This window comes from Fimbriimonadaceae bacterium (genome assembly GCA_019638795.1).
Taxonomy (GTDB): domain Bacteria; phylum Armatimonadota; class Fimbriimonadia; order Fimbriimonadales; family Fimbriimonadaceae; genus JAHBTB01.
Genome location: JAHBTB010000004.1, coordinates 171,422 through 228,774 on the forward strand (window position 1 = coordinate 171,422; position 57,353 = coordinate 228,774).

The window sequence follows — 57,353 nt, forward strand, 5'->3', positions numbered from 1 at the left end:
GTGACCGAGGACTTTGGCAAGACGTGGAAACGGCTGGCAGAAAACCTTGGCCCCGACAACTGCGCCTACGTCATCAAGGAAGGCACGTCAAACCCCTCGCTCCTTGTCCTCGGCACCGAGGTCGGCATGTATGTCTCACTCGACCGCGGGGAGTCTTGGACGAAGTACGGCAAGGACTCCGGTTTCCCGACCGTCCGGGTGGACGACGTGGTCATCCATCCTCGCGAAAAGGACCTCATTGTCGGCACCCACGGGCGGTCCCTCTGGACCGTGCCGTTCGCGCCGCTCGAAGCGTTGAGCCAAGAGAACCTGAAGAAGGACGTTTTCTTGGTCCCGCCGACGACCGCATACATCCTTGGGTTTGTCTCGCCCCCCGAGACCGAGGGGAACAACGTCTGGTACTCGACGAACACCCAACCTTCGACGACCATCTACTATTGGCTGAAGGCGGACACCAAGGACAAGAAGGCAAAAGTCGTCGTCACCGACGCCGCCGGAGAGGTGGTCACGACCCTGAACGGAACAGGCGTGGCCGGATTGAACGCGGTCACGTGGAGGCCGGGCGGCCGGCGAGGAGGCAAGGCCGGTGATTACACCGCCACTTTGACCGCCGACGACAAGACGGCAAAGGTTGCCGTCCACGTCGAAGACGTCAGCCAAACCCTAGGTAAGTAAACTGGGTGCACTCAGGGGAGACTTAGAAGAATTGGGCACAACCCAGCACTTTCGCTAAGTCTCTCCTGGTGAAGATGGTCATACACTGGCCATGACCGGCTGTAACGTGCCGGCAGGACTTTGCGATGAGATATCTTCCCTTGACCAATCGAGCTGCGCTTGTGGCCTCCGCACTTTTTGTGCCCGTCCTCGCGTGTGCGTCGACTACCTTTGACACCACCTATGCCTGGGACAATTCCAGCTCGATCTCTCCATGGGGAGCCCCAAACACGACGGTCTATGGTCAGTCGTTCGTCGCTCCCACCGACAACAAACTCGTGGACTTCACCTTCTATGTGAAGGCCGACCAGGGCGTCTCGATCCAGTACCAGGCCAAGTTGTACTCGTGGGCAGGCAGCCTGCTTGGCGGAGGCGGAGGCGCGGCCACCGCCGAGGTGGCGACCTCGTCATCGGCCACGTACACCGGCGACGGCACCTTCCAAGCCATCACCTTCTATGGGAACAACCTCTTCCTGACGCCAGGCTCCCAATACGTCCTCGCCCTGAGTTGCGCCGATCCGACTGACTACGCCGCCACAACCGGCACGTCTGTATGGGGCCTTGTGTCGGGGCACGTCTCGGGGAACGGGGGCGGCGGCTTCGTCTTCGATAACGCGGGCAACGACCCTAGCTTGATCATCGGCACGTGGGACAACTTCTTTGATGCCGGCGACTTAGCGTGGACGGCCCACTTTGAAAGCGTGCCGGAAGTGAATCCGACGTTCGTCATCGCCGCGCTCGCCGTGGTGCCGCTGGCGTTGCGCCGCTTCAAGTGACCTTACGCTAGAACGGAAGCTGATTCGGCCCGGTCCTCATGACCGGGCCGAACTGACTTTCGGAGATGAAGCAGGGCAGTGCCTCGTTCACCCCGCATTGTCATAATAATGATTATCAGAACTGTTGTGCACACCCGAGAGAACTACTTATTGGTGGCACGACATGCCTGCCGTCAACCTGGCTGTTGGACGCAGGTCTCCTGACTCAGCAGGCCTTCAAGTTTTGCGGCGGCCTTGTCGCAAGCACCCAAGACGCTGTCGACGTCCCAGACCTGCGGGCCCTTCTTCATGCGCCGCCAAACGAGCATGGTCGCGGCCACGCCGCACAACGCCCCGACGACCAACCAGCCGGCCGGCAAACCCTTTGCTTGTTCGGTCTCTTCCATCATTGGATCCCGTTCCGTCCTTGAGGGTGAGGACATTTCACCCTTTCTTGTGACGACATTCTTTGCTTCGGGGTTTCGCCGCTGGAACCTAAGGCCAAGGAGCGCAAATGTCACAACGGTACACTCCCTCCCTTGCTTGACAACCTCACCAAACGCATGGCAGGCATCTTTGCGGCCCTCCGCAAGAAGGGCCGCCTGACCGAAGAGGACGTGACCGCGATGCTCCGTGAGGTGCGTGTCGCCCTCCTTGAGGCCGACGTCAACTTCCAGGTCGCCAAGGACTTTATCAAGTCCGTCAAGGAGAAGGCGGTCGGCGAAGAGGTCTACGGCAGCCTAACCGCCGACCAGACGATCGTCAAGATCGTCCGCGACGAGATCGTCTCCTTGCTTGGTGGCGGTGAGACCCCCATGAACTGGGGCTCGGCCCCTCCCACCGTCATCCTGATGGCCGGCCTGCAGGGCTCGGGCAAGACGACCACCTGCGCCAAGCTGGCCAAGTGGCTGGTCAAGCAAGGCAAGAAGCCCATGATGGCGGCTTGCGACCTGCAACGTCCCGCCGCGGTCAAGCAACTCCAAGTGCTGGGCGAGCAAGTGGAGGTGCCCGTGTTCGGCCCCGCCGACGCTGGCGGCACGACCGACCCCGTCGAAGTGGCGCGAAAGGCGCTTGAGAGGGCGAAGTACCTCTTCCATGATGTCTTGATCCTCGACACCGCGGGCCGGCTCAGCATTGACGAGCCGCTGATGGCCGAACTCGGTCGCGTGTCCCAGGCGACAAGGCCCCACGAGACATTCCTTGTCCTTGACTCCACGACCGGCCAAGAAGCCGTCAACGTCGCTGAGGCTTTCCACAGCAAACTGGCCCTGACCGGGACAGTGTTCACCAAGCTTGACGGCGACGCAAGGGGTGGGGCCGTGCTCAGCGTGCGGGCCACCACGGGTGTTCCCGTGCGGTTTGTGGGCACGGGCGAGCAGACCGACGCACTGGAGGCGTTCTTCCCCGACCGCATGGCGGGCCGCATCATCGGCATGGGTGACGTACTGGGCATTATCGAGCGCGTCGAGACCGCCATGGAAGGCGAGGACGTCCAGAGTTTCGAGGACAAGATGAAGTCGGGCAAGTTCGACTTCAACGACTTCCTGCAGCAAATGAAAATGGTCCGTAAGATGGGCCCACTCAAGAACGTCCTCAAAATGGTGCCCGGACTCGCGGGAGCCGTGCCTGACGACGCTTTGGAGCAGGTCGACGACCGTCAAATGGACTTTCTCGAGGCCATCGTCCTGAGCATGACCCCCCAGGAACGCACAAACCCGGATATACTGAACGGCTCACGGCGCAGACGGATCGCGCGCGGCTCCGGAAGGAGCCCCGAGGAAGTCAACCGCCTGATCGACCAACTCTACATGATGCGTCGCAGCATGAAGCAGTTCAACCAGATGGGGAAACGCTTCAAAAAGCTCGCTAAGCGCCGGTAGAGAAAGCAAGCAGGAGACCGAATTACTCACCGTGGTTAAAATCCGCCTCAAACGACAGGGCAACAAACACCGGCCGTTCTATCGCGTCGTGGTCGGCAAGGCCGACAGCGGACGCGACAGCGCCGCCATCGAGATTTTGGGCACTTACAACCCTCTCACACGACCCTCGACGGTCACCCTCAAGAACGACCGCGCCCTTCATTGGCTCATGAACGGCGCCCAACCCACCGAGACCGTCGCGATCATTCTCAGCCGCGCCGGCGTGTTGGACGAGTTCTTTGCCCAGCGCCCGTCCGCCAAGGCCAACTATAAGTTTCTGGACAAGCGGACTGCCGCGATGAGCCAGCAGTCGGTCGTCTCAGCGACGACGGCTGTCGCTGAACCGGCCCCGGTCGCTGAGGCTGCTCCTGCGGCTGAAGAAGCTCCCGCCACCACCGACGAGGCCCCTGCCGAGGCTGAAGCGTGAGCACCGAACTTGCCCCGCTTGTCGAGCACGTCATTCGGCTCGTCGTGAGCGACCCTGACGCGGTCAGCGTGCGCGAGGCCCGCGACCGGGCCGCGACCATCTTCACCGTCAACGTCGCCCCGAACGACGTCGGCCGCGTCATCGGCAAGGACGGCCGAGTCATCAGCAGCATCCGCCACCTCGTCAGCGCCGCTGGCGCCAAAGCGCGGGTCAAGACGGTCGTCAAAGTGCCGACCGAAAACTGACCGCCATGCGGAACTGTGGGCCAGCCGCCCCGCCCGTCGGCCACGTCACGGTCGGCCAGGTCGTCGGCCCACAGGGACTGCGAGGCGGCTTTCGCGTCGAATGCCTCACGGATTTCCCCGAGCGGTTTGACCGAGGACGCCTTGTCTACATTGACGGGGTGCCGCACAAGGTCAGGTCAGTGGCCTGGCACAAAGGCCAAGCCCGGATCGAGGTCGAGGGTGTCGAATCTGTCGAAGACGCCGAAGCGCTCCGCTGGCACTATCTGACCGTACCCGCCGCCGACCGGCCAGACCTCGATGACGACGAGTATCTCGCCACTGACTTGGTCGGCTTGACTGCAGTCGACCAGAACGGCCGCAGCCTCGGCACCGTCGACGAAGTGGTCCCTTCCCCCGCCCATTCCCTGCTCCTCATCAACGGCACCTTGGTGCCTTCCGTGGCCGCCTTCGTCAAGGAGGTCGATCTGGAAGAACGCCGGATCACGATCAACGTTATCCCTGGACTCTTTGACGACGATGGAGCGGAGGCATGAGCGGTCCGGGTGGGTTCCTCGACGAGATCAAGGTCTCGTTCCAATCCGGCAAGGGCGGAGACGGCTCGGCCAGTTTCCACCGGGAGAAACACGTTCCCCGTGGTGGACCGAACGGCGCCGACGGCGGTCGGGGCGGCGACATCGTCCTCATCGCCGACCGGGGCAAGCGCACCCTGTACGATTTCAAACTGCTCGACCACTACAAGGCCGAAGACGGGGGCGACGCCTATCTCAACAAACACGGCAAGGACGGCCGGTCCATCGAGCTCCGCGTGCCGGTCGGAACCCTGGTTTACGACGAACTGACAGAAGACTTGGTGGTGGACCTGGCCCAAGACGGCCTCCGCTTCGTCCTGTGCAAGGGCGGCAAAGGTGGATTGGGCAACGTCCACTTCACCAACAGCGTGCGCCAGGCGCCCACGTTTGCGCAGAAGGGCGGGCCCAGTGAGATCCTTGAGGCGCGGCTTGAACTCAAGCTCCTCGCCGACGTCGGGCTCGTCGGCCTCCCCAACGCGGGCAAAAGCACCTTGCTCAGTGTCCTCAGCGCCGCCCGGCCGAAGATCGCCGACTACCCCTTCACAACCCTCGTCCCCAATCTGGGTGTCGTCACCGTCGCCGACCACACCTTCGTCATGGCCGACCTCCCCGGACTGATCGAAGGAGCGAGCGAGGGCGTCGGCTTAGGCCACCTGTTCCTCCGCCACGCAGAGCGGAACCGGGTGCTTCTTCACGTCGTCGACGTCTTCCCTGTCGATGGTTCCGACCCCACGAACAACTTCCGGCTCATCGAGGACGAACTCCTGAAGTACAGCCCGGACCTTGCCGCCCTGCCCCGCATCGTCGCACTCAACAAGACGGACCTGATCCCGGCCGAGGACACGGTCGCCCTACAGGCCGACTTCGAGCGAAGAGGCCACGAAGTCTTCCCTGTCTCCGCTGCGACGGGCAAGGGCCTTGAGCCGCTCAAGCATGCGTTGTGGCGGGTGGTCGAGCAGTCGCTCAACGATCTAAGCGGGACAGTGGTCTCGCCTGTCCTGGTCCCCAAGCAGGACGAGGGCTCATGGGAAGCGACGCTCGTCGACGGCACGTACGTTCTCTCCGGCAAGAGGCTCGAACGCATGGTTGCGATGACCGACCTCGACAACAACGAGGCGGTCATGTACTTGCACCGCAGACTCCAGCGGATGGGGGTCATCGAACGCCTGCGCGAACTGGGTGCGGACGACGGGGACAACGTCCGCGTCGGCGACTTCGAATTCACCTACAAGGACTAAACCATGAGATTCGGTGTTTTTGGCGGTTCGTTTGACCCTCCCCACCTCGGGCACCTGGCGGTGGCCCAAGCCGCAATCGAAGCACTGCACCTCGATGAGGTGATCTTTGTCCCCGCCAGCCGGAACCCGTTCAAGCCTCGTGGCGAGGCAAGCCCTGAGCAGCGGTTGGAAATGACCAGGCTTATGGTCGAAGGGATAGACATGATGAGCGTCAGCGACGTCGAGACCAGCCGTGGCGGGCCAAGCTACATGGTCGACACGATCACCGAACTGACGACCGTCTTGCCCGGACATGCCTGGCTCCTCCTCGGAGCCGACGCCGTGGCCCACTTCCCCGAGTGGAAGCGACCCGAACGCATCGTCAAGATGGTCCGGCTCGGCGTTGTGGGGCGGCCGCCCGACGAGGCGGCCCGGGCGATCTTCCGGTTACCCGGACAGTTCCAAGAATGTTGCGACGCGATCCCGATGAAGCCGAACACGATCAGTTCTTCCCGAGTCAGAGAATCGATCGCGCGCGGTCACAGCGCGGAAATGTGGCTCGACCCCAAAGTGTGGGAATATGTCTGTGAACGTGGAATCTACAAAACCCAAGAAGGTCAGTAAGAAAGGCCTGGACAGCGCGGCCCGTGCGGCGCTGATCGCCGAGTTCGCCGACGACATGAAGGCGCAGAACATCCAGACCCTGGACGTGAAGGCAAAGACGTCGGTGGCTGACTACTTCGTCGTCTGCACAGGCACGAGCGACACCCACGTGAACGCCATTGCGGACAAGGTGGCCGAGAAACTCCGTGACGTGGGGATCAAACCGATGCGCGCCAACATCGGCCGTCAAGCGGACGGTTGGGTGCTCTACGACTTCGGCGACGTCGTGTTCCACGTCATGCTCGAAGAAAAGAGGCAGTTCTACGATCTGGAGGCCTATTGGAACGAGATGAAGCCCAACCCGGACCTGATGTGACGCCGACGTCTCCCCAGGCAACCGAGGAAGCGGAACGACTCCTCCGCCAAGCCAACCTGGCACGGCTCAGGGGTGACAACCCGACCGCCGACAAGTTGCTCCAAGAGGCCATGACGGTCGCGCCAGGTTCGGCAGTGGTACTGGAGGCCGTCGGAGACGATTACGTCCACCGGAAGCAGTGGCGAAAGGCGTATGAGGCCTTTGAGGCGGCACACCGCGCCGACCCGACAAGCGTCTCTGCCGAGCGCAAGTTTGGCGAGATGGTCCTCAAGGTGAAACTGGCTGTCGACCCCTTCGCCGCCTCGCCAACCGATGTCGGGACAATGGCCAGCGGAAAGGCCGCCATGCTCCTGTCCGTGTTCTTGCCCGGCGTCGGCCAAATGGTCTTGGGTAAGTACACCAAGGGCGGGGTCATGTTGGGTGGCTGGGTCCTGGGATGGTTGGGTTTTCTCGCGGACCCGTCCGGTTTCAAGGGCCTGATGACTCTTCTTGGAATGGCCAAGGGGACGACTCCTGGCCCTCTGGCATTGCCGGCCCTAGCCCTGGCCGCCGGATTCCACCTGTGGTCGATGTTCGACGCGGTGGCCACGAGCAAAGGTCTCACGCCACGGGAGAAGATCGAACACCCGACTCCCCCGGTCGACAAGCCGTTCTGAGAGGAGGCGGGTGCCCAGTCACCAGGGCACCCGCCTATGAATGTCAAAGGATCCGCCGGACCTTTTCGAGGACGTCCTTCACGTCGGGGATGCACTCAAGTTCGAGGACCCGGGCGTACGGCATGGGGACGTTCAGGCCGCCGACGCGCAGGACCGGGGCGTCGAGGTCGTCAAAGCAGTCTTCGCTGATCCGCTGGGCGATCTCGGCCCCAAACCCGCCGCTGCGCCAATCCTCATAGACGACCACGGCGCGGTGGGTCTTGACGACGGAGTGGTTGATCGTCTCCATGTCGAGAGGGAGCAGCGACCTGACGTCGACGACTTCGGCAGAGACTCCCTCTTGAGCCAGTGCGTCGGCCACCGCCAAGTTGACCTGCGTCATCCGGGAGTACCCGACCAGTGAAATGTCCGAACCCTCGCGCAGGATGTTGGCCTTACCGAACGGCACGGAGAAGTCTTTGTCGTCCGGGATCGAACCCTTCAGAGTGTACAGGCCCGGGTTCTCGGTGAAGATGACCGGGTTGTCGTCCCAGATCGCCGCTTTCAGCATGCCGTAGGCGTCTTCGACCGTCGCGGGCGCGACGACCTTAAGGCCGGGGCAGTGGGCGTACCAACCCTCCATGGAGTGGCTGTGTTGGGCAGACAACTGCTTGGCCGCGCCTCCTGGCCCGCGGACGACCATCGGCACCTTGGCCTGGCCCCCCGTCATGTAGTGGATCTTGGCCGCGTGGTTGATGATCTGGTCGAGGGCGAGGATCGAAAACGACATCGTCATCATCTCGACGATCGGCCGGAGCCCGGTCATCGCCGCACCGATCGCGATGCCCGTGAAGCCAGGCTCGACGATGGGTGTGTCGATGACGCGCTTCTCACCATACTTCGGCCACAAGCCCTTGGTCACCTTGAACGTGCCTTCATAGCGGCCGATGTCCTCGCCGATGACAAAGACGTCCGGGTTCCGGGTCATCTCTTCGTCGATGCACGAGTGGATCGCGTCGCGGAACGTTGTCTCAAGCAAAGTCGCCGTCGCCATCTTAGTGCCCCTTCTCCGGTTCCATGTCAGTGTAAACGTGGCTGTAGACTTCCTCCGGTTCTGGGAACGGCGAAGCGTCGGCCTCCTCGTAAATCTTCTCTACCTTCTCGCGCAGTTCCTCTTCGATCGCCTCCAACTTCTCGTCGGTGGCGATCTTCTTGTCGATGAGGTACTTGCGGAGCCGCGCGATCGGGTCGCGCTTCATATTCTCCTCTTCCTCGTCCTTCGTCCGGTAGAGCTGGCGGTCGTTGTCGGCGGCGCCGTGCCCCGCAAACCGGTAGTTCATGACTTCGACCAGGTACGGCCTCTGGTTCTTGCGCACCCACTCCACGATCCGCTTGGCGTCGTCGAGCACGGTAAAAATGTCCATGCCGTCGACCCGCTCGCTCTGGATACCGAACGGTTCACCACGCTTGTAGAGGTGGGTGTCGCTGGCGTGGTACTCCAAGCGGGTGCCCATCGCGAACTCGTTGTTCTCGATGACAAAGATGACGGGGAGGTCCCACAGCGAGGCCATGTTCAGGGCCTCGAAGAAGACACCGGCGTTCGAGGCTCCGTCGCCCAGGTAGCAGACGGCGACCCGGTCTTCCCCACGGTACTTGGCGGCAAAGGCGAGTCCGGCGCCCATCGCGACGTGACCGCCGACGATGCCCCACCCACCATAGAAACCGCGCTCGATGTCGTAGATGTGCATCGAGCCGCCCTTGCCATGGCTGTAACCGCCTGAACGGCCCATGACCTCCGCCATGACCTTGACCGGGTCGCTGCCCATGATCAGGGGCTGGGCGTGGTCGCGGTACGCGGTGATCACGTAGTCGTAGCCAGGTCGCAGGGCTGCGTTCCAGCCGACGGCGGTCGCCTCCATGCCGATGTAGACGTGCATGTAGCCCCCGACCTTGCCCTGCCGGTAGGCGAAGTTGCATTTGTCTTCAAACCGGCGGATGAAGACCATCTGCCGATAGAACTCTTCGAGTTGCGCAGGAGTCTGCGACTGCTCAAGTTTCGCGCTTTTTGCCACGATGGAACATTCCTCAATGCCGGCCTCAGCGACCGAAGCATGCCGACTCCTCGACGATGAGGGAGCGGCGGCAATGATTCTACCTGGGCTTCCCGTCCAGGCCTACAACAAACTCAGTCGGTCTTGGCGATCTTTGCCAGGTCGTCCAGGGTCACAAAGGTCCAGCCGTCCGCCTTCAAGTTTGCCAACACCCGGGGCAAGCAGTCGAGGGTCTGTTGCGACCCCGTGTGGAGCCAGATGATCCCGCCCGGCTTCACCTTCATGACCGCGGCCTCCACCTTCTCGGCGTTCTTCTTGGGGTTGGTGTCGTCGCCGTTCGGCCCGCCGAAAACCGACATCATGCCGTTGGCCGCCGCGGTGTTGATGACAAGGCTGTTCACGTGGCCGCCAGCGGGCCGGAAGTACTTGGGCCGGACGCCGGTCGCGTCTTGGACGGCCCGACAGGTGGCTTTCATCTCGGCGGCGACTTCGTCCTCGTCCATCGTGGCCATGTTTTGGGTGACCTGCGGGTGGGTGAACGTGTGGTTTCCGACAATGTGGCCGGCGTCGTGGATCTGTTTGGCCAGTTCCGGATACTTGACGACCATCTTGCCCACTAAGAAGAACGTCGCCTTGGCGTCGGCAGCCTTGAGCACGGCCAACAGCTTTTCGGTCCAGCCCGGCTTGGGGCCGTCGTCGAAAGTCAGTGCGCAAATCTTCTCTGTGGTCTTGCCCCCATAGAGTTTGGGGAACCTCGGTGGGCGGACGCCGGTGTCGTCGTCCTTGGCGGCCAGCTCGTCGCGTAACTTGACCGGGTCCGTCACGGACTGGGTGTCGGGCTTGGCGGCTTCCGTCGACGGCTTTTGCGTCGGCTTGGCTCCGTCGGCCACGTTCGCCGGCGGCGGGTTGCATCCGGCCAGGCTGAGCCCGAGGGCCAGTACTACGGTCAGATTCCACTGCACGGCCCCATTTTGCATCGCGGCCAAGGCGATCTGAGGCTTTTTTTGGACCCGCACCGGCCTTTTCGTCCTTCGCTGGCGTCGGTAAGGATACGGTGATGTCCCGACCCTTCCTTTTCGCATGCTGTTTGGGCCTCCTTGTGACGGGTTTTGTGTTCGGGTGCGGGGGGAACGGTAGCTCCGGCTCGGGGACAGTGACATGCGGCCCCAGCTTTGCCGTGCCGAACTACGCCAGCTTGACTGACCCTTCAAACAGCCGGGCCAACGTCCTCGTCCACTGGTCGGGCTTCCCCGTGAAAGTCTTCGTCAAGTCCGACGTGACCAAAACGTTCGACGGGACCGGTCACCGCGCCAGCGACACGGTCGCGACGGCGTTCCAAAGGTGGTCGGACAGCACGACCGGCGGGATTCGGTACACGGCGTCCCCGACCCAAGCGGGGGCCGACATTGTGGTCACGTTCACCAACCTTGCCACCGCACCGACGAGCGGTCAAGCTCTCGGGGTCACCACCATCACCTACGCCACTGCGACACAGCAGGTCACCCACGCCGAAGTCACGGTGAACTTGTGGAACGGCATGACCAGGGACGAGTTCTTTCTCGGCCTCCCCAAGACCCTGACCCACGAGCTGGGCCACGCCCTGTTCCTCCGGGGCCACAGCCCCTTCTCGTCCGACCTCATGTACTGGCAAGCTGACCCGGCCGTCGACACCCTCCCCACGAACCGTGACCAAAACACGGTGGTCACCGCTTATTGCGGCGTCTACCCAGATGCCAACCCGCTCGCCGCCTCGCGCGAACCCCAGGAAACCCTCACCATCGTCTGCCCGGCCAAGTGACTCAGCCGTTGACGAGCGAATCGTAGGTCTCGAAGGGGTCGGGCATCTCGTAGTACGAGTCCCGGCCCATCGCGACGCCGCTCCAGTCGAAGTGGTACCCGCCCTTCATCTTGTGGTCCAGGACCCGCTTGACCAAGGCCGACCGGCCGTGGGCCCGGGTGTCGGCAGGAGCGTCGGTCATCGCGTCCACGATGTCCAAGGGACCGACAAACGGCTTGCGCTCCGGGCCTTCGGAAAGAGCGTAGAAGAGTGACTTCTCCGGGTCAATGTTGTGGTATTCGAGGTCGACCGAATGCAAGGCGTCGGCCGTCCATGGGAGCCCCTCCTCGTCCCGGTACATGTCGACGACGCGCCGCTTGGCGACCCAGTCCAGACGGTCAAAAAGTGAGAGGGGGTCGCTAGCCAGCGTGTCAAGTGTCTCCTCCCAGGCGTCCAGCGTCCAGTCCGTGTCGGCGGTGTCGCCACGGTACCTCTGGGCCTGGGCAAGGATTTCCCGCTGCAAGTCCACCGAGGCGATGACGGTGCCGTCGGCCAAAGTCACCGGCCACTTGTATGTCTGGTCACGAGAGACCTCGCGAAGCGCCACTAAGGGCTCGGCCAACTGCCATCGGTCCGGGATCAGCCCGTCCTCCAAGAGCCGGAGGACAAGGGCCGTCGTGCCGACCTTCAGGGCGTACGCAAACTCCATCTGGTTCGACTCCCCAAAGAGGATATGGAGCCGGTGCTGACCTTCGTGGGCGTAGAAGTGCTCCCACTTGGGGTTGATCATCGCCCGGTTGAACCGGACGCGGCTGGCCACGGTGCGGATAATGTGGTCGGCCCGCTGGCTCAGTTGGAACGGTACCGAGTCGTCGGCGTAGACGTTGTAAACCTGCGACACCCATATGTAGTCCACCGGGTTCGCCATCATCTCGTCGTAGTCGGGCCTGCCGCCTGCCGCGAGGATATGGCCGCCGACCCGGCCCACTCCGGCGAAAATCTGCCTTGTCGCCAGGAATGCGTACAGTTTGGGGACTTCGTAGGTGAAGAAGTCCTCTCCCATTTGGACGAGGTAGTTCTCGTGGCAACCAAACGTGTGCCCGCCGAAGTGGTCGACCGAGTTGTTATAGACGCTGACCGCGTCCGTCAGATCAAGCTCGCGGACGGCGCGGACGATGATCCGCTGACCGGCACGGTCGTTGGCGACGATGTTCCGGAGAGTCCGGCATTCGGCCGTCGCGTACTCCAGATGGCTTCCGACCGCGTCGATGTAGAGGCGGCCGCCGTTCAGGAGGAAACCGCCGCTCTCGGCCGGCTCAAAGACCTCGTCCCGGGCGTGGCGGTCGATCGCCCCAAGGCCCAGTTCGTAGAACACGTGGTCCTTGACCAACTCGACGACTTGCTCAGGTCGGGCCAAGTCCTCGTCGACCAGACAACCAAACTCGGTCTCGACACCGTAGATGCGTTCCCCTGGTCGGTCCGGCATGTCTGCCTCATTCTACGCCCAGCCACGAGACCATGCCCGCCGCGGGCCACAATAGAGACGTGAGCGAGCTGAGCGACCGAAAGAAGCAGATTCTGCGTGCGGTGGTGGTCGAATACGTCACCGGCACGGAACCGGTTCCTTCCGAACTCATCGCCAGCAAATATGAACTGGGAGTCCGCAGCGCCACCGTGCGCAATGAAATGGCGGAGATCACCGACCTCGGCCTCCTCGAACAGCCCCATACCAGCGCGGGCAGGGTGCCGAGCGACGTCGGCTATCGCTACTATGTCGACCGCCTCGTCGTCCAACGGACGGTCAACCAAGAAGAAGGCGCCCGCATTCGCGGTGCGGCCACCGACGAGGAGCCCCTCCGAGACCTGGTCCAGGAGACGGCCAAGGCGCTGAGCCGGCTCACCCACCTTCTCTCCGCCGCCCTGACCGTCCGGAACGCTGACGTGCAGACCCGGAGCGCCGTCCTGACCGCGATCGGCCCGGAAAAGGGCCTCGTGATCCTCGTCTTGCAAAACGGCCACGTCGAGAACCGGCTGGTCGACGTCCCTCCCGGTGTCACCCTGGAGCATATCGGCGGGGTGAACGACGCCTTGCAAGTCGTCGCGTCGGGAGTGACCCTGAAACAATTGGACCGGTCAAAGACGCCTTCCGTCGGCAACCCGGTCGTCGACCGCCTCCTCCGCGTCTGTCACACCGCGTTGCGCGCCATGGCGAAGGACTTGACCCGTGGCCACTTGGTCACCGAAGGCGAGGAGTACATCTTTGCCCAACCCGAGTTTGTCCGGAGCCCGGAAGCGATGGCCAGCCTGGTCCGCAGTATGGAGGACGAAGGGGCCCTGATCTCCGCCTTAGGCGCACCGATCGGGGGGCCGAGCGAAGTCACCATTGGCCGTGAGCATATGGTCGAGGCCATGCGACCCCTCTCCATGGTCCGGCAGACGTTCTATGTCGGCGAGACCGAGGCCGGCACTCTGGCGATCATCGGCCCCACCCGCATGGACTACGACCGCAACATCGCCCTCCTTGACTTCACCGCCCAAGCGGTCAGCCAGACACTGACACGGCTGATGTCCTGACTCCCGGGCTACAATCGGGCGCATGCATTCCGGGGCCCCCAAGCGGTGGTACCAACACCTCTATGTCCAAGTCTTGGTCGCTGTGGCCCTCGGTATCCTCGTCGGCGCCCTGTGGCCCACGTTCGGCAAGGGCCTGAAGCCTCTGGGAGACGGCTTTGTCCGGCTCATCAAGATGCTCATCGCTCCCGTGGTCTTTTGTACCGTCGTCCACGGGGTGGCCAGCGTCGGCGACCTGCGCAAGATGGGCCGTGTCGGGCTCAAGGCCCTTCTCTACTTTGAGGTGTTCTCCACTCTTGCTTTGGTGATCGGTCTGGTCGTCGTCAATGTCACCAAGCCCGGCGTTGGCTTCGACGCGACCCACCTCGCCCCTCTGGACGCCGCCACGAAGGCCTATGCGGCAAAGGGCCACGACTTCAGTTTCTCCACCCTGCTCCTCAACATGGTCCCCGACACCCTGGTCGGGGCCTTTGTCCACGGCGACCTCCTCCAGGTGCTTGTCGTCTCGGCATTCTCCGCCCTTGGCCTCGTCGCAATGGGTGAACGCGGCAAGCCGGTGTTGCATGCCGTCGACGTCGCGAGCGGCTTCCTCATGGCCGTTCTGGGCGTCGTCGTGAAGTTGGCGCCCGTGGGAGCGTTCGGAGCGATGGCCTTCACCATCGGCGCGTTCGGGTTCGACGCCCTCGCCAAGCTGGGTGCCCTCATGGGAGGGTTCTATCTCACCGCGATCCTCTTCGTCCTCGTCGTCTTGGGGACGGTCACCCGGCTGTGCGGCTTCTCGATCTTGCGATTTATCAACTACATCAAGGAAGAATTGATGCTGGTGCTGGGCACCAGTTCCAGCGAGACGGCTCTACCTGGCCTGATGCACAAGATGGAGGCATTGGGTTGCTCGCGCTCCACCGTCGGTCTCGTCGTGCCCGCCGGATACAGCTTCAATTTGGACGGCACCAACATCTACCTCTCCATGGCCGCGGTCTTCCTCGCCCAAGCGACCAACACCCCACTCGACCTGCCTCACCAAATCACCCTGCTCGTCGTGGCCATGGTCACCAGCAAGGGGGCGAGCGGGGTCACCGGTGCCGGGTTCATCACCTTGGCGGCGACCCTCGCGGTCGTCCCCGGCATCCCCATCGAGTCCTTGGCGTTGATCGTCGGGATCGACCGGTTCATGAGCGAGTGCCGCTCCCTGACCAACCTGGTCGGCAACGGGGTCGCCACCGTCGTCGTCTCCCGATGGGAGGGCGAGGTCACGGGGCGGCAGGTTTCCGCCGCCCTCGAAGCCATGCCTACACCGACGAGTCCCTGAGGCGCAGGTTCACGTCGCCGGAGACGGCGCTCATGTCGATGGTGCCCGTCCCTTCGCCGAGGCGACCGGTGACGACGAGCTTGTCCCGGTTCTCGTCCTTGAGGTCGAGGCCATGGACAGCCACCGCGCCCTTGAGGGTCGAGAGGTGCACTCGGCAGTCGCTTCCGTCACTGATCTCCAAGTTCACGTCCCCCCGCACCGAGCGGAGGTTGGCCGCTCCTTCGACAGGGGCGACCAGGTCGACGTTGATATCTCCGGTGCTCGCCTCGACGCTGACAGTCCGGCCCGAGCACTCCCTGAGGTTGACGTCCCCACTCGCCGAACGGACACTCAGCAACCCCGTCACACCGGTCAGCGCGACACTGCCGCTCTTCGACTCGACCGTGACCACCGAGCACGAGGAGTTGGACAGCTCCACTTCGCCTGATTGAGCGGAGACTTCCACCGAGCCGCCCACGCCGTCCAATTTGACGTCACCGCTCGTCGAGGTCACCCGTGCTCCGGCCTTGGTGCCCTTGACCTCGACGTCTCCGCTCGTCGCCTTGATCTCCACCACGGTCCCTTCGGCCACCTTGGCGATGACGTCGGCGGACATCCGGTCGGACACGTTGTGGCGCAAGGCGATGAAATCGTACCCTTCTTCGAGGACGGGCATGTACTGGTCGGCCAGTTGCTTGGCTTCGGCCTCGCTATAGCCCTTGAACCGGGCCGCGACGCGGACGCTGCCCACCGGCTCGCCCCCTTCGATCTTGACATTGCCGTTCGCACTCTCGATCTTGAGGACCTTTCCTGCCGGGACTTTAAGAGGCAACTCGACCACACGGTCGGCCTGCTCGCCAAAGAGGTTGGCCCAGCCGCCTCGCCCCTTGGTCGCGTCGTCGGCGACTTGCTTGATCGCGTCAACGCCCTTATCGACGCCCTTGCGGACCTTGTCGGCGATGTCCGACCAATTGACGTTCTTGCTGACGTCCTTGGTGAGTTGGTCGATCGCACCGAAGAATGTGCCGAAGACGTCGCTGTGTTCCTTGGCCGACGCCTTAGGCTCCTCGGCCTCGCCTTCCGGCGCGTCGCCCTTGGGCGTCTCACCAGTCCGCGACTCGGTGTCAGGAGAGTCGTTGAACGCCTCGAGAAGCTCGGCGGCGTCTTCAGCAGAGATCTTCCCCTCCTGGACCATCTTCATGATGCGGATCGTTTCTTCCTTCATTTCGTACCCAGTTCTTTCAACTTCGCCTTGGCGTCTGCAGCGGTGAGTTTGCCGTCCTCCAGCATCTTCAGCACCTTGCGGCGGGCCTCCGCGGCCCGGCTGTCGTCTTTGGCCCCCGATGTCTTCAGCGGCTCGTAGCCCAGGGCGTCCAAGAGCCCGTCGAGCCTTGCCCGGACCGTGGGATAGCTCAGGCCCAACTCCTTCTCCATCGTGCTGATCACGCCCCTGGCCCGGATGAACACCTCCAGGAACCGTTGCTGGTCCTGGTCGAGCCGTGTCGTCTGAGGGAGTTTGAACCGGCCACGCAGGACGACGTCGCCACTCAGCGACGTCAACTCACTGACGTACAGCGGCTCGCCCGTCACCGGGCACTTGGCCGGAATCTCATGGAACACGTCTTTCGCCATCCTCGGTCACCTTGAATCCACTACTCATTATTTGCCATTCCTACGGCAACCTCATGGGCAGGTTTCTAAAGCTCAGGCCGTTTGGACTCAGTTTTTCTGAAATTGTTCGCTTCGGCCCAGTCGAATGCCCACGGACTGCCCGCCCGGGTATGGTCACGAGGTCAATGCCGGTGTATGTCGGGCTGGACGCGGGGGGCACCAAGACCCGCCTGCGCGCGGAAGATGAGAAGGGGGCGGTCCTCGCCGAGGCGGTCGCCGGGCCCGCCAACCTCGCCAGCACGCCAGAGGGCGTGTGGAAGGCGTCCTTGGCCGAACTGTCCGTCCAATGCCCCAAGGCGGACTATGTCGCCGGCTGCTTTGCCGGGCTGATGACCCGCGAGGACGAGGGGCGTGCCAGTGTCGCCCTCAGCAAGTTGTTTGGCGAGGCCAAAGTCGCCGCGTTGCCCGACTACGGCGCGGCAGTGGCCTCTGCCCCGGCGGGGACCAGCGTCGTCGTGACCGCAGGCACCGGTTCTGTCGTCGCCAACATGGTCGAGGGTCGTATCCACAAGTCCAGTGGCGGCGGACCGCTGCTGGGCGACGCAGGCAGCGGTTACGACATCGGACGATGGGGCCTTCGTAAGCTCCTTCTGGGGGTCCAGGCCCCCGACGCCGGTGAGGAGACTTGGGCAAAGATCGAAGAAGTCTTCGGGAGCCGCGACCCGGCCCATGTCGTCGCGACCATCTATAAGATGCCGGCGCCCGCCGCTTCGATCGCGCGGATCACCCCCCGGATCGTCGCCGACGCCGAGGCGGGATACCCCTACGCGACCGCGGCGGTGTCTGGTTCGCTCGCCTGGCTCGCCGGAGACGCCGCCGCCCACCTTGAGCAGACATTGCCTACCGCGCGCGAGTGGAACGTCGGCCTGACCGGCGGTGTGTGGAGCGCGGGGAGTTTTCCCAAGCATTCCTTTGACGAGGCGATGCAAATCTATGCCGCCCGGGCCCTCGGAGACCCGGCCTACTACTCAAGCCACGTCCTTGACCTCGATCCCGTCAACGGCGCGGTCGCCCTTGCCCGGAAATTAGCTGGTTCTGCCTAAGCCATGAGCACTGAATCCCGCAACCCCCGCTCGATCGGGCTGGACAAGATGTCCGCCCGCGAAATCGTGCGCCTGATGAACGAAGAAGAGTTTGGCGTCCTACGTGCCCTCGAGGCCGCCGAGGCCCCCATCGCCGCCGCCACCGAGCGCGCCGCCCAAGCCTTTCGCGAGGGCGGACGGATCATCTACGTCGGAGCTGGGACAAGCGGGCGGATCGCCACGATGGACGCCGCTGAGATGGTGCCGACCTTCGGCCTCGACCCCAGCCGGTTCGTCGCCGTTGTCGCCGGCGGGCCCGCCGCCGGCGTCCAAGCCGTCGAAGACGCCGAGGACAGCGACCACGCCGCCATTGGCGCGCTGAACGAATTAAAGCTGGAAAAACGCGACATCGTCATCGGCGTCGCCGCCAGCGGGCGCACCCCTTACGTCTTGGCCGCCGTCAAGCACGCCGCCCAAAAGGGGCTGTGGACTTGCGGCATCGCCAACAACAAATCCGCCCCACTTCTTGAAGCTGTCGACCTGGGAATCCTCCTCGACACCGGGCCGGAGATCTTGACCGGGAGCACGCGCCTCAAAGCGGGCACATCCCAAAAGCTCGTCCTCAACCGGATCTCGACCGGCGCAATGGTCCTGAACGGAAAGGTCATCGAAAACCTGATGGTGGACGTCAAGGCCAAGAACCAAAAGCTGAAGGAGCGGTGCGTGCGCATGGTCCGCGAGTTGTCGCCGGTCACCGAAGACGAGGCTTGGCGGCTTCTGGAGGAGCATGGATGGTCGGTACGGGAAGTCCTTCAGGCGAGCCGGTCGGTCCACTGAGGCACCGCGCCAGGAGTAAGATCGCCGGCATCAGCGACGTCGTCGTCATCGGCAGCGTGATGCTCGACCGCGTGAGCCGGGTAGACCGGCTACCCTGCCCGGGCGAAAACGTCTATTCACGCGAGCGGGCCACCTATTTGGGCGGCAAGGGGTTCAACCAGGCCCTTGCCGCCCACCGGTTTGGCGCCAATGTCACCCTTATCAGTTGTCTCGGCGACGACGACGGTTGGGACATGCTCAATGCGTTCATGAGGCGAGAGGGCATGGACACCGGGGGACTGCTCCAGACGGACGAGGCTCCGACCGGGCAGGCGGACATCTGGGTGCAAGCCGACGGGCTCAACATGATCTGCGCGGCTCCGGGCGCCAACGACCTGCTCCACCCCTGCGGCTTCTTGCCCGACTGGGCCGACGGTCAGGTGGCCATGTTCGGCAGTGGCACGGTCCTGTCCCAACTCGAGGTCCCCGACGTGGCGGCACGGACCGAAGGCGACTTCCGTATCCTGGATCCTGCCCCGATGCGCGACTTCGACCGCACGATGCTCCAGGGCTTGGACTTGGTCACCCCAAATGGCCCGGAGGCCCTTGCCCTGACCGGTGTCGACCCTGTCGATGACGACGCCTGCGACCGAGCCGGTCGGCTGCTCCTTGACGAGGGCGTCCGCCACGTCGTGGTCACCCTAGGGGACCGCGGTTGCTACTTTGTCGACCGTACGACAAGCCGACATTTCCCCGCGCCACGGGTCGCCTCGGTCGACACGACCGCGGCGGGCGACGTCTTCAACGGCGTCCTTGCCGCCCTTCACCAGAGCTACGGCCTGACCGAAGCGCTCCCCTGGGCCATTGCCGCCGCTTCACTCTCGACCACTGTCCATGGAGCCGCCGCCAGTGTGCCGGCCAGGTCGGAGGTCGAGGCATTCATGGCGACGCTCTAGTCCCAGGCAACGGCCACCGACAGGGGTCCACAATCTCCTCACGATGCCGAACGCCGAAGGCCATGCCGCCCACACCCAGACCGACGCCAAATCCGGGCTGCCGGGAAGGATGCCGAGAAAGATCAACGTGACGATGATCGGCGCGGGGTCCTTCTTCTGTGCCAGCGTCATGAAAGACGTCGTCCTGATCCCAGAAAACCAGGGCGGCGAGTTGCGACTGGTCGACATCGACGGCGCACGGATGGAACTCAGCCGCCAGCTGGTCCAAAAGATCGTCGAGAAGGCGGGCCAAGCCGACAAGTGGGTCGTCCGCGCCAGCACAGACCGGACGGAACTCTTGCCGGGCACGGACTACATCGTCAACGCCATCGAAGTCAGCGGTGTCGATTGCGTCCGCTTTGACAACGACATCCCGCTGGAGTTTGGGGTGAGCCAGAACATCGGCGACACCATCGGCCCCGGCGGGCTGATGAAGGCGCTGCGGACGATCCCGGTCTGGCTCGACATCTTGCGCGACGCCGAGCGCCTTTGCCCCCACGCCCTGGTGCTCAACTACACCAACCCGATGAACATGCTCTGCCTTGCTTCGTCGCGGGTGACGGGTATGGAGGTCGTCGGGTTGTGCCATAGCGTCCAGGGCACCTCGCGCATGCTCGCCGAATATGCCGGTGTCCCCTACGAAGACTTGCAGTGGAAGTGCGCCGGAATCAACCACCTGGCATGGTTCACCGAGTTCAACGGCCCGGAAGGTTCCCTCTACCCGACCCTCTTCGAACAGGCCCGCGACCCCCACTCCAAGTTCGCCGAAGCGGAACCGGTGCGGAGCGACATGATGCTCCACTTCGGTGCGTTCATCACCGAGTCAAGCGGGCATCTGTCCGAGTACCTGCCTTACTACCGCAAGCGTAAGGACCTGCTCGAGAAGTACACCGACACCGGGTACCGGGGCCAAGAGAGCTTTTACGCCGACAACTGGCCAAATTGGCGCAAGGGCCAAGACGAGAGCCGTCGCAAACAGATCGCGGGCGAAGAGGAAATCAAACTCGACCGCTCGTTTGAGTACGGCGCATGGATCATTGAGTCGGTGGAGAAGAACGTGCCGATCATCATCCACGGCAACGTCCCTAACTCGGGATGCATTGAGAACCTTCCCCAGGACGGTTGCGTCGAGGTCGCCTGCCTCATCAACCACAACCGCGTCCAACCCGTCCGATTCGGCCGCCTGCCGAAGCAGATGGCGGCGGTCTGCGACTCCAACATGCGCATGTTCGACCTCGCCGTCGACGCCGCCGTCCGGAGGTCACGAGAACTGGCGTGCCAAGCGCTTTACCTCGACCCCTTGACCGCGGCCGTCTGCTGCCCCGCCGAGATCAAGACGATGGTCGACCGACTCTTTGAAGCTGAGGCCCAGTTCCTTCCTGGGTTCGACTAGGCGCGGTCGCTAGTCGTCGTCATCGTCGTCGTCCTCCACACCGGCGCCCGCCTTCAGCTTAAGACCCCGCCGCGCCAGACCCTTGCCGTGCGCACCGGCAAACTCGGCCGGGTACGGCGTCGACCATCCCTTGGCCTCATGCCAGATCTTGCGGTTGAGGGCGTCCATCTGCTCGGGCGTCTGGACTTCCTTTTCGCTCAAATCGATGCGGGCGACCCGGGCCAAGATGTCCTTCTGATAGGCGGACATCGCCGCCGTGGTTGCCTTGGGAAACTCATCCAGGGGCACCTGGTTCGGGGTCACGTCGTAGGGCGTGAAGTCCGGCTTGTTGACAAAGCACGACGTCATGACGGGCGAGGCCCCGTCCGACTGGTTCATCGGCGAAAGGCCGAATATCCGATGGATCGTGTGGAGCACCGACCCCTGGTTGAAGAAGTCGCTCACAACCTTTCCGGCCCGTCTCGAGTATGGCGAGACGACCAGGCACGTCGACCGGTGCCCGTCGACATGGTCGAAACCAGCCTGTGGGTCGTCTTCGTTGATGAACACGACCATGTCCTTCCAGAACTGGCTGTGGCTGAGGGCCTCCACCAGCCGTCCGACCGCCAAGTCGTTGTCGGCGACGTTGGACCGCGCCGAGACCGGCCCTCCCGTATGGTCTTGCGGCAGATAGACGATGCAAAAATCTGGCATCGTGCCCCGTTGCTTGAACTGCTCGAACTCCCGAAGGAAAACGTCCATCCGTAGCTGGTCCGGGATATTGAGGTTCCAGCCCGGGTACAGGGGGTTGGAGTTCCGTCGCACCCGCGCCACCCCGACCTGCTGCTTCCATGCAATTGTCTTGCCCGCCGAGTAGAGGTCCCATATCTGCCGCCCACTCAGTTTTTCGGCCGGCTCCGTGTAGTGGAACTCGCCGTAATTACGGAACCACAGACCCTTGTCGATTACCGAGTCCCACACAAAGCCGCTCGATGAATACGTGATCGGGTCGTCACCAAACGTGTAACTGCGCGTGAAGCCGCCGAAGGCACGGTTCAGATAAGGGGTCAGGTTGCCCTCGGTGGCGTAGCTGTGGCCGTCGGCGCTCAGGACCCCGTTGCAGTAGTAATTGTCGAGCAGGACAAACTCGTCCGCCAGTTTGTGCTGGTTAGGCGTCACTTGGCGGCCAAACGTGCACAGGGACGGGTCGCTGTCCCCCCGGCCGATGTCACCGAACACCTGGTCGTACGTCCGGTTCTCCTTGATGACGTACACCACGTGTTTGATGAGGGACGGCTCCCCGGTCCGTTCCGGTACAGGTACCGCCTTGACCCCGTCCCGAGGTCTGGTGGCGGCAGCCTCGGCGATCTGTTCGGCGAGGGCGTCCTTTCTCGCCCTCGCCGTCCAAGCCGCCTTGTTTCCCGCCAATTCGGACCAAGAGACCTTACGAAGGGTGCCTTGGGCGTCGCCGGAGTTCCAGCCCTTGCTCGCCTCACGGTCGCGGACGCGAGACCCCAAGCCCAAGTTGTTGACGACGAGGATGTCCTGCTTTGTGGCGACCACCGCAGACGGATACCAGTCGGTCGGCACCAAGGCGTCAAAGGCCGTCTTCTTACCCACCCGATAGACCGCCACGGCGTTGTTCCCTGCCAACCCGACGAACAGGTGACGGCCGTCCGGGGACAATCCCAAGGCGTCAGGCATGCTGCCGAACGGCAGGCCTCCCACCGGCTTGACTTCGATCGTTCCGACGGTCTCTCCACCGGGGCCTAGAACGAGGACTCTGTCGTCGTTGGTCTCCGCGACATAGACCCTCCGCCTGGACGGGTCGGCCACGACCGCCGACGGTTGCCGTCCGCACACGACCTGCCGTTCAACGACGAAATCTTTGAGGTTGACGACGCTGACCGAGCCCCGCAGCGCAACGCCTCTCCGGTCGACAACCGTCGGTGTGCCCGCACTGGTCGCAGTCTCCTCACCGGGTTTGGCCCTGGGGCCACCTTGTTCACTGACGAAGAGCCGGTCGCCCAGGACGGCGATGCCATAGGGCGCGACCCCGACCTCTACCGTTCGGCCCGCCTGACGGCTTGCGACCTCTATCTCGGCGATTTGGTTCAGTTTGGAAAGGGCGACATAGAGCTTTGACCCGTCTGCCGAATAGGCCAGCCCGATCGGATAGGAACTCGCCCCACCGACCGCCATGCTGGCCTCCAGCTTAAGGCCGCCGGAAGTCGTGTAGAGATGGACCGTGTTCGCTGCGTTGCTCACCGCCAAGTGCTTGCCGTCGGGAGAGAGGGCGATTCCGGCAAGCGACGCACCTCCTTCGAGAGGGGCTGAACCCGTCAAGATCCATTTGCTGACGTCGACCGCCCGTACCGAGGACCGGTCCTTGACGTACAAGGTCTTGCCGTCTGCCGAGACGACCGCGTCCACCGGACGTCCCCCAAAGCTGAGCATCTTCCCGGCTCCGTGCACCCGGTGGCCCGACGGAAGAAAGCCGCTGTCCCCCGCACTTCCCACCTGTTGAGGCCATGGTCGCAGCAAGGTTGTCGCGGCGAGGGCAAGCACGGTCACGAATCCCATACCACCCAGTCTCGTAGAATCTTGCCCCCGGTGTCAACTCCGGTCCAGATTCTGCCGTCCTTAGATTTGGTCTTTTTTGGTTCGCCCTCTGCAATTGCTGAGCAAGACGATCACGATATCGTTCGACTCAAGAGTCGTCAGCATGGTCAAGGTGTCAGCAAATTGTGCACTGATATTTTGCCTCACTTGCGCAACGAACTTCGTATCATTGTTGTGGCGTGCGGCTGCTGGATGGAGTGACTAGACCATAGTGAACCATAACAGTTGCCGTCACAATCGAACCGCCCAAAGCATGTGCGGTCGTCGGAGCAATCTCATATGAGGAAGCGTGCCTTTACATTGATCGAACTTCTCGTCGTGATCGCGATCATCGCGATCTTGGCGGCCATTCTGTTCCCTGTCTTCGCCCAAGCTAAGGTAGCCGCGAAGAAGGCGACCATGATTTCCAACGCCAAGCAGATCGGCTTGGCCCAGCTGATGTACGCGGGAGACTACGACGACGTCTTCGCGCCGGTCGCTGGCTTCCAGAACGAGTGGAGCCTGCCGACCTTCGCGGTGTTGTCGTTCCCGTACATGAAGAACGCCGGCATCCTGATGGACCCGTTCACCCCGGCCAAGCTCTCGGACAACCCGCTCGTGCTCAACAGCCAGTGGGCGATGCCCCCGCGCCGCGCCGCAAGTGACGTCTGCCCCAGCGACCCGAGCGACGCATCCGGTTGCGCCATGGGTGTCTATAACCCCGAGGGCCGTAACCAGTTCACCGGCGGTGAGCACTGGATCCGCGACGGCATCGGCGGTGTCTATCGCGGCGGTTCCGACGTGATCTGGGCGGAGTTCTACTTCAAGCAGAACTATCCGTCCTTGTCTCAGACCGCCGTCGGCCGCATCGCGGACACCGTGATGGTGACCCAGGCCAACCACTACGACATGATGTGGCACATGGACTGGAACCCGGACGAGGCGTTCCGCTACTGGGGTGACGGGGCGTACAACCTCTTCGGTGACGCCAACATGAGCACCGCGCCGGCCGGCCGTATCGGCACCTCCGGGGTCAAGGCGGGTGTCTACCCGACCAGCATCTCGGAACCGACCGTCTTCCCCGAAGGCTTCAACGTCTCCGTCTTCTGCGACGGCCACGCCAAGGCCCAGACCTGGAAGGCCATGCACAGCAAGGCCGTCGACGGTCCTAACGGCAGCCGGTACCTCGCCTATGCTGCTCCTGAGGTCCAGTGAAGTGAAGAGACTTGTTGCCGCCGTGCTGCTGATGGCCGTGTGGACATTGACCGCCTGTGACAGCGGCCAGACCAACGCGAGCCCGAAGGACGACAAAGAGATCCGCAACAACTTCGGCCGGGCATTGACGGCCGACGAGATCTCCAAGATGGGAGGCGGCAACAAAGAGGCCGGCTCAGCCGGTGCCGCCGCGCCCGACAAGTCGGCCGGCAAGTAGAAGCACCTGCCTGATATCCGGAAATTGCGACGCCCTCCGCTCCTGCGGAGGGCGTCGCCTTGTGTTCGGCGAACAATTCGACGGCCATCCTGTCGTCTGATCCAGAGCGGATGTTCAAAGAATCACGGGAACGACGCGGCTCTCTTCGGCGTTCTGAAACGTGTCTATAATTGGGTCAAGGCCCTGGCACGCCATGGACGGACGACGACGCACGAAGCACCGCGCAAACCCAGTCTCACTGGGGCGGGTCGTGTTCGCCCTCTTGCTCCTCATCACCCAGGTCGCCTGGGCCGGCGGCGCCTGCGTGTGTCCCACCGCCCCGCGACCGGCGGCCAGCAACGACCAGCTTTGCCCGGTCAACCGGTCAAAGTCCTGTTCCTGTTGCACCGAGGAGTCGGGTAAGAAGTCGGGGAAACCCGGCCCGTCCGAGATCACCACGTGCGTCTCGGCGACACCACCCGTCGCGCAGGTCCAGGCCGACATCCTCTTCCCCGTCCAGGCCCTGGTCGCCACCCTGCCTCCGGCCCTGGCGGCCCTCGATATCCCGCTCCCGCCAAGTCGGAGCGTCGACCCTGGCCCCGACCCCGGCCTCACCCGGCCTCCTGACCTCGAAGGCCATAGCCTTCGTGCGCCTCCTGCCCGCTAGCTTTCTGCGTCGGCCGCCCGGCACCGCCCGGCGGCCCCAGACCGACTAGCGAGGTATGCACCATTTTCAGGAACAGATTCACAAGCCTTTTCGGCGTTGGTGACCAACGCCGACCGGCCCGCCGACGGCTCTTTGGGCCCGGTACGGTCGTGTCACTCGTCTTGGCCGTCGGCGTCGTGGCCTACAGCCTGGCCGCGGCCAAGCCGGCCCCACCCCGCGTGTCCCAACTGCCCGGGCCCACAAGCCCGCTCCACAAACCCGAGCCCGCCGACCTCCTTCGGCCCGGTGGCCAGGCCCTACGCCCGGCCCAGAAGCACGCCGTCCAGGACATCGACCGGCGGTGGCAGGCCGACAAGGCCGCCCTGACGGAGGCGATGGCCCGGATCCAACCTCGGCAAGGCCGGGTGGACCAAGTCCAGGCCACCTTGCAAGACTATTCCGAACTGTCGCGGCGCTATGACGCCACGAGGAGCAAAGCCTGGGAATCCGCCCTGGCCGTGCTCGACCCCGCCCAACGGGCCCAGGTGGCGCGATGACGCGGTCCACGTTGGTTTCGTTGGCCGTCGTCCTCGCCACGGTCGGCCCGGCCCAAACGAAGGTGATGACTTTGGACGAAGCGGTGGCGACCGCCAAGGCCCAGAGCCCCATGCTCCGTGCCGCCAAGGCCGAGTTTCGCCGCGCCGTCGCCGCCGAGCGGGGCTCCCGGGCCATGACCGGCCCCCTCGTCTCCGCAAACGGCTTCGCCTCGACGGGCAACAAGGGTTCCCTGCTCTTCTCACCTCCTGGCACCGACCCTGCGGCGACCATGCAGGTGCCCGCCGACCCGTTCGTCGGTGGCAGCCTGATGGTGATGGTCCCCGTCCTTGCCGGAGACGTCCAGGCAATGGCCTCCTCGGCGCACTGGCTCGCCCAGGCCGCGGCCGGCGATTACCGCGAGGCGGAATCCGACCTGGTCCTCGCTGTCCGTCAGGCCTATTTCGCCTCGGCCGCGTCGTCGGAGGACGTCAAGGCGGCCGTGGCCAACCTCGCCTCGCTGAAGGAGTTGCTCCGGACGACGCAGGCCCAATATGAAGCGGGCAAAACGGTCGAGGCGTCGGTCCGCCGCGTCGAGGCCGAAGTCCGCCGCTCGGAGCGAGAGCTGTCCTCAGCGAAGAACAACGAGGCAAAGTCGCTCCTCGATCTGCTCCAACTGATGGGCGGGACGCTCACCGTCCCTGTCTCGCTAGAGGAACCCAGTCTCACGAACCTGCCCAAAGGTGAGGTCACCGACCTTGTCGCCCAAGCCCTTGACCGACGCGGGCTTGTCTTGGCCGAGAAGGCGAAGGCCAAGGCCTCCGAGGACGAGTTGCGTGCAGCCCGGGCCCTGGGCCTGCCCCGTGTCTACGCCTTCGGCATGGCCGACGGCGCGAACATGCGCGAGATGGGCGGCCTGACCGTCGGCCTGTCGCTCAGCTTCCCGCTCTACGACGGCGGCCGGGTGAAGTCCGGTGTCGACCAGTCCAAGGCGATGCATGAGCGCGCCGAAGCGGAACTGGCGTCGGCGCGGCTTCAAGTGGAGAAGGAAGTCCGCCAGGCCATCCTTGACCACGACACCGCCCAGGCCAACGTCATTTCTGCCGAAGCCTCGGTCACGGCCGCGGCCAGCGCCTATGAGGTCGTCGCCGCCCGGGTCGAGGCGGGAAAATCCATCCTCCTCGAACAACTCGACGCCCTCGACTTCCTCACCAAGGCAAGGGCCGACGCGACGAAGGCCCGACTGGACCTCGCGCTGGCGGGGGCTCGCCTCGACCGGGCGGTAGGGGGGCCGCGATGAGACTCGCCGCGATCGTCGCCGCGTTCCTCTTCGCGACGATCGCGTTCGCCGTGGACGGCGTCGCCGGCCCGTTCAAAGTCAGCCTGCGGACCGACCCGTTGGTCGTGCCGGTGGGCAAAGCCAAGGTAAGCGTCGTCGTCACCGACAAGAACGGCAAGCCTGTCCCGGACGCCACCGTGAAGGTCTTTGCCCGCATGCCGGGCATGAACATGGGCGAGCGGGAAGAGACCGCCACCGCCACCGAGCCGAAGGGAACCTACACGGCACCCGCGACCTTTTCGATGGCGGGCCAATACGACGTCACCGTCTCGGTCAGTACCCCGGCGGGGAGCGGCCAGGCCGTGCTCGGTCTGGCGACCGGACAGTCGTCGGCCGGGGACACCGGCAACGCCTTTCCTTGGGCGATCGGCGCGGTCGTCGTCGGACTCGGCGCTCTGGTGCTGTGGCGAATGAAGGTGACTGGTCAGCGGGCCAGCCTCAAAGGCCTGCTTAACCGCACGGTGTTGTTGTCCCTGGCCGGCCTTGCCGCCGCCCTCGCCGTCGGCGTTTGGGCGGTGCGTAACCTCCGCCGCGAAGGCGCGATGACGCCGATCGAAGCGCAGGTGATGGAAATGAACACACCCGCGCCGGAGGGAGAACTGCCTGTCGTCCTTGCCGAGGCCAAGAAGGAGCCGTTCGCCGAATCGGTGAGTTACGCGGGCCAAGTCGTCGGATTCGTCGAGCAAGACGTGGTGCCCCGCGTCAGCGGCACGATCGTCGCGATGCCGGTCTACGTCGGCGACAAGGTCAAGCGTGGCCAACTGCTCGCCCGCCTCGACACCAGCCAGACCGACCCCATGGTCGCCGAGAAGGCATCGAACCTGCGGAGCGCGGGCGAGGGCGTGAACATCGCCCTTGACGAGCACCACCACGCCATCGAGACCGCCGCGCAAAGTGCGGCCCAGCTCGCGACTGCCGACGCTGACGTCGCCGAGGCCAAGTCGCAAGTCCGTGTCGCCGAACTCGACCGCACCCGTGCCGACGCTGAAGTCGATTCCGCCAAATCTATGTTGAAGGCGGCCCGGTCGGAAGTCGAAGGGGCGAAGTCCCAGCAGACTCTGGCCCGACAGGAGTTGGAACGTGCCCAGGCCCTCTTCGCCAAGAACGCCCTCTCGCGCGAAGAGATGCAGGCGGCGACCGCCGCCGCCCGGAGAGCCGACGCTGACGTCGACTCAGCCCATGCGAAGGCCGAAGTCGCCGAAGGTGGGCTTCGGGCGGCGACCGCCGCCGCCCAGGCGGCCCGGGCCCAGGTCGACGCGGCCCGGGCAAGGCTGACGCGGGCCGAAGCCGGGCGCAAGGAAGCGAGCGCCCGTAAGAAGGTGAACGACGTCGAGATCCACGCCGCCGAAGCCCGCCTGCGCCAATCGAAGGAGTCGGTGGCGGCGGCCTCGGCCGGGCTCCAAGGAGCGACCGTGCAGCGGGGCTACGCCGAACTTCGGGCCGAAGTGGACGGCGTCGTGACCCAGCGCCTCATCAGCCCTGGCGTCGTCGTCGCTCCGGGACAGTCCGTCCTGAGGGTCGCTCAGGTCTCCCCTGTCCGGCTCCAGGCCAACGTGGCCCAAATCGACCTCGACAAGGTCAAGGTCGGCGACCAAGTCCGGGTCAAGGACACCCGGCCTGGACAAGAACCGATCACCGTGACGGTGACATCGGTCTCGCCCAGCGTCGACCCGACATCGCGGACAGGGATTGTGGAGGCGGTCTATGCCAACGCCGACAACCGGTTCAGCCCAGGCCAGTTCGTTTCGATGGACATCCAGGTCGGCCAGCTCGGCAACGCCCTCGTCGTCCCCACTGAGTCTGTCGTCATTGAGACCCGGAACGGCAAAACGGTGGCCAAGGTGTGGGTCGCGACCGCTTCTGCGGGAGGGCGTCTCAGTGTCATCCAGCGCGAGGTCAGGGTCGGGGGCAGGGCCGGCGACAAGACGGCCGTCCTCGACGGGCTCCAGTCGGGAGAGCGGGTCGTCGTCTCCCCGTTTGGCCTGGCCGACGGGATGGCGGTGAGGTCGCTTGAGGCGCCGACCAAGGCGACAGAAGGCACGGTCACGATCGAACTGGACGCTTCCGGCTACTCACCCGCGTCTGTCGAGATCGCCGCGGGCCGACCGGCCAAGCTGGTGTTCGTCCGGCGGGCGGCCGAGTCGTGCGGCACCTCGGTCAAGTTTCCTGACCTCGGGATCGAGGCCGAGACGCCCCTCAACCAGCCCGTCACGATCGACATCCCGCCCCAAGCGGCTGGGAAGCGGCTCACGTTCGCCTGCCCCATGGACATGTACACCGGGACTGTGGTGGTCAAGTGAGCGACCAGCGGCAACCAGGGGGCGGGCATAAGCTCAACGCCCTCCACTTGATCCACAAGTGGTCGATCGAGCACGGCTACGCCGTCGTCGCGTTCTACGTCGCCATGGTCGCCCTGGCGGTCATGGCCGTCTCCCACATGCCGCGGAGGTTCGCCCCGTACGTCGAGAGCCCGATGGTCGGGGTCGTCACGATGATGCCCGGCCTCTCGGCCCAAGAGATGGAGCTTTATGTCTCGAAACCGATCGAAGAACAGCTCATCAACGTGAAAGGTGTCCGCTACGTCCGGTCGACCTCACAGGACGGGTTCAGCATCGTCACGTTGGAGTTCCCCTACGGGACGAACATGCAGCGGGCGCAGACCGACATCCAGTCTCTGATGAACGTCGTCCAGTCTAGCCTGCCTTCGACAGGGGCGAACCTGAAGCCGTCGTGGATCATCCCCATCGACCCCCTCAACCTTCCTGTCCTGACCCTGTCCCTCAAGGGCGACCCCTCTCTGGGTTGGGACATGGCCAAAGTGCGCGAGTTCGCCGACAACGACGTCGTGCGCCGCCTCAAGACCGTCCAAGACGTGTACGCGGTTGTGCCCTTCGGTGGTCACCGGCGTCAATTGCAGGTCATCGTCGACCGTGACAAGCTGGCCTCCTATGGCCTCTCGATCCTCGACGTGAGGAACGCGATCGACCGCTCCAACGTCAGCGCGACCGGCGGGACGGTCACCGACGGCGAGCGGGAGGCGATCGTCCGCGTCGACACGAGGGCGACGACCGCCCAGGACATCTTGGACTACCCTGTGACGGCCGCGGGCACCACCGCACCGCCTGCCGCGGCCCCGTCTGGGGGAATGGGCATGGGTGGGTCGGCCAGCGCCAGCCCACCGGCCCAAGTCACCCCGCCGCCGACCACTCCGCGGGTGGTCTATGTCCGCGACGTCGCGCGGGTCGAAGACTCGGTGTGGGAGAAGAGGTCCGGCTACCGCTACCTCGACAACACGACCGGCGAATCGAAGGAAGCGATCGAGGTCAGCGTCATCCAGAACCCCGGGGCCAGTTCGGCGTTGGTCGTGCCGGCCGTCATGTCGGTCGTCAAGCAGATCGAGAACGAAAACCCCGGCCTGAAGTTCGAGACCGCCTACGACAACGCCCACTTTGTCGACATCCTCTTCGAGAACGTCTGGCACGAACTGGCCGTCGCGATCATCCTGACCGCCGTCGCCCTGATGCTCTTCCTGGGCGAATGGCGCGGCACCCTCATCGCGATGGTGACCCTGCCCACGTCCCTGGCCATGGCCGTCCTCTTCATGGTGCCCTTCGGCATGACGTTCAACAGCGGCACGCTGATCGGACTCTTACTCAGCATCGGGAGGCTCGTCGACGACTCGATCATCGACATCCATGCCGTCGAGCGCCATCTGCGGATGGGCAAGTCGCCTAAGCAGGCGACGATCGACGGCATCGCCGAGGTGCGAGTGGCCGTCATCGCGTCCACCCTGATGATCGTGTTGGCCCTGTTACCCCTGATCTTCTCAGGAGGCATCGTCGGCCTGATGTTCGTCGAGCTCGTCTGGCCGCTGATCTTCGGGCTCCTTGCCTCGATGCTCGTCTCGTTCACGCTTACCGCGCTGCTGTGCGCCAAGCTCCTGCGCCCCGAACACGTGCGGGAGTCGGAGCGGAGGCATCCGGTTCTGGGCCTGCTCTACCGGGTCGTCGACCCGTTCCAGCGAGGGCTTGACCGGCTCGAAGGGGCCTACGGCAGGACCATCACTTGGCTCCTCAAGCACCGGTTCGCCAACTTGACCCGGGTTCTGGCCACCCTCATCCTTGGCTTCACCTTCTATTACTTCATCGGGTCGGAGATGATGCCGCTGGCCGACACCGGACAGGCGTCAGCGTTCCTTGAGATGAACCCGGGCACCTCCTTTGCCGGCACCGAGAGGGCGGTGAAGCAGATCGAGGAGATCATCCGCAAGCACCCCGAAGTCGAGAAGGCCAGCATCGAGCTTGGGGCCGAGTCCATGTTCGAGACCTGGTCTCCCTTCTTCACCGGTTACCAGATGCCCGCGGTGAACGGCGCGGCCATGATGCTGACCTTCAGCGACAAGGAGAAGCGCAAGAACGACATCTTCAAGGTCATCGACGCCATCCAGAAGGAGGCGCTTGACACCGTCCCTCACATCCGTCGGTTCCAGATCAAAGAGATGGGTTCCGACGTCATGGCGACCTCGGCGGCGCCGGTCCACGTGAACATCTATGGGCCTGACCTCGCCGTGCTCGACCGGCTTGGCGACCAAGTCCTGCAGGTCGGCGAGAAGATGCCCGAGCTCTTCCAGCCCGGCCGGACATGGAGTCTCGGGGTCCCTGACTACCGGATCGACGTCAACTTGCAACGTGCCCAAGAGGTCGGGCTCAGCCCCGACCAGATCGCCCAGCAGGCGTACTACGCCATGCGAGGTGGACTGACCAACGAGTACTTTCGACTGCCCAATATCCGCCAGGACACGATCCTTGTCCGCTACGACGGCCCCGAAAGGTCCAGCGCGGACGACCTGGCGGCGACCTACATCACCACCCCAGACGGCAAGCAGATACCCCTCAAGTCCGTGGCCGACATCGTGCCTTCGTCGGCGCCTACCGCCATCGAGCACGACGGGCTGAAGCGGGTCATCGGGGTGACGGGCTACTACCGGATGGGCAGCCTTCCCAGCATGGACGTGGTCATGAACCTCGTCGCCAACGCCTACGGGGGAAACAAGAAGCTTGGTGTCGAGCCGGTCAACTTCCCTCCCGGATACGGCATGGAGATGAGGGGCGACATGACCCAGATGATGGACAGCTTCCGACGCCTGCTCCAGGGGTTGGGGCTTTCGATCGTCATGATGTACCTCGTCCTCGTCGTCCAGTTCCGAGGCTTCTTGCAACCCTTACAGATGATCGCCTCCCTGCCCCTGGAACTGGCCGGGGTGTTCGTCGCCCTGTTCATCGCCCACCAGTCGTTCTCGACGGTGTCGATCCTTGGGATCATCGTGCTGACCGGTATGGACATCACCACGGCGGTCCTGATCATCGACCTGGTGATGAAGTACCGCGACCAGGGAGTCCCTCGCGACGAAGCGGTCAGGCGGGCCTGCCCCGACCGTTTGCGCCCCATCCTCATGACGACCGGGATCACCTTGGTCGTCATGCTCCCGGTCGCCCTTGCGCCCAAGACCGGACTGGACGCCTACCAACCGCTCGCCACCGCCGTCGTCGGCGGCTTGCTGGTCGGGACCATCCTGTCCCTCTTCGACATCCCCATCATGCACACCTACATCGACGACTTCGTCATCTGGCTGAACAGGACGTTCCTGAACCGCCAATGGTCGTGGCCGGTCACCGAGCCCGACCCTTCCTTACCTGCCGAAGAGATCGGCACCGACCAAGCAACACCATGAACATCAAAGCAACCGCCCTCGTCACCGTCGCCCTGGCCGCCTCGTCGGTCATGGCTCTCCAACACGGCCGCTCCGCCCCCACCGACAAACCCGTCCAGGCGAAAGTCGTCAAAGGCGTCCAAGTCGCCACCGTGACTGTCGCCAACGGAAAGTATTCGCCTTCGGTCATCAAGGTGAAGAAGGGCCTTCCCGTGGTGTTGACCTTCGTCGGTGGTGACCACTTGGGGTGTGGAGGGACTGTCGAGTTCAAGTCCCTCAAGCAGAAGCTGGTCGTCAAACAGGGCACCAAAGCGTCCCTCAAGTTCAAGCCGGAGAAGGCCGGAGAAGTCGCTTTTGCCTGCCCTATGGACATGTACAAGGGCAAGGTCGTCGTAAATTAGTCGCACGGGCCTCGACTGCAGGGGGCCAGCCCACATAAGCGGGCTGGCCCCCTGCGGTCAGTTTTGTGATCCAGATGCGGCTTGCATCGAATCTAGCGGACGACGGCGTGAAGCGCACACCACCCGCTGGGCCCATCAATCAGGCCGGACCACCACCGTCCTCGCACTCAGGAGCCTCACCGGGCCCAACAGGCCGCTCGGCAAGAGTGGCGAGTCCTTCGTGTAGTAGCGCCACGTCGCAAAGGTGGTCCGGCCTGTCTTTGGCCGAGGCTCGCCCTTCACGAGCCAGTCAGGCCATCGCTTCAGATGGTTGCCGTCAAATTCGGCGTCAGGCGGAAGTTGCTCGTCCCCGATCAAGCGGTTCGGCCAAAGGTTCGTGACGTCGATCTCGATTCTATTGGCTCCGGCCCGAAGGAGCCCCGTCACATCGAACTGCCATGGCCCCTTCCACAGCGTGCCCACGGCCTTGCCGTTCACCCGTAGCGTGGCAAAGTTCTTCACCTCACCAAGGTCAAGCCGAAGCACCCGGCCGTCAGCGACCATGGCCGCAGGTACTTGGAGCACCTTGTGGTACGTCGCCCGGCCGCTGAAGTACTTGATGCCGCTTTCAGGCCGCTTTGTCCAAGACTCCAAGTGGTCAAAGGACGCCTTTGCCGGCGCCCCCAGGCCCGGTGGGAAGGACAAGTCCCAACGGCCACCGACATCCATAACCTTTGGCCCTTCGACCTTGACATTGACCGCAGACCCCGTTCGGGTCTCGCCACGCAAGGAACCGGCGGCCCAACTTGTCACCTCGACCCGACCGTTCTTCCACCGCACGTCGTCCAAGGCGGGTTTTGACGTGTCGGGCACCTTAACCAGTTCAAGCAGACCGTTCTCCGGCACGGTCACGTCACTCTCCTTGCCGTCGACGCGGTACCGGACGTGCAACCGCTTGACGACGTTGACGACCGGGTCGCCGAACACGGCGTTGGAGGCCGGGATGACGTATTCCTGCTGGTCGGCCATCTCTTGCACCTTCTCGGTCACGTCCGTCCCGCGACCGTCGGCACTTTCATACCGCGCGGAAAGGATCTCGACATGGGGTGGCTGAGGTTGGGATACGGCGCCCGTGTCCCGCTTTAGCGAGGTCAGCCACCAATGCTTGATCGGCCGGCGGAAGACGACGAAGACCGACTCCGACGGGCCAAGCACGAGAGGGACGGTCGTCATGCTTCCCCTGACGCTGAAGGCGACCGCGTCTTCGACCACGCCCGTCTCCGGACGCCACAGTTCCGGCTGCATGCCCCCGACCCGGAACGTCGCTTCGGGGTGGACCCACCGGTCGCCTTGGTTGCTGACGAAATAGACCTCGGCGTCACCGACCCGACGGTGGCAATACGCCAATCGGTTGAAGTAGTTCTTAGGAGCGTAGGTGAAGTCCGGCGAGACCTTAGCGTCCAGAAACACATGGGCCAGTTTTGTGCCGCTGTAGACGCGGCCCTTGCCAAAGCTGCGGTGCTGGCCCGGGGGCAGGTCTTCCCCGCCCCAGAGTGCCGTCCCGACTTCCCTCACCTCGCGCCCCGCGTCGGGGAACCCGACCAAGCTGGGCGTGTCCTCGGGGCGGGTCCCGCAAACCGTCGCCCCGTCGGCGACCAGCGACTTGACCTTGTTCGCCACTGCGGGGGTCATGAACTTCGTGGGAGGCAGGAGAAGGACGCGGTATCGGGCCCCACTCGGCAAGACCACCATGCCGTCTACGACCTTGGCGGTCATAAGGGCACCCACGTCGCAGCCGTCGTAGTCAAAGCCGTCGGGCACCAAGCGCCGCATCTCTTGCGGCGACGGCATGTCCACCGGGGCACTTTCCCCGTAGTAGTAGAGGACGTCGGCGACGAACCGCCCCTGCTGAAGGACACTCTGGCACCGGGCGACGTACTTCAACCAGGACGCCGCTTCCCGCCACCAGGTCTGGGTGCGGTCGATGTGACTGCCCCACGGCCCCATCGTCATCCCGGGCACCTTGTCCGTCCACGGCTGCATCGCGTAGCGGTGGAAGATGTACCGGTTGAGGCCATAAGTGAACATCAGGTCGCCGAGGGCCTTGAACTTGGCAGGTTCCTCCTTCCACGCTCCCTCCGCCTCCCCCGCCGTAAAGCTCTCGGCCCCGACGACCGGCTTGCCGTAGACGTGGGCCACGCTGGCCGCCAACTTCACCGACTCGCTGGCCATGCCGTTGGGGATCCAAAACTCGCCCATGGGGATGTCGGCCTTGCTGCCCGCCTGGATGTTGTCGAAGCCCCCGTTCCCATAGGGTTCGCTGCTCGCGACCATGCCGACGGAGTGGCAAAGCTCCGCGAACCGGCCGTAGTAGTTGGTCGCGAAGAGGTCGGCGATGGTCCGACGGTAGTCCCACAGGAACCGCTCGGTCTTCTCCGGGCTGTCGACAACGAACCCGGCCAGGGCGGGAAGGTACGGCGACGGGTCATAGCCGCGAAGGCGCTTAAAATCTTCGCGCATCGCCGGGGTCCAGTTCTGCCCGCCGACCTCGTAACTGTCGATCAGGGCGTCCTTCAGCGACTTCCCTGCCAGGGGCCCGGCGTCGTGGATGACGTTGGCCATCAACCCCATCCAGTGCTTTTCGAGGGCAGACTTGCTGAGTTTGTCGACTTCGAGTCCTTCTCCCTCAGGCGGGGCCGGGTGGTTGTCCTTGCCCGTCGGCACATGGCCAAGACGTAGAATGGTCCACTCACCAGCCGGGGCGTCCCACTCCAGTTTGCCGCCGTTGAACCGGCTGGTCACGTCGACAATCTCGTTGACGGGCAGTATGGACGGGCTTAGGTCGGGCTGAAGCCCGTCCCCCCGCACAACGCCCGTCCGCGCTAAGAAGTCGTCCGGTCTCCTCTGGAACGGGGACGACCCCTTGACCGCAAACACAGCGATGTCCTTGCTATACGCGACGTCCGCATAAACCTGGGGGGCCTTGACGGGCGGCAACGTCATGGAAACATGGCGTCCGCCCTCGGTCACGACAGTAGACCAGGCGACGACCTGCATCGCGTCCTCCGGCTTGATCCACGGCCCTCCGCTACTGCTCCATCCCGCGCAGTTGTGAATGCAGAGTTCAATGCCGAGCCGGTCGGCCTCTTTCACCGCCCAAGCGGTGAGTTCACGCCATAGCTTGCCGTTGTAGCCCGCCGGCCCGGCGGGAATGCTTTGGTCGACGGTGAACATTTGCGCGCCACCGATGCCCGCCTCCTTCATCGCCTCCAAGTCCTTCGTGATCCCCACCTTGGTGACGTTGCCGTTCATCCAGTGCCACCAGGTGTGGGGCCGTGCGCTGGGAGGTGGGTTCTGGAACGAGGCCTGAAGGCTGTCGACGGGGGTGGCACTCGACAAGACAAGGGCGGCAAGAGCGGCAAGCATGACGGATCCTGCCCGGCATCTTACTGGCTGCCACCGCCCTCTTTGCTAGCTGAAGGTGGCCGACGCGGCCCGGCCACCCTCAGATTCAGTCTGGCTCAACCCATGTGCCAGGCACGGTCGCCGTGGATGGTCTGGATGTAATCCAACTGGGCGGCATGCCCGCGCAGGTGGTCGGCCGGGAAGGTGATGACGTCGGCCATCCTGCGCTCACCCATTGGTGTTTGGATGGTGGCGTTGACCTGCTCGTCGGTCACGGTGTCCAGCCAGCCCTGATAGAAGGCGCAACCCTTTTCCAGGAGGGCGACCGCCTCTTCCCTCGTCTTGACATGCGACTCCTGCTCCCTCATCGAGTTCTCGATCGCCACGGGGTCGAAGCCCTCGAAGCTCATCCCGCTGGCAATCCAACCACCAAGGCCCTCGGTACCGATCCCACAATGGGCGACCAGTTCGACGGGCGTCCGGGAAGTCGGAGTCGGCGACCAGTTGATCTTGTCGTCGGGAATGTGGGAGAAGGCAGAGAGCACGCGGTTCTTAGCGCGGTCGAATTCAGCTTTTGCGGCGGCGACAATGTCGTTCACACCGCTATTCTACGTGCCGTTTTCAATTTAGTTTCCCAATTTGGAAACTTTTTTACACCTCGACCGGCTCGAAGCTGATTGTGCCGTCGGTGTTGCGGGCAAAGTAGGCGTCGATGGTCGGGATTCTAGACACGCGGTAGATGTACGCCGCCGCGCGGACGAGGTCCGCCCGCTGGACTAGTTCCATCCTAGGCTCGGCAAGACCGAGTCGAGAACTGTAGAAAGCACAACCCTGATGGGCGATCAAGACGACCCGCTTCAGCTCGTGGACATCCACCAAGAACTGCAGTTCCTCGACAATCCCCTTCTCGGCCACGGTCAGCTCGGGGTATCCGGCCAGGCATGACGGCCCTCCCGGAAGGGTCAGTCGGTCATACCGGGGCAAGAGCAGGCCGTTGTCGAGGAAGTCGTCAAACTGCGCCCCGACCCGCCCGTCGGAGCAATACATCGCGGCCGCATGGATCCGCTCCGGCTGGTAAGGGATTTTGCTTTCGTACACGAGCCGTCATCGTACCGCTGGAGCCAGGTTGCGTCCGGCCAAGGCCCGAAAGTCGCCGTCCGCAGTCTTATGGGGAACACGTGTCCGGACCGAGTAGTCTTTATCCCGGTCCGTCACCGACGGCACCTTTTTCGGAGAGAACATGGCAAAGATTGATGAAGTCGAAGGCATCGGAGCCGCATACGCGGCAAAACTGACGTCGGCTGGCGTGACCACTTTGGAAGGACTGCTCACCACGGCCGGAGCGAAGGCGGGGCGCGTGGCCTTGGCTGAGAAGACCGGCATCTCGGAGAAACTCATTCTCGAATGGGTCAACCGTGCCGACCTCGCCCGCGTCAAAGGCGTCGGGTCGGAGTACGCCGACCTGCTCGAAGCGGCCGGGGTCGACTCGGTGCCCGAGCTTGCCCAGCGCAACGCCGCCAGTCTGACCGCCAAGATGGCCGAGGTCAACGATGCCAAGAAGCTGGTCCGGTCGCTCCCGAGCGAGTCACAAGTCGCCAAGTGGATCGAGGACGCCAAGACGCTCGACCGGGTCGTCACCCACTGAAGCCCGAAGCGGCACCCTGCGACCAAGCCGCAGGGTGCCGCTCACCTGCCCTTGAAGAGGCTCCCCAAGAGCCCCCGTACCAACGATCGGCCCATCTGGGTGCCCGCCGACCGCACCACCGACTTGGCGATGTCACCGACAAAGTCCATAGCGGGGTTAGGTTCTGCCCTTTGCCGCCCCTGCCTCATAACGGGCGGGGCCGTGGCGGCGGCCTCGGCCGCTTGGGTCGCACGCGACTTCAACGCCTCAAAAGCCGATTCACGGTCGACGACCGCGTCGTAGAGGCCCTTGACCGGGCTGTTCGCCATCACCGCCTGCCGTTCCTGCGGAGTGACCACCCCCAGGCGCGACGAGGGCGGGGCGACCAGGGTGCGTTGCACGACCATAGGCGTCCCCTTGACCTCCAAGAAGGACACAAGCGCCTCACCCACGCCGAGTTGGGTGATCGCCTCAGCAGTTGAGAAGGCGGGGTTGGGACGGAACGTCTCGGCGCTCGCGCTCACCGCCTTCTGGTCGCGCGGCGTGAACGCCCGGAGGGCGTGTTGCACCTTGTTACCCAGCTGGCTCAACACCGTGTCGGGGATGTCGATGGGGTTTTGGGTGACGAAGTAGACGCCGACACCCTTCGACCGGACCAGCCTCACCACCTGCTCGATCTTCTGCAGGAGCGCGGGCGGCGCGTCGTTGAAGAGCAGGTGGGCCTCATCAAAGAAGAAGACCAGCTTGGGCTTTTCTGGGTCGCCGACCTCCGGGAGGTCTTCGAAGAGTTCGCTGACCAGCCACAACAGGAACGTGGCGTACAACCGGGGGCTCTGCATGAGCTTGTCAGCAGCGAGGATGTTGATGAACCCGCGACCATCGTAGCCGACCCGCATCAGATCGTTGAGGTTGAGCGCAGGCTCACCAAAGAAGTTCTCTGCCCCCTGTTGCTCCAAAACAAGGAGAGACCGCTGGATGGCACCGACCGTGGCGCTCGAAACGTTGCCGTACTCGGTGGTCAGTGACTTGGCATTGTCGGCGACGAATTGCAGGACAGCCCGCAGGTCCTTGAGGTCAAGGAGCAGGAGACCTTGGTCGTCGGCCAGTTTGAACGCCAGATTGAGGACACCCTCTTGCGTGTCGTTCAAGTCGAGCAGCCGGCTGAGCAGCAACGGCCCCATCTCGCTGACCGTCGTCCGGATCGGGTGTCCTTGCTCGCCAAAGAGGTCCCAGTAGACGACGGGAAAGCTCGAATACGCGATCTGATATCCGATCTCTTTGGCCCGGGCTTCCAGCTTGGGGTTGCCGCCGCCCGGCTGGCTGATGCCGCCAAGGTCTCCCTTCACGTCGGCCATGAAGACGGGGACGCCGATTCGGCTGAAGCCTTCGGCAAGGGTCTGCAGACTCACTGTCTTGCCCGTCCCCGTAGCCCCGGCGATCAGGCCGTGCCGGTTGCCGAACTTGGGGTCGAGGGCGACTTGGGCCTCTGCCTTGCCGAAAAACACGGGGTTGATGGACATATGACTCCCAATAATCTACCTGTCTGCCGGTAGTCGGCCCTGGTGTATCGTTCGGGGCGCGATGGAGACAGAGAAGCGCCCGCCATTGAGCCTGGACCAGGCGTTCCGCATGTTCTTTCTCGCATATGCCCTCGTCGCATCCGGCCTGGCTCTGGCCATGCACCTCAAGCAAGACCTGTGGGCCTGCGCGAGTTGTAGCTTTGTCGACTCCCAACCATTCGGGGCAGGGCTCGCTTGGATCGGCCCGCCCCTTCTCGCGGCCTTGCTTGTCACGACCAGAAAGGGTTGGAAGTTTGCGGCCCTGTCGCTGTCCGGCGCAGCTGTCGTCTCGTTGGGCCTCATTGCCGTCATGCTGCGGTCCGGCAACCTGTGCCCGGTGTGCCTCGCCGTCCACATCGGGGTCTTGGCGGCGGCCTTGTCGCTCCTTCCCCGCGGGGTCTGGTGGTCTTCCACGTTCTTTGGCGCCGCCCTCCTCTTCGCCAGCACCGGAGGTTGGGACAAACTATCCGACCCCGTCGGGGTCGGCGTCTTTCGACCTCGACACTGGGAGACCGTCCCGGCCGGAGACGTCGTCGTGCTCTTCAGCGACCCCGAATGCGAACGGTGCCGGCTTGCCGAGACGCGTTTGGCCGAGGACGGACAGATCACAGTCCTTCACCGCTGGACGCTCCTGCCCCACGGGCTCTACCGGACGATGAGAGCGGCCGTCGCCATCGAGGCCGCTTCGGCGGAGTTTGGCCAGTCCAAGGGTCAAGCGTTCAGGGAGGCCTTGTTCGCCAAGCCGCCTCCCTACACCGACGAGGTGATCCTCGACGCGGCGCGTGGAGTCGGGATGGAGAGGCAGTGCCGCCAATGGCTGACCACCCCGCCCGCCGCCGCCCTCCAGGCCCTTGACGACGACCAAACGACCAGCGACGAACTGGGCGTCCGGAACCTTCCTGCCGTGGCCCAACTCGACCCTCCTGACGCGTCGGGGTCACGAAGGCTCCACCTGCTCCCCCTGCCGCAATGAGAGACCGCAGAAAGTTTCGTATATCACTGTCGCGCTAAAGCAACATGGGTATACAATGCCGCCATCAACGTGGAGTTGAACTGCTATATGAAACGTTTGCCTAAGCTTCTTGGCCTCAGCGCCGCCACTGTCGTCGGCAGCCTTGCTCTGCAGAGTTGCGGAGGAAGCGGGTCGTCCATGCAATCTGACAGCCTGCAGTCCCGTGTCAGCACCGCCGTCGGCCCCGGGCCGGTTCCAACCCGGTGCTCGACCAAAGATCTCAGCGAAGCCGAAATGGAGGCCGTCGAAGCCTCACTGGTGCAGGTCGGCCCACGCACCGAGACGACGACCGTCAACGTCTACGTCCATGTCATCACGAACAGCGCCGGCGCCGGGGCGCCGACGACAACCCAAATCACCAACCAGATCTCGGTGCTGAACGCGGCGTACGCGGCGCGCGGATTCCAGTTCAACCTGGTCAGCACCGACGTGACGGCAAACAACTCGTGGTACACGGCCGGCCCTGACACCTCTGCCGAGACCCAGATGAAGAACGCCCTGCACAAGGGTGGCAAGTCTGATTTGAACCTCTACACGAACAACATGGGTGGGGGCTTGCTGGGCTGGGCGACGTTCCCGTCCAGCTACGCCGGCGCACCGAAGAAGGACGGCGTCGTCGTCTTGGCGGCCAGTCTTCCCGGCGGCACGGCCCAACCCTACAACTTGGGCGACACCGCCACCCACGAGGTCGGGCACTGGATGGGGCTCTATCACACGTTCCAGGGTGGATGTAATGGCCAAGGCGACCGAGTCAGCGACACTCCCGCGGAGAAGTCCCCTGCTTACGGTTGTCCGGTCGGGCGGAACAGTTGCAAGAACAAGGCGGGCAACGACCCGATCACGAACTTCATGGACTACACCGACGACTCGTGCATGAACAACTTCACGGCGGGTCAGGGCACTCGGATGGCCTCGATGTGGGCCACGTACCGCTCATAAGCGACCAGTCAGTGCTTCGGCCAGGGTGTCCCCCACCCTGGCCGGGCACCCACGCAAGCCCCGTGGCACAATGTCGCCGTGCCACGGTTCCTCGTCTGCAAGTCGTTCACGGTTGAAAGCGGCCACATGCTGAGCAAGCATCCGGAAAGGTGCCGCTTTCCTCACGGGCACACCCGGCGCATTGAGGTCGTCGTCTCCGCCGACTCCCTCGACGACCACGACATGGTCGTCGACTTCAAGGCGTTGTCTCTGGCTTGCGGCGCGCACATCGACCGTTTGGACCATGCCATGGCCGTCAACGCGGCCGATCCCTTACGCGAGGAGATTGAACGGGTCTATCCCGGAAGCACCGTCGTCTTTGACGACTCCGACCCGACGACCGAGGTCTTGGCAAGAGACATCTTCGACTTCCTCGACCGGGTCTTGGCCGACGGGTTCAAGGGGCTGAGTGATTCCGGTGTTCCCTACACGATTCCGGCCGGTAAGGTCTCCCTTGAACGAGTCCGAGTCTGGGAGACTCCGACCAGTTGGGCCGAGTACCGCCGATAGCGAAGGTTCCCGGCCCACCGGTTCATTTGCGCCCTGGCCCCCCTGGTGGCGGCGGGGGCGTGGGTGCCTTGATGTTTGAGTTGTCCTTGGGCGGCGCAGGGTCACATGCCACGAGGAACATGGCCACGCCCAATACCAACACAGCTAGCTTTGCGAGACGGATTCCCATCAGTTTGTCGCGCTGTATGGCTCGCCCCAATAGGTGTAGTCGAAATCCCACCATTCCGCGCCTGGCCGCTTCTTGACCTTGTCCCACGGGATGGTCTTGGCGCTGGAATCCAGGCGGACGGTCGGGATCATCTTGCGATGCGACTTCGTCGCTTCGTAGACGATGTTGTTCCAGAACGATTCGCCGGTGTAGTTCGGGTCGCAGGCCTGCCAACTGTCAAAGTAGAAGACCCCCCATCCACCGCCACGGTCGTCTCGGGTCGCGGTGAAGAGAGCGCGGGTCGAGATGTTTTCCTGGGTCGACAAATTGCGGCCAGGGGTGAAGTGATAGGTGTCCGTGTACGACTCGACTCCCGCCGCCCCGATCCGGTTGATACCGATGGTCGTGTAGCGGCCCCAGTTGAATGAGCCCGGCGACGGGGCGAGTGTGGCGACGGGGGCGCGTTGAGCCGAGTCCATCGTGATCTCACCGTTCTTCATGTAGGGCCAAAGCTCAGTCGTCCACGTGATGAACAGGCTCGAGTCGTCGCTCCACCAGTCCGCCCCGCAGTAGTTCTCGTGCGGCTCCCCGTTCGCGCACATGAACGCCCCGGGCGTCATGTCGTCGTAGTCGTTGGCATAGATGTGGACCGCGGTGCCCAACTGCTTCACATTCGAGATGGTGCTCGAAGTCTTGGCGGCAGGCTTGGCCTGGGCAAACACAGGAAAGAGGATCGCCGCCAAGATGGCGATGATCGCGATCACGACGAGAAGCTCGATCAACGTGAATCCCCGCGAGCGGGGCCCACGCCTGTCATTTGTTCTTGAGTGGACCATACAGTGCCTTCTCCGGTGCTCTGACGTGTTCGTCGTTCGAGCCCTGACCTTTCAATATTATATGGTTGAACCACAAATTTCAATCCTGATTCGCGAAACTTGGTGACCTGACCTGATCGGCCCCGACTTTGCCCAGATTGACGGTCAGCCATGGCCCGCCCGTGACCCAAGGGTGCGATAAGATCGCAACCATGAAGAAAGCCGTCGTGCTGTTCTCGGGTGGACTGGACTCGACGACTGTCCTCGCCATGGCGAGCCGGGACGGGTTCGACCCGTTTCCCCTCACCGTCGCCTATGGCCAGCGCCACCAGGTCGAGGTCGAAGCGGCCCGACGCGCCGCGGCGGCGATGGGATTTCGCGCCCCCAAAGTCGTCAACATCGACCTTACCGCTCTGGGTGGCTCGGCACTCACTGCCGACATTCCCGTCCCAAAGGACCGGGACGAAGGGTCGATGACCGACATACCGGTCACCTACGTTCCGGCCCGGAACACGGTCCTGCTCAGCCTGGCCTTGGCTTATGCCGAGGTCTTGGGGGCTGACGACATTTTTTGCGGGGTAAACGCGGTCGATTACAGTGGCTATCCCGACTGTCGGCCCGCCTTCGTCGAGGCCTTTGGGCAACTGGCCAATGTAGCGACAAAGCGGGCGGTCGAAGGTAACCGGCTGACAATGCACGCTCCCCTTCTCCACCTCACCAAGCGGCAAGTGATTGAAGAAGGCTTGCGACTGGACGTGGACTACGGCCTGACCCATTCATGCTACGACCCCGACCCGACCGGTGCGGCATGCGGGCATTGCGACTCGTGCCTCATCCGCAAGCGCGCCTTCGGAGAGCTGGGTCTGGAGGACCCTGTCCTTGTCCGGAGCTAAGCTCCGGATCGCCGAGATCTTCACCAGCATCCAGGGCGAAGGGATCTGGGCCGGCGTGCCTTCGACGTTTGTCCGCGTCTCTGGCTGCAACCTCCGGTGTGTCTGGTGTGACACGCCGTACGCCAGTTGGGCCCCCGAAGGCCCGACCCTCACCGTCGCCGAGATCATCGACACCGTCGAGGAGTTGGGCGTCCGGCATGTCGTCCTGACCGGAGGCGAACCAATGCTCTTCGAACCGATCGTCTCATTGGCCCAAGGTCTCAAGGATTTAGATCACGTCATCACCGTCGAGACGGCCGGGACGGTGTTCCGACGGCTCCCTTGCGACCTCATGTCCATCAGCCCGAAGTTGTCCAACTCCACGCCACCGAGCTCAAGCGGTTGGGCCGAGCGTCATGACCAGACCCGGTCCGACCTCACCCCCACGAGGACGCTGATCGAAACCTACGACACCCAACTCAAGTTTGTCTTGACCGAAGCCGACGGCGCCGCGGAAGTCCGGGAAATCCTTGGCCAACTGCCCCATGTCCCCCCTGACCGGGTCCTCGTGATGGCCGAAGGCGTCAATGCCGACATCCAGCACATCAGGATGCGTGAACTTGCTCCTGTCTGCCTCAAGCACGGTTGGCGCCTGTCGCCAAGGCTCCACATCGACCTCTACGGTGACACCCGGGGCACATAAGCAGGTCAAGGTGGTGGGCGATGAGGGACTCGAACCCCCGACATCCTCCGTGTAAAGGAGGCGCTCTAACCAACTGAGCTAATCGCCCGAGACATCCAGTAGGATACTCAGGGCCGGCTTTTCCACAGGGCCTGGTACAATGGCGAGGCATGCTCCGGACGTGGCTCTCAGGCCTCCTGCTTTGCGGGACGGTGGCAACGGCTTGGAGCCAGGCTCCCCAGCCAGTCAAAGTGGATTTTGGTGCCCGAGGCGCTGACGCGTCGCGGGCTTATCGTGTGGGCGACCAGTGCCTCGTCACCTTTGACCAGATCAAGTCGTGGGGTTGGAACGCCGTGTCCCACGGGCGCGACACCGATGTCAGTGCCGAGGGACGCATCTTGCGCCTGTCGACCCAGTTCGTCGCCGGCCAACCCGCGATCGACTTGGCTGAGTCGGCCGCGCAACTCGGCGCGATCGCCTACTGGAACAAGACGAGGGACACCTACAACTTCAAGGCCAGCGTCCGCAACCTAGACCTCACCAACGAAGGCTTCCAGATCGACTCCACGATCAAGGTGAGGCCCACGTTCAAGTTGGAGACCGACCCCGTCCGCCTTGTCGTCGACCTCAAGGGCGGCGAAATGTCCAGCCGGCTGACGGAAAACCTGCCGGACGGCTGGCGGATCGGCCAAGTCAACGAAGACACCGTCAGGGTCGTCGTGACGAGCCCCTACCTGGCTGGGTTTGTCCCGCCCAAGTCGCTGGAAACGCGCAATGTCCGGGTGAAGTTACCGGCCAAACTGATGGCCAACACGTCCTTGCCGAATGGTGAGCCGTTGACGATCTTGGAGCGTGTCGCGCCTCCCGGCTCCACCGGCATGCCCGTCGTCCTCGGCACCCCCAAGGTCAGCGACGGGGACGAAGGCGGCGTGGTGGTCGAAGTCCCGACCTCGCGCCGGGTGGACAACACCCCCGTCGTCCGTTATGTCACCCCCACCCAGATCGCTCTCACGATCGGGGGCGCGACCTTCGACCGTCCTGGCGAGGTCACTCAGGACAGTCGTCTGCTCAAGAGCGTCGGAACGGCGAACAGCGAGCCCAACTCCACATTGGTCTTGAGCATGAACTCAGCCAGCGCCTTCATGCTGACGACCAAGAACGACGCCCTCGTCATCCGGTTGTTCCGCCCCAAGAAGGGCAAGCTCAGCGGCAAAATCATCGTCGTGGACCCGGGCCACGGAGGAAAGGACCCCGGTTGCGACTGGGGCAACAGCCTCTTTGAGAAGGATCTCACCCTAAAAATCGGCCTTGCCACGGCCCGAGCGCTGCAGGCAGCCGGTGCGAGCGTCATCATGACCCGCGACGCGGACACGTATCCGACCCTGGGCCAACGTTCCTTGCTCGCCAACCAGAGTGAAGCAGCCGCTTTCGTCAGCATCCACATCAACTCAAACACGGTGGCGGAGACCCGGAGCGGAGGGATGACCTTTTATCACGCCCAAAACCCGGTCGGAAGGCTCCTTGCCGAGTGCATCCAAACCCAAATCGCCCGCATCGGCGTCATACCGAATATGGGGACATGGAGCGACACGCGTATTTACCGCGGCGGGTTCTCGGTCCTCCGGGAGACGAACGTGCCGGCTGTCCTCCTCGAACTCGGGTTCATCACCCACTCCCACGACCGTAGGGCCATCCAAGAGGACGGTTACGCCGAGCAAGTCGGGGCTGCTGTCGTCCGAGGATTGAAAACATACTTCGGAGAAGAGTGACCATGTCGAGCCGCACCACCACCAAAGCCGCCAACCGGGCCGCCTGGGTTTTTGTCATCCTTGGCGCGGTGACCTTGGGCGCGGTCGCGACCGTCGCCCAAATGGGCCGCGTCGTCCCTGCCGCCCTGCACAAGAAACCGCCCGTCGAAGCGACCGCGCAACCGCAACAGGCAGACAAGGCCGAAGCACCCAAGACGGAGAAGGTCAAGACCTTTAGGGTCGGGTTCACCCCGGACTTCACGACAGAGTCCCATGTTTCGGACGTGCCCCCGGGGGTCGACCCCAAGCTGTTCACCCTGAACGATTACCTGTCCCAAATCAAGGCGGTCCCCCAAGAGGCTCGTGTCCAATCGGTGACTGTCTCCGACGGAGTGGCGACCATTGACTTTCCTCCCGCCCTACGCCATGGCTACGGCACGGAGGACGAGCAGATGGTCGTCGAAGGTATCTGCCGGGTCATGGGCCAGTTCCCCGAAGTCAAGTGGGTGAAGTTCACGATTGACGGGCAGTCCGTGGACACGTTGGGCAACATCGACCTCAGTCGGCCCCTTGCGGTGACTCGCTGACGTCCGGTTCGACGGCCGGTCGCTTGCCCGGCCAGATCCTTAGGCTCAGCTTGGTGAGGGACCATGCCACCAAGGCACCGACGGCCCAGCCCAACAAGACCTGCGACGGAAAGTGGACGCCCACATAGATCCGGGCCAGCCCGGTCATCAGTGAGACGACGAGCCACGCCGTGCCCCACCGGCGGTCGACCATCATGAAGGCCACGGCCACCGCCATGGTGCTTGCCGCATGGGCCGAAGCCGTGCCGTACCCGTGGCCCCCCTCGACCCTCGCGACAACCTCCGTCGCGAGCTCCACCGTCGGACGCAGACCCTTGAGCCCCGACTTCAGCAAGTTGCACAAGGCGTCGGACAGAAGCCAGGCCGACACGCCCACCAACGCGGCCCGGCGCAACTTTGCTTGAACCAGGCACGTCACGAACAGTGCCAGGAAAAGCAGGCGCACAGCCCAGTTTTTGTTCCCTTCGCTCAACCCGACGAAGAGCGGGGCCCACGACTGCGGCCAGCCGTATATCTGCCGGAACAGCCAGACGTCCAAGCTGTGCACCGCCTATTCTGGTCAGCGGGCCCCGGTCGCCACCGGGACACAATGGAGCACACCATGTCGGAACTGGTACGCCAAGCGGTGAAGGGCGCCGTCGTCGGCTGGACCCTGGGGGCCGCGCAACGAGGCAAGAAGGCGTACACCCGCCTGACGTTCTACGACCCCGTCCCCCTTCGGATGGCCCAGTCCGACGCTTTGGACGCCTGGCACCTCTGGGCGGCGCACCTGCGCGGCGGCAAGTCGCCGGAGACCCTGGCCGACACCTGGTCGGCGTGTTGGCGCGGGAGGTCCGAGGAAGGCGGTTTTGGGCTGATGAACCTGCGCCGCGGCTTGCGGCCCGGCCTGTCAGGGGCGTTTGCAAACCCTTTGGGCGAAGGAAGCGAAGCCATGGGTCGAGCCGTGTTCTGGGGCTTGGCGTTCCATGGCGACCCGGCCACCGCGGCCCGGTGGGCAGTGGCTGACGCGAGCATCGACCACTTTGGCGACGGTGTGTCCGTGCCCGCGGTCGTGGCCTGGTGGGTCGCGGCGGCCCGGCCGGGGACGTCAGTGACCGAACTGGTCGCGGCGGCCAACGCGATCTTGCCGGTCGAGAGCTTGGCGACACGTTCCGTCCAGGCGGCCCTTGCCAAGTCAGGTGACCCCGACGCGGCCAAGAACCTCCTGCTGACTCTTCCCGTCCAGCTGGGCTTGGTCGACCCCTCCCACGCAGCCCTGACCCTCTGCTGGGTCCTGTGCGGCCTGTCGGCGGGTTCCGGGACGTGGGGCACCGCGCCGTTGGTCGCCGCCGGTTGTGGCGCCGCGTCCGACCATGGCGGACTTGTCGCCGGTACATTGGCCACCCTCCTTTCCGGAACCGTGCCCGACGAATGGACGGGGGTCTTGGGCGACGACTATGTCTCCGGCCACGCTCTTTCCGGGATAGACGCCAGCCGCACCCTGACCGCCTTGGCTGACTTGGTCCCGGAAACGGCGGTGCCGACCCAAGCCGAGGTTGTCACGGACTCCGTCGTCCCTGTCGATCAAGGCGGAGCCCCGCAGACCCCGCTGCCGCCCACCCCAGGGCCAGAGATTGCGGCCCTCGTCGCCGCGACGGCCAAGACCTTGACGGCCCGGGTCGGGGACGCCCAAGTCGACGTCATCTACCACTCGCCTCCTGCGGTGAAGGCGGGTGGGTCGCTCCAGCTCCAGGTCGTTGTCACCAACAAGAGCGAGGCGGACTTGGCCATTGAGCCTCGCCTGTCCGTTCCGGACGGGTGGCAAGTGGCCCACCGGTTGGCGCCGTTCCGGGCGCAGCCGGGCAAATCGACCTCGTTCGTCCTTGTCGCCCAGGCCCCCGCGGACTGGTCGCCCCGGCCAGAACAGATCACCCTGCACCTCGGCGAAGCTGATTTCCCCATGCCTGTCCTTGCCGCCGAGCAGTGGTACGTCATCGGTCCCTTCGCCAACACCGAAGACTTGGGCTATGAGAAGGTCTATGCCCCCGAGACGGAGCAGCGGGCCGACCAGGCCCTGAGTTCGCGGAGCGGACTTCCCCTCCGGTGGCGGGCCGAACACCTGCCCGGCACCGCCTTCGAGGTGGAGCCCTATTTCGAAGGCGGGCCAGGAGTCGTCTACCTCTTTGCCACCGCCCACCTGCCCCGCCCGGGTCACCACCGTGTCTTCGCCGCATGCGACGCGGGGGTGATGGTCTGGGTCGACGGCAAGAAATGTGTGGGCTATTTCGATAGGACCAAACCCGTCCCGCGCTTTGGTCCGCCTTATATTGGAGAGTGTCAGGTTTCCGACGCGACGACCGTGCTCGTCAAAGTCGTCCGCGGCCGAGAACCGGTCGGCACTTTGTATCTGTCCTTCTATAACGAGGACGGCGAAGTGGTCAGTCTGTCTGGTTTTGGCGTGTTGACATGAACCTTGCAAGTCATGTGGCCCGGCGCATTTGGGCCGGGATGCTGTGGGTGATGCGACGCCGAGGCGTCCGTCGCCTTCAGCGCCGTATGATAAGCACTGTCCCTGCCCGGATCCGGCCCCGGTTCTATTCCATGTTCTTGGCCCAAGAGCGGTTTGCCCGGCGTCACGGGCTGAGGATCTTGACCCTGGTCGTCGGGCTGTTCTTCATCAGCGTGGCGTTCAGCATGGTCTACGCCGGCTTGACTGAGGTCTTCAACCGGGGCTGGATCAGACTTCCCGAAGCCCAGGAAGAGCCGGTGCGTTCTGCGCCAATTCCCAAGCCCTTGCATACAGAGCCGGCAACGCCAGCGAGCGAACCTCAGCCGTATCGCACCAACGGTAGCCTGCTGTCCGACCGCTGACCTTGGTCAAGGTCACCGCCATGGTGAGTCGGTGGCGGGTCACGGTGTGCCGGACAGTGCCAAGGACTTGGTCGTCCGGTGACGGCGGGGTTTCGTCCGTCGGAAACCGCCACATGCCTTCCCACCACCCCCCAGGGGCGACCCGCTCGACCGCCCAATGACCGTCATGGGTGGTCATCCGGCACGTCCAAGCAAGTTGGACGACTGGAGCCTTGGGGGGCTTGGTCGGGAGGCTCGAGGGGTCACCGGCGTTGGCGGCCCCGCACCACCGGCGCACCGGGCACCTGCCACAGTCAGGGTTGCGAGGGGTGCAAACCAAGGCACCCAGTTCCATGACCGCCTGGTTCCAGTCACCCGGGCGTTCGGCCAGAAGTTGGTCTCCCGCCCAAGTCATGGCGGCCTGCTTCAGCTTGGGCCCCGACGCCGGGTCATTGTTCAAGCGGGCATAGACCCGTTCGACGTTGCCGTCCACGACCGGCACTGGCTCACCAAAGGCGATGCTCGCCACAGCGGCGGCGGTGTACCCCCCGACTCCCGGCACCTGCCTCCAGCCCGACGCGTCGGTCGGGACACCGTCGGCGACCATCTTTCGGGCTCCGGCCAGCAACGACCTGGCCCTCCGGTAGTAGCCGAGCCCTTGCCAGAGGGCCAGCACCTCGTCTTCGTCTGCTTCGGCGAGCGACTGGATGTCGGGAAACCGTTCCAACCATCGGCGCCAGTACGGGACGACGACGCCGACGGTGGTCTGCTGGGCCATCGCCTCACTGACCCAGACCGAATACGGGTCGCGGGTCTGTCGCCACGGCAGGTCGCGGCGTTCGGCGTCGTACCAGGCCGAGAGGGCGGCCTGAAACTCAGACCGGGGCGACATCCAACCCGAGTTCGGCCAACGCCCGCACGGGGTCGGAGTGCGAGGTCAGGGCACGACCGATGACCATGTAGTCGGCCCCGGCCTCGATGGCCGCCCGGCCGTCTCCCACCCGGCGCTGGTCGTTGGTCTCGCCGTGGGCCGGGCGGATGCCCGGAGTGACGATCACGCCATGGCCGATGTGGGCTCGGATCTCCCTGGCCTCGTGGACGGAACAGACGACCCCGTCCAGGCCACAATTGACCCCCATCCCGCTCAAGACCGACATGTGCTCGATGACCGACCGGGGCGTGCCTAAATAATCGTGAAGGTCGTGCTCGTTCAGCGAGGTCAGCACCGAGACGCCGACCAAGATCGGAGCCTCGTCGATCGCATGGGCGCGCGCCTCCTCGACCGCGGCGGTCACCATCGCCGGCCCGCCGCTCAAGTGGATGGTCAGCATCCAAACCCCGCGCTTGGCGGCTTCCCGTACTCCGATCGCGACCGAGTTCGGGATGTCATGGAACTTGAGGTCGAGGAACACGCGCTCGGCCCCCGCGTCGCGGAGGCGGTCGATGACGTCGAGCCCGTGGGGCAATGTCAGCCCGTGACCGATCTTGAACGCCCCACAGAATTGTTTCAACCGCTTGACCGTGGAGAGAGCTTCATCCAGGTCCCCCGTGTCAAGCGCGCAAATGATCTTATGCCTCATGATTGCGAACCCACTGTCACGCTCCGAGGGGAGGTGTAATTCCAGTATGTTACACCGAGACCTCCTCGTCGCAGGCCGGCTCGTCAAAGGGACTGGGGTCGAGACGGTGTTTTCACCGTGGGACGGCCGCGAGGTCGGCACCGTGGCGGTCGCCGGCCCCGACGAAGTCGAGTCGGCCCTGGCCAGTGCGGCCCAGACGGCCCCAGCCTGGGGCACCGCCCCCGTCCGCGAACGACAGGCCTTGCTTCGCCGTGTCGCACAGATTCTGAGGGACAGAGCGGACGAATGGGTCCAGTCGATGGTCGAAGAGATTGGCAAGCCGGTGAGGGCCGCCCGAGGCGAAATCCTGCGCGCCTCCATCACCTTCGACCTTGCCGCCGACGAGCTGACCCGGCCGACCGGCGTGGTGATCCCGGCCGACTTTGACCCTCGGGGAGACGGCGTCTCGATCAAGACCGGGCGGTTCCCTGTCGGGGTGGTCCTCTGCATCACACCGTACAACTGGCCGTTCAACCTGGCCGCCCACAAGGTAGCCGCCGCGCTGGCGGCGGGCAACACGGTCGTCGTGAAGTCACCGTCCCTGGCTCCGTTCTGCGGCCAGGCCTTGGCCCATATCCTGGACGAAGCGGGCTGCCCGCCCGGGGTCGCCCAGATCCTGAACTGTGACAACACCCTGGCCGAGCGAATTGTCCGCGACGACCGGGTCGCGGTGGTCAGCTTCACCGGGTCGTTACGCGTGGGCAGGCACATCCAAGCCACGGTGCCCCACAAAAAGGTCTTGTTGGAGTTGGGCGGCGACGCCTATGTCCTTGTCGGGCCCGACGCCGACCTAGATGACGCGGCGGCCAGGACGGTGGCCAGCGCTTACGGCTACGCCGGTCAGGTCTGTGTCTCGACCCAGCATGTCCGGTGCCACGAGGCCGTCTACGGGCAGTTCGTCGAAGTGCTGACGCGCCGTACGGATAGTGTCCCGACCGGCGACCCCGCCCTCGATGGCACCGTGTGCGGTCCCCTTGTCAACGTGACGGCGGCAGACCGCGTCATGGAGTGGGTCGAAGAGGCCGAGTCGGTGGGGGCCAGGGTCCTGGCCGGAGGCCACCGCGTCGGCAACACGGTATGGCCGGCATTGCTCGCCGACGTTCCCGGCTCCGTGCGCCTCGCCACCGAGGAAGTCTTCGGCCCGGTGGCGACCGTCGCGCCGTTTGGGACTTGGAGCGAAGCGTTTGCGATGGTCAACGCGTCTCGGTTCGGGCTGCAAGCTGGCGTGTTCACCAGAGACCTCCACGTGGCCGAGGCTGCCTTCCATCAACTCCGCGTCGGAGGGGTCGTGGTGAACGACGCCCCCTCACTCCGGTTTGACAATATGCCCTATGGGGGAGACCACGATAGCGGCAACACGCGCGAGGGCGTCCGATACGCCATGGCCCAACTGGCCACTACCCGCGTCCAACTGGTCCGGTCTTCTGACTTACATCGCTAGCATCTTGACTAGGTTTTCGCAGGAATGCGCTGTTTGCTTCGATAGTTGCATCAGCATTGATCTCGTTCAGCTTATGCTGAAGGTCATGAACATGAAAAGCATCTTTGCCCTATCTCTCGTTGCTGTCGTCGCGGCGGCAAATGCCGCGGTCATCTACGACAGCACTCCTGGTGACTCTTTGACAACCCGCGATAGCGAATACATGCCGGCGCTCCACCTCACCAACACAAATGCGGGCATCGTCCACATCAGCAAGGCGACATTCTACGGTGAGTTGACGTCGTCCAACGACAACGTCAAGTTCTTCCTCGCCGACGGAGACGGTTCAATCCTCGATTCCGTGGTCGTCAACATGGACAGCATCGGCGTTGGACTTTACGGCACAAACGTCAACTGGGATCTGGCGGCGGGCCAGAGCTACTATATCGGGGCGACGACTCAGAGTGGTTCGGCCAACTTTGGTTACGACGCGAACTTTGACACCCAAAACGGACTGCAAAGCCTGGCCAACGGCAACTTCAATGGATATGCCGACCCAGTGTTTGCTGGTGACTTTGGCGGCCGAATGGCCTGGCAGCTTGAGTCCGTGCCGGAACCGGCCTCGATGTCCGTCCTTGCTCTCGCTGGCCTTGGCCTCCTGAAGCGCAACCGCAAGGGCAACTGACCCATGCTACATGGGCCCGGCCGCTCGCCGGGCCCCCAAGAACTGTCACAGAATCATCGGACCGCCGAGATTGTGCCAATTGGTCCGGTGTTCTGATTTACGTCACTAGCATCTTGGCTTGGTTCTTTCCTGATTGTGCTCATTGATTCGACAGTTGTAGTAATAATGATGTCTGATCAGCTTTTGCTGAAGGTGATGAAATGAAAAGCATTCTTGCCGTATCACTCCTTGCTGTCGTCGCGGCAGCTCATGCCGCTGTCATCTATGACAGCACTCCTGGCGACTCTATGACAACCCGCCACGACTCAGAAATGCCGGCGCTCCACCTCACCAACACCAATGCGGACACTGTCCACATCACCAAAGTGACCTTCTATGGTGAATTGACGTCGACCAAGGACAAAGTCAAGTTCTTCCTCGCCGACGGAGCCGGTGCAATCCTCGACACCGTGGTCCGAAATATGAGCAGCATCGGTGTTGGGCTCTACGGCACCGATGTCAATTGGGACCTGGCGGCAGGCCAAAGCTACTACATCGGCGCGACGACCCAGAGTGGTGCGGCCAACTTCGGTTTCGACACCACCTTTGACACCCAAAACGGACTGCAGACCTTGGCCAACGGCAACTTCAATGGATTTGGCATCCCAGATTACGCTGGTGACGCTGGCGCCCGGATGGCCTGGCAGCTTGAGTCCGTGCCGGAACCGGCCTCGATGTCCGCCCTTGCTCTCGCTGGCCTTGGCCTCCTGAAGCGCAACCGCAAGGGCAACTGACCCATGCTACAAGGGCCCGGCCACTCGCCGGGCCCCCAAGAACTGCCACAGAATTATCGGACCGCCAACTCGGTCTCGCCGGCCGGTGCACCGACTTACTGCACTAGCATCTTGACTTGGATTTCGCAAACATGGGCTGATTGCTTCGATAATTGCATCAACAATGGTCTCTGTTCAGCTTATGGCTGAAGGTGATGAAAATGAAAAGCATCCTCGCCCTATCACTCCTTACTGTCGTCGCGGCAGCAAATGCCGCTGTCATCTATGACAGCACTCCTGGCAGCTACTTGACAAACCGCAGCGGCGGATACATGCCGGCCCTCCACCTCGCCAACACAAATGCGGGCAACGTCCACATCAGCAAGGCGACATTCTACGGCGAGTTGACGTCGTCCAACGACGACGTCAAGTTCTTCCTCGCCGACGGAGCCGGTTCAATCCTCGACTCCGTGGTCGTCAACATGAACAGCATCGGCGTTGGGCTCTACGGTACCAACGTCAATTGGAATCTCGCGGCGGGCCAGAACTACTACATCGGGGCGACGACCCAGAGTGGTTCGGCCAACTTCGGTTACGACACCACCTTTGACATCCAAGGCGGACTGCAGACCTTGGTCAACGGCAACTTCAATGGATTTGCCAACCCAGTGCTCGCTGACAACGCTGGTGCCCGGATGGCCTGGCAGCTTGAATCCGTGCCGGAACCGGCCTCGATGTCCATCCTTGCTCTCGCTGGCCTTGGCCTGCTGAAGCGCAACCGCAAGGTTAACTGACCCATGCTACAAGGGCCCGGCCACTCAGGGCCGGGCCCCCATGAACTGTCACAGAATCATCGGACCGCCATCTCGGTCTCGCCGTCGAAGATGTGGATCTTGTCCAGATCGACGGCAAACTGGGCCGAGGTGCCCGCTTCAATACGAGAAGACGGGTCGAGGGTCGCCGTGATGTGGAGGTCGCCAGCGACGAGATACGCGGTGTCCTCGGCGCCCAGTTTCTCCAAAACGTCCACGACGGCGGTGAAGGTGTTCTCATTGGTGACGGGCACCTTCGACAACGTGGCGTCGTAAATGTCCTCCGGACGGACGCCCAAAGTGACCTTCTTGCCCTCGTGGCCCAAAGCGGCATGGCCAGCCTTTAGGCCGAAGTTCATGCCCCCGCCGACAAAGTGGCCTCCTTCAACCCGGCCTTCGACGAAGTTCATCGGCGGTGCGCCGACAAACCCCGCCACGAACTTGTTCGCCGGCAGGTTATAGACGTTCTCAGGCTCGTCGACCTGCTGGAGGACGCCGTTGCTCATGACGGCGATCCGTTGGCCCATTGTCATGGCCTCCACTTGGTCGTGGGTGACGTAGATGGTCGTGATGCCGAGGTCGCGGTGCAGCCGGATCAGTTCCGCCCGGGTCTGGATGCGGAGTTTGGCGTCGAGGTTGGAAAGCGGCTCGTCCATCAAGAAGACCTTCGGCTTGCGCACAATGGCGCGGCCCAATGCGACACGCTGCCGTTGACCGCCGGAAAGCTCCTTCGGCTTCCGGGCGAGCAGGTGCCCGATGTCCAGCATCTTGGCGGCCTCCTTGACGCGGTTGTCAATGTCGGTCTTGATCTTCTTTGCTTCCCCGGCGTTGGTGATTTGCCAGAAGAATCCCTTGAGCTCCCGCAGTTTGAGGCCGAACGCGATGTTCTCGTACACCGTCATGTGGGGGTAGAGCGCGTAGTTCTGGAACACCATGGCGATGTCGCGGTCCTTGGGGGGGACGTCGTTGACCTTGAGGTCGCCGATGTGGAGGTCGCCGTCGGTGGCCTCCTCAAGTCCGGCGATCATGCGGAGCGCGGTGGTCTTGCCGCAACCCGACGGGCCGACGAGCACCATGAACTCCTTGTCGTTGATCGCGAGGTTGAGGTTATCGACCGCCTTGACATCCTTGCCAAAGACCTTGGAAATGTTCTTGAACGTGACTCCAGCCAACTCTGGTGCTCCTGACGACCGCTGAGCCGCGGTGGTCGGATTATAGCCCGGTCGAGGCGGCGCTTGCCAAACTCCAGTTGACGCTTCCTCTTGACGGCACAGAGTCCCACTGCCGCCGATCCTGCCATAATCGACGGCACCATGTCGGAAGACATCAAGCGTATCGTCGCCACTGACTGCGGCTCGACAACTACCAAAGCCATCTTGATCGAGCGCAACAAGGACGGCGATTACCGCCTGGTCGCCCGTGGTGAAGCGCCCACCACCGTCGAGCGACCGTTCGAAGATGTCACCGTCGGCGTCCTCAACTCGATGGCCGAACTCGAAGAGATCACCGAGGCCGAGGTGCCCGAGGGCTTTGAGAAGGGTCGTCGGTCACTCGTCAAGGACGGTCATGTCTGGCGGCTGACCAAGGAAGGCTGTCGGACAGAGGAGCGCAAAAACCCGCTTGAGGCCAGCGACCTTTACGTCAGCACCAGC

56 protein-coding genes and 1 tRNA gene (2 of these 57 running past the window's edge) are annotated in these 57,353 nt (G+C 63.7%); 39 read left to right on the forward strand and 18 right to left on the reverse strand.

Going from position 1 to position 57,353, the window contains the following annotated elements; genetic code table 11:
- Positions 1–675 carry the final stretch of a hypothetical protein gene (locus tag KF857_06955; GenBank protein MBX3111732.1) on the forward strand. 1,890 nt of this gene lie to the left of the window's left edge, so the window shows 675 of its 2,565 coding nt (coding positions 1,891–2,565); the start codon falls outside the window, past its left edge; it ends in the stop codon at positions 673–675.
- A gap of 161 nt (positions 676–836) precedes the next feature.
- On the forward strand, positions 837–1,490 hold the full coding sequence (locus KF857_06960) for a hypothetical protein (GenBank protein ID MBX3111733.1): 654 nt from the start codon (positions 837–839) through the stop codon (positions 1,488–1,490).
- A gap of 173 nt (positions 1,491–1,663) precedes the next feature.
- On the opposite strand, the gene KF857_06965 is transcribed toward KF857_06960, so the two are convergent.
- Positions 1,664–1,879 carry a hypothetical protein gene (locus KF857_06965; GenBank protein ID MBX3111734.1) on the reverse strand — a complete coding sequence of 72 codons (216 nt, stop codon included), beginning with the start codon at positions 1,877–1,879 and terminating at the stop codon, positions 1,664–1,666.
- A 129-nt stretch (positions 1,880–2,008) separates the two neighbouring features.
- On the opposite strand from KF857_06965, the gene ffh reads away from it, so the two are divergent.
- From ffh to KF857_07005, 8 genes are read left to right on the forward strand one after another with little or no spacing between them, the layout of a single operon-like run.
- Positions 2,009–3,349, forward strand: coding sequence for a signal recognition particle protein (gene ffh, locus KF857_06970; GenBank protein MBX3111735.1), 1,341 nt, complete (start codon positions 2,009–2,011; stop codon positions 3,347–3,349).
- A 31-nt stretch (positions 3,350–3,380) separates the two neighbouring features.
- Positions 3,381–3,815: a 30S ribosomal protein S16 gene (rpsP, locus tag KF857_06975; protein ID MBX3111736.1), complete on the forward strand. Its 435-nt coding sequence runs from the start codon at positions 3,381–3,383 to the stop codon at positions 3,813–3,815.
- Entirely contained in the window at positions 3,812–4,060 is a 249-nt protein-coding gene (locus tag KF857_06980) for a KH domain-containing protein (GenBank protein MBX3111737.1), read from the forward strand. Before rpsP ends, KF857_06980 begins: the two co-directional genes overlap by 4 nt.
- A 5-nt stretch (positions 4,061–4,065) precedes the next feature.
- Positions 4,066–4,593, forward strand: coding sequence for a 16S rRNA processing protein RimM (gene rimM / locus KF857_06985; GenBank protein MBX3111738.1), 528 nt, complete (start codon positions 4,066–4,068; stop codon positions 4,591–4,593).
- The gene (gene obgE / locus KF857_06990) at positions 4,590–5,867 is read left to right on the forward strand and encodes a GTPase ObgE (protein MBX3111739.1); all 1,278 of its coding nucleotides are present in this window, start codon (positions 4,590–4,592) and stop codon (positions 5,865–5,867) included. The genes rimM and obgE overlap by 4 nt, the downstream gene beginning before the upstream one ends.
- A gap of 3 nt (positions 5,868–5,870) precedes the next feature.
- A complete protein-coding gene (gene nadD / locus KF857_06995) occupies positions 5,871–6,470 on the forward strand; it encodes a nicotinate (nicotinamide) nucleotide adenylyltransferase (GenBank protein MBX3111740.1) in 600 nt (199 codons plus the stop codon).
- A complete protein-coding gene (rsfS, locus tag KF857_07000) occupies positions 6,433–6,825 on the forward strand; it encodes a ribosome silencing factor (protein MBX3111741.1) in 393 nt (130 codons plus the stop codon). Before nadD ends, rsfS begins: the two co-directional genes overlap by 38 nt.
- On the forward strand, positions 6,822–7,481 hold the full coding sequence (locus tag KF857_07005; GenBank protein ID MBX3111742.1) for a hypothetical protein: 660 nt from the start codon (positions 6,822–6,824) through the stop codon (positions 7,479–7,481). Before rsfS ends, KF857_07005 begins: the two co-directional genes overlap by 4 nt.
- 43 nt (positions 7,482–7,524) lie before the next feature.
- On the opposite strand, the gene KF857_07010 is transcribed toward KF857_07005, so the two are convergent.
- The 3 genes from KF857_07010 to KF857_07020 form a co-directional block, all read right to left on the reverse strand.
- Positions 7,525–8,514 carry an alpha-ketoacid dehydrogenase subunit beta gene (locus KF857_07010; GenBank protein MBX3111743.1) on the reverse strand — a complete coding sequence of 330 codons (990 nt, stop codon included), beginning with the start codon at positions 8,512–8,514 and terminating at the stop codon, positions 7,525–7,527.
- Between the two features lies 1 nt (position 8,515).
- Positions 8,516–9,532 carry a pyruvate dehydrogenase (acetyl-transferring) E1 component subunit alpha gene (gene pdhA / locus KF857_07015; protein ID MBX3111744.1) on the reverse strand — a complete coding sequence of 339 codons (1,017 nt, stop codon included), beginning with the start codon at positions 9,530–9,532 and terminating at the stop codon, positions 8,516–8,518.
- A gap of 113 nt (positions 9,533–9,645) precedes the next feature.
- Positions 9,646–10,473 carry a polysaccharide deacetylase family protein gene (locus tag KF857_07020; protein MBX3111745.1) on the reverse strand — a complete coding sequence of 276 codons (828 nt, stop codon included), beginning with the start codon at positions 10,471–10,473 and terminating at the stop codon, positions 9,646–9,648.
- Between the two features lie 95 nt (positions 10,474–10,568).
- Between KF857_07020 and KF857_07025 the strand changes: the two genes are divergently transcribed.
- Positions 10,569–11,309 carry a matrixin family metalloprotease gene (locus KF857_07025; protein ID MBX3111746.1) on the forward strand — a complete coding sequence of 247 codons (741 nt, stop codon included), beginning with the start codon at positions 10,569–10,571 and terminating at the stop codon, positions 11,307–11,309.
- A gap of 1 nt (position 11,310) precedes the next feature.
- Here the strand turns inward: KF857_07025 and KF857_07030 are convergent, their stop codons facing one another.
- Positions 11,311–12,774 carry a proteasome accessory factor PafA2 family protein gene (locus KF857_07030; GenBank protein ID MBX3111747.1) on the reverse strand — a complete coding sequence of 488 codons (1,464 nt, stop codon included), beginning with the start codon at positions 12,772–12,774 and terminating at the stop codon, positions 11,311–11,313.
- A gap of 59 nt (positions 12,775–12,833) precedes the next feature.
- Here KF857_07030 and hrcA point away from each other — a divergent pair, with 59 nt between their 5' ends.
- On the forward strand, positions 12,834–13,862 hold the full coding sequence (gene hrcA, locus KF857_07035) for a heat-inducible transcription repressor HrcA (GenBank protein MBX3111748.1): 1,029 nt from the start codon (positions 12,834–12,836) through the stop codon (positions 13,860–13,862).
- A 22-nt stretch (positions 13,863–13,884) separates the two neighbouring features.
- Positions 13,885–15,168, forward strand: a complete 1,284-nt coding sequence (gene dctA, locus KF857_07040; GenBank protein ID MBX3111749.1) for a C4-dicarboxylate transporter DctA — start codon at positions 13,885–13,887, stop codon at positions 15,166–15,168.
- Here dctA and KF857_07045 read toward each other — a convergent pair.
- Positions 15,149–16,372 carry a DUF4097 family beta strand repeat protein gene (locus tag KF857_07045; protein ID MBX3111750.1) on the reverse strand — a complete coding sequence of 408 codons (1,224 nt, stop codon included), beginning with the start codon at positions 16,370–16,372 and terminating at the stop codon, positions 15,149–15,151. The two genes, dctA and KF857_07045, sit on opposite strands and share 20 nt — an antisense overlap.
- Positions 16,369–16,779: a DUF2089 domain-containing protein gene (locus tag KF857_07050; protein ID MBX3111751.1), complete on the reverse strand. Its 411-nt coding sequence runs from the start codon at positions 16,777–16,779 to the stop codon at positions 16,369–16,371. The genes KF857_07045 and KF857_07050 overlap by 4 nt, the downstream gene beginning before the upstream one ends.
- Positions 16,780–16,928: 149 nt before the next feature.
- Here KF857_07050 and KF857_07055 point away from each other — a divergent pair, with 149 nt between their 5' ends.
- From KF857_07055 to KF857_07070, 4 genes are read left to right on the forward strand one after another with little or no spacing between them, the layout of a single operon-like run.
- Positions 16,929–17,861, forward strand: a complete 933-nt coding sequence (locus KF857_07055) for a hypothetical protein (GenBank protein ID MBX3111752.1) — start codon at positions 16,929–16,931, stop codon at positions 17,859–17,861.
- 3 nt (positions 17,862–17,864) lie between these two features.
- Positions 17,865–18,677, forward strand: a complete 813-nt coding sequence (locus KF857_07060; protein ID MBX3111753.1) for an N-acetylmuramic acid 6-phosphate etherase — start codon at positions 17,865–17,867, stop codon at positions 18,675–18,677.
- Positions 18,632–19,612: a ribokinase gene (locus tag KF857_07065; protein MBX3111754.1), complete on the forward strand. Its 981-nt coding sequence runs from the start codon at positions 18,632–18,634 to the stop codon at positions 19,610–19,612. The genes KF857_07060 and KF857_07065 overlap by 46 nt, the downstream gene beginning before the upstream one ends.
- A 43-nt stretch (positions 19,613–19,655) precedes the next feature.
- Entirely contained in the window at positions 19,656–21,044 is a 1,389-nt protein-coding gene (locus KF857_07070; GenBank protein ID MBX3111755.1) for a hypothetical protein, read from the forward strand.
- 9 nt (positions 21,045–21,053) lie between these two features.
- On the opposite strand, the gene KF857_07075 is transcribed toward KF857_07070, so the two are convergent.
- Positions 21,054–23,606: a bifunctional YncE family protein/alkaline phosphatase family protein gene (locus KF857_07075; protein MBX3111756.1), complete on the reverse strand. Its 2,553-nt coding sequence runs from the start codon at positions 23,604–23,606 to the stop codon at positions 21,054–21,056.
- Positions 23,607–23,924: 318 nt separating this feature from the next.
- Between KF857_07075 and KF857_07080 the strand changes: the two genes are divergently transcribed.
- The 8 genes from KF857_07080 (at position 23,925) to KF857_07115 (ending at position 33,665) form a co-directional block, all read left to right on the forward strand.
- Positions 23,925–24,839 (forward strand): prepilin-type N-terminal cleavage/methylation domain-containing protein, encoded by a 915-nt coding sequence (locus KF857_07080; GenBank protein ID MBX3111757.1) that lies wholly within the window; start codon positions 23,925–23,927, stop codon positions 24,837–24,839.
- A gap of 1 nt (position 24,840) precedes the next feature.
- Complete coding sequence (locus tag KF857_07085; GenBank protein MBX3111758.1) at positions 24,841–25,056, forward strand: hypothetical protein; 216 nt, start codon at positions 24,841–24,843, stop codon at positions 25,054–25,056.
- A 193-nt stretch (positions 25,057–25,249) separates the two neighbouring features.
- The gene (locus KF857_07090) at positions 25,250–25,702 is read left to right on the forward strand and encodes a hypothetical protein (GenBank protein ID MBX3111759.1); all 453 of its coding nucleotides are present in this window, start codon (positions 25,250–25,252) and stop codon (positions 25,700–25,702) included.
- Positions 25,703–25,851: 149 nt separating this feature from the next.
- Positions 25,852–26,238: a hypothetical protein gene (locus KF857_07095; GenBank protein MBX3111760.1), complete on the forward strand. Its 387-nt coding sequence runs from the start codon at positions 25,852–25,854 to the stop codon at positions 26,236–26,238.
- Entirely contained in the window at positions 26,235–27,515 is a 1,281-nt protein-coding gene (locus tag KF857_07100; GenBank protein ID MBX3111761.1) for a TolC family protein, read from the forward strand. The genes KF857_07095 and KF857_07100 overlap by 4 nt, the downstream gene beginning before the upstream one ends.
- Positions 27,512–29,854, forward strand: coding sequence for an efflux RND transporter periplasmic adaptor subunit (locus KF857_07105; protein MBX3111762.1), 2,343 nt, complete (start codon positions 27,512–27,514; stop codon positions 29,852–29,854). The genes KF857_07100 and KF857_07105 overlap by 4 nt, the downstream gene beginning before the upstream one ends.
- The gene (locus KF857_07110; protein ID MBX3111763.1) at positions 29,851–33,285 is read left to right on the forward strand and encodes an efflux RND transporter permease subunit; all 3,435 of its coding nucleotides are present in this window, start codon (positions 29,851–29,853) and stop codon (positions 33,283–33,285) included. Before KF857_07105 ends, KF857_07110 begins: the two co-directional genes overlap by 4 nt.
- Positions 33,282–33,665, forward strand: coding sequence for a cupredoxin domain-containing protein (locus KF857_07115; protein MBX3111764.1), 384 nt, complete (start codon positions 33,282–33,284; stop codon positions 33,663–33,665). The genes KF857_07110 and KF857_07115 overlap by 4 nt, the downstream gene beginning before the upstream one ends.
- A gap of 135 nt (positions 33,666–33,800) precedes the next feature.
- Here the strand turns inward: KF857_07115 and KF857_07120 are convergent, their stop codons facing one another.
- The 3 genes from KF857_07120 to KF857_07130 all read right to left on the reverse strand — a co-directional run bounded on the left by KF857_07120 (position 33,801) and on the right by KF857_07130 (position 38,147).
- Positions 33,801–37,070 (reverse strand): hypothetical protein, encoded by a 3,270-nt coding sequence (locus tag KF857_07120; GenBank protein ID MBX3111765.1) that lies wholly within the window; start codon positions 37,068–37,070, stop codon positions 33,801–33,803.
- Between the two features lie 95 nt (positions 37,071–37,165).
- Positions 37,166–37,648, reverse strand: coding sequence for a DinB family protein (locus tag KF857_07125; GenBank protein MBX3111766.1), 483 nt, complete (start codon positions 37,646–37,648; stop codon positions 37,166–37,168).
- A 52-nt stretch (positions 37,649–37,700) separates the two neighbouring features.
- Positions 37,701–38,147 carry a hypothetical protein gene (locus tag KF857_07130; GenBank protein MBX3111767.1) on the reverse strand — a complete coding sequence of 149 codons (447 nt, stop codon included), beginning with the start codon at positions 38,145–38,147 and terminating at the stop codon, positions 37,701–37,703.
- A 142-nt stretch (positions 38,148–38,289) separates the two neighbouring features.
- Between KF857_07130 and KF857_07135 the strand changes: the two genes are divergently transcribed.
- Positions 38,290–38,694: a DUF4332 domain-containing protein gene (locus tag KF857_07135; GenBank protein MBX3111768.1), complete on the forward strand. Its 405-nt coding sequence runs from the start codon at positions 38,290–38,292 to the stop codon at positions 38,692–38,694.
- Between the two features lie 41 nt (positions 38,695–38,735).
- On the opposite strand, the gene KF857_07140 is transcribed toward KF857_07135, so the two are convergent.
- Complete coding sequence (locus tag KF857_07140) at positions 38,736–40,193, reverse strand: DUF853 family protein (GenBank protein ID MBX3111769.1); 1,458 nt, start codon at positions 40,191–40,193, stop codon at positions 38,736–38,738.
- A 61-nt stretch (positions 40,194–40,254) separates the two neighbouring features.
- Here KF857_07140 and KF857_07145 point away from each other — a divergent pair, with 61 nt between their 5' ends.
- The 3 genes from KF857_07145 (at position 40,255) to KF857_07155 (ending at position 42,732) form a co-directional block, all read left to right on the forward strand.
- Complete coding sequence (locus KF857_07145; protein MBX3111770.1) at positions 40,255–41,205, forward strand: hypothetical protein; 951 nt, start codon at positions 40,255–40,257, stop codon at positions 41,203–41,205.
- Positions 41,206–41,292: 87 nt separating this feature from the next.
- Positions 41,293–42,183: a zinc metalloprotease gene (locus KF857_07150; protein MBX3111771.1), complete on the forward strand. Its 891-nt coding sequence runs from the start codon at positions 41,293–41,295 to the stop codon at positions 42,181–42,183.
- Positions 42,184–42,261: 78 nt separating this feature from the next.
- Positions 42,262–42,732: a 6-carboxytetrahydropterin synthase gene (locus KF857_07155; GenBank protein MBX3111772.1), complete on the forward strand. Its 471-nt coding sequence runs from the start codon at positions 42,262–42,264 to the stop codon at positions 42,730–42,732.
- A 168-nt stretch (positions 42,733–42,900) separates the two neighbouring features.
- Here the strand turns inward: KF857_07155 and KF857_07160 are convergent, their stop codons facing one another.
- Positions 42,901–43,662 (reverse strand): DUF1559 domain-containing protein, encoded by a 762-nt coding sequence (locus tag KF857_07160; protein ID MBX3111773.1) that lies wholly within the window; start codon positions 43,660–43,662, stop codon positions 42,901–42,903.
- 245 nt (positions 43,663–43,907) lie between these two features.
- On the opposite strand from KF857_07160, the gene queC reads away from it, so the two are divergent.
- Together queC and KF857_07170 are read left to right on the forward strand one after the other, a co-directional pair.
- Positions 43,908–44,588, forward strand: a complete 681-nt coding sequence (queC, locus tag KF857_07165) for a 7-cyano-7-deazaguanine synthase QueC (protein ID MBX3111774.1) — start codon at positions 43,908–43,910, stop codon at positions 44,586–44,588.
- Positions 44,575–45,270, forward strand: coding sequence for a 7-carboxy-7-deazaguanine synthase QueE (locus KF857_07170; protein ID MBX3111775.1), 696 nt, complete (start codon positions 44,575–44,577; stop codon positions 45,268–45,270). Before queC ends, KF857_07170 begins: the two co-directional genes overlap by 14 nt.
- 11 nt (positions 45,271–45,281) lie before the next feature.
- Here the strand turns inward: KF857_07170 and KF857_07175 are convergent.
- A tRNA-Val gene (locus KF857_07175) sits at positions 45,282–45,358 on the reverse strand.
- A gap of 61 nt (positions 45,359–45,419) precedes the next feature.
- Here KF857_07175 and KF857_07180 point away from each other — a divergent pair.
- Both KF857_07180 and KF857_07185 read left to right on the forward strand, forming a co-directional pair.
- Positions 45,420–47,018: an N-acetylmuramoyl-L-alanine amidase gene (locus KF857_07180; GenBank protein ID MBX3111776.1), complete on the forward strand. Its 1,599-nt coding sequence runs from the start codon at positions 45,420–45,422 to the stop codon at positions 47,016–47,018.
- Positions 47,019–47,020: 2 nt separating this feature from the next.
- Positions 47,021–47,584 carry a GerMN domain-containing protein gene (locus tag KF857_07185; protein MBX3111777.1) on the forward strand — a complete coding sequence of 188 codons (564 nt, stop codon included), beginning with the start codon at positions 47,021–47,023 and terminating at the stop codon, positions 47,582–47,584.
- Here the strand turns inward: KF857_07185 and KF857_07190 are convergent.
- Positions 47,556–48,122 carry a phosphatase PAP2 family protein gene (locus KF857_07190; protein ID MBX3111778.1) on the reverse strand — a complete coding sequence of 189 codons (567 nt, stop codon included), beginning with the start codon at positions 48,120–48,122 and terminating at the stop codon, positions 47,556–47,558. The genes KF857_07185 and KF857_07190 overlap by 29 nt on opposite strands.
- 63 nt (positions 48,123–48,185) lie before the next feature.
- On the opposite strand from KF857_07190, the gene KF857_07195 reads away from it, so the two are divergent.
- A complete protein-coding gene (locus tag KF857_07195) occupies positions 48,186–50,033 on the forward strand; it encodes an ADP-ribosylglycohydrolase family protein (protein MBX3111779.1) in 1,848 nt (615 codons plus the stop codon).
- 267 nt (positions 50,034–50,300) lie between these two features.
- On the opposite strand, the gene KF857_07200 is transcribed toward KF857_07195, so the two are convergent.
- A complete protein-coding gene (locus KF857_07200) occupies positions 50,301–51,305 on the reverse strand; it encodes an A/G-specific adenine glycosylase (GenBank protein ID MBX3111780.1) in 1,005 nt (334 codons plus the stop codon).
- Positions 51,289–51,993: an orotidine-5'-phosphate decarboxylase gene (gene pyrF / locus KF857_07205; GenBank protein MBX3111781.1), complete on the reverse strand. Its 705-nt coding sequence runs from the start codon at positions 51,991–51,993 to the stop codon at positions 51,289–51,291. The genes KF857_07200 and pyrF overlap by 17 nt, the downstream gene beginning before the upstream one ends.
- A gap of 46 nt (positions 51,994–52,039) precedes the next feature.
- On the opposite strand from pyrF, the gene KF857_07210 reads away from it, so the two are divergent.
- The 4 genes from KF857_07210 (at position 52,040) to KF857_07225 (ending at position 55,683) form a co-directional block, all read left to right on the forward strand.
- On the forward strand, positions 52,040–53,473 hold the full coding sequence (locus KF857_07210; GenBank protein MBX3111782.1) for an aldehyde dehydrogenase family protein: 1,434 nt from the start codon (positions 52,040–52,042) through the stop codon (positions 53,471–53,473).
- Positions 53,474–53,564: 91 nt separating this feature from the next.
- Positions 53,565–54,137 carry a PEP-CTERM sorting domain-containing protein gene (locus KF857_07215; GenBank protein MBX3111783.1) on the forward strand — a complete coding sequence of 191 codons (573 nt, stop codon included), beginning with the start codon at positions 53,565–53,567 and terminating at the stop codon, positions 54,135–54,137.
- 200 nt (positions 54,138–54,337) lie between these two features.
- Positions 54,338–54,910 (forward strand): PEP-CTERM sorting domain-containing protein, encoded by a 573-nt coding sequence (locus KF857_07220; protein MBX3111784.1) that lies wholly within the window; start codon positions 54,338–54,340, stop codon positions 54,908–54,910.
- Between the two features lie 200 nt (positions 54,911–55,110).
- Entirely contained in the window at positions 55,111–55,683 is a 573-nt protein-coding gene (locus KF857_07225; protein ID MBX3111785.1) for a PEP-CTERM sorting domain-containing protein, read from the forward strand.
- 56 nt (positions 55,684–55,739) lie between these two features.
- On the opposite strand, the gene KF857_07230 is transcribed toward KF857_07225, so the two are convergent.
- Positions 55,740–56,873: an ABC transporter ATP-binding protein gene (locus KF857_07230; protein ID MBX3111786.1), complete on the reverse strand. Its 1,134-nt coding sequence runs from the start codon at positions 56,871–56,873 to the stop codon at positions 55,740–55,742.
- A gap of 141 nt (positions 56,874–57,014) precedes the next feature.
- Here KF857_07230 and KF857_07235 point away from each other — a divergent pair, with 141 nt between their 5' ends.
- Positions 57,015–57,353, forward strand: the 5' portion of a protein-coding gene (locus KF857_07235) for a glutamate mutase L (protein MBX3111787.1). It continues 1,506 nt past the right edge of the window; 339 of the gene's 1,845 nt are visible here — the first part of the coding sequence; its start codon is at positions 57,015–57,017; the stop codon falls past the right edge of the window.

Coding starts and splice junctions, on each gene's coding strand:
- KF857_06965 (MBX3111734.1), bottom strand. CDS start 1,879: ATGATGGAAGAGACCGAACAAGCAAAGGGTTTGCCGGCCGGCTGGTTG.
- rimM (MBX3111738.1), top strand. CDS start 4,066: ATGCGGAACTGTGGGCCAGCCGCCCCGCCCGTCGGCCACGTCACGGTC.
- obgE (MBX3111739.1), top strand. CDS start 4,590: ATGAGCGGTCCGGGTGGGTTCCTCGACGAGATCAAGGTCTCGTTCCAA.
- nadD (MBX3111740.1), top strand. CDS start 5,871: ATGAGATTCGGTGTTTTTGGCGGTTCGTTTGACCCTCCCCACCTCGGG.
- KF857_07010 (MBX3111743.1), bottom strand. CDS start 8,514: ATGGCGACGGCGACTTTGCTTGAGACAACGTTCCGCGACGCGATCCAC.
- KF857_07025 (MBX3111746.1), top strand. CDS start 10,569: ATGTCCCGACCCTTCCTTTTCGCATGCTGTTTGGGCCTCCTTGTGACG.
- KF857_07030 (MBX3111747.1), bottom strand. CDS start 12,774: ATGCCGGACCGACCAGGGGAACGCATCTACGGTGTCGAGACCGAGTTT.
- dctA (MBX3111749.1), top strand. CDS start 13,885: ATGCATTCCGGGGCCCCCAAGCGGTGGTACCAACACCTCTATGTCCAA.
- KF857_07045 (MBX3111750.1), bottom strand. CDS start 16,372: ATGAAGGAAGAAACGATCCGCATCATGAAGATGGTCCAGGAGGGGAAG.
- KF857_07050 (MBX3111751.1), bottom strand. CDS start 16,779: ATGGCGAAAGACGTGTTCCATGAGATTCCGGCCAAGTGCCCGGTGACG.
- KF857_07055 (MBX3111752.1), top strand. CDS start 16,929: ATGGTCACGAGGTCAATGCCGGTGTATGTCGGGCTGGACGCGGGGGGC.
- KF857_07060 (MBX3111753.1), top strand. CDS start 17,865: ATGAGCACTGAATCCCGCAACCCCCGCTCGATCGGGCTGGACAAGATG.
- KF857_07065 (MBX3111754.1), top strand. CDS start 18,632: ATGGTCGGTACGGGAAGTCCTTCAGGCGAGCCGGTCGGTCCACTGAGG.
- KF857_07070 (MBX3111755.1), top strand. CDS start 19,656: ATGCCGAACGCCGAAGGCCATGCCGCCCACACCCAGACCGACGCCAAA.
- KF857_07075 (MBX3111756.1), bottom strand. CDS start 23,606: ATGGGATTCGTGACCGTGCTTGCCCTCGCCGCGACAACCTTGCTGCGA.
- KF857_07080 (MBX3111757.1), top strand. CDS start 23,925: ATGAGGAAGCGTGCCTTTACATTGATCGAACTTCTCGTCGTGATCGCG.
- KF857_07090 (MBX3111759.1), top strand. CDS start 25,250: ATGGACGGACGACGACGCACGAAGCACCGCGCAAACCCAGTCTCACTG.
- KF857_07100 (MBX3111761.1), top strand. CDS start 26,235: ATGACGCGGTCCACGTTGGTTTCGTTGGCCGTCGTCCTCGCCACGGTC.
- KF857_07105 (MBX3111762.1), top strand. CDS start 27,512: ATGAGACTCGCCGCGATCGTCGCCGCGTTCCTCTTCGCGACGATCGCG.
- KF857_07115 (MBX3111764.1), top strand. CDS start 33,282: ATGAACATCAAAGCAACCGCCCTCGTCACCGTCGCCCTGGCCGCCTCG.
- KF857_07120 (MBX3111765.1), bottom strand. CDS start 37,070: ATGCTTGCCGCTCTTGCCGCCCTTGTCTTGTCGAGTGCCACCCCCGTC.
- KF857_07135 (MBX3111768.1), top strand. CDS start 38,290: ATGGCAAAGATTGATGAAGTCGAAGGCATCGGAGCCGCATACGCGGCA.
- KF857_07140 (MBX3111769.1), bottom strand. CDS start 40,193: ATGTCCATCAACCCCGTGTTTTTCGGCAAGGCAGAGGCCCAAGTCGCC.
- KF857_07145 (MBX3111770.1), top strand. CDS start 40,255: ATGGAGACAGAGAAGCGCCCGCCATTGAGCCTGGACCAGGCGTTCCGC.
- KF857_07150 (MBX3111771.1), top strand. CDS start 41,293: ATGAAACGTTTGCCTAAGCTTCTTGGCCTCAGCGCCGCCACTGTCGTC.
- queC (MBX3111774.1), top strand. CDS start 43,908: ATGAAGAAAGCCGTCGTGCTGTTCTCGGGTGGACTGGACTCGACGACT.
- KF857_07180 (MBX3111776.1), top strand. CDS start 45,420: ATGCTCCGGACGTGGCTCTCAGGCCTCCTGCTTTGCGGGACGGTGGCA.
- KF857_07185 (MBX3111777.1), top strand. CDS start 47,021: ATGTCGAGCCGCACCACCACCAAAGCCGCCAACCGGGCCGCCTGGGTT.
- KF857_07195 (MBX3111779.1), top strand. CDS start 48,186: ATGTCGGAACTGGTACGCCAAGCGGTGAAGGGCGCCGTCGTCGGCTGG.
- KF857_07200 (MBX3111780.1), bottom strand. CDS start 51,305: ATGTCGCCCCGGTCTGAGTTTCAGGCCGCCCTCTCGGCCTGGTACGAC.
- pyrF (MBX3111781.1), bottom strand. CDS start 51,993: ATGAGGCATAAGATCATTTGCGCGCTTGACACGGGGGACCTGGATGAA.
- KF857_07210 (MBX3111782.1), top strand. CDS start 52,040: ATGTTACACCGAGACCTCCTCGTCGCAGGCCGGCTCGTCAAAGGGACT.
- KF857_07215 (MBX3111783.1), top strand. CDS start 53,565: ATGAAAAGCATCTTTGCCCTATCTCTCGTTGCTGTCGTCGCGGCGGCA.
- KF857_07220 (MBX3111784.1), top strand. CDS start 54,338: ATGAAAAGCATTCTTGCCGTATCACTCCTTGCTGTCGTCGCGGCAGCT.
- KF857_07225 (MBX3111785.1), top strand. CDS start 55,111: ATGAAAAGCATCCTCGCCCTATCACTCCTTACTGTCGTCGCGGCAGCA.